General features: G+C 45.4%; 49 protein-coding genes and 2 tRNA genes (1 of these 51 running past the window's edge). 44 read left to right on the forward strand and 7 right to left on the reverse strand.

Features of this window, described 5'->3' with window-relative positions:
- Nucleotides 1-3: 3 nt before the first annotated feature.
- Nucleotides 4-78, reverse strand: a tRNA-Pro gene (locus tag WJQ40_RS04655).
- Nucleotides 79-245: 167 nt separating this feature from the next.
- Here WJQ40_RS04655 and WJQ40_RS04660 point away from each other — a divergent pair.
- The 3 genes from WJQ40_RS04660 (at nucleotide 246) to WJQ40_RS04670 (ending at nucleotide 2,762) form a co-directional block, all read left to right on the forward strand.
- The gene (locus WJQ40_RS04660; protein WP_337538166.1) at nucleotides 246-1,646 is read left to right on the forward strand and encodes an MATE family efflux transporter; all 1,401 of its coding nucleotides are present in this window, start codon (nucleotides 246-248) and stop codon (nucleotides 1,644-1,646) included.
- A complete protein-coding gene (locus WJQ40_RS04665) occupies nucleotides 1,639-2,580 on the forward strand; it encodes a calcium/sodium antiporter (protein ID WP_337402963.1) in 942 nt (313 codons plus the stop codon). Before WJQ40_RS04660 ends, WJQ40_RS04665 begins: the two co-directional genes overlap by 8 nt.
- 100 nt (nucleotides 2,581-2,680) lie before the next feature.
- Nucleotides 2,681-2,762: transfer RNA gene (locus WJQ40_RS04670), tRNA-Leu, on the forward strand.
- A 47-nt stretch (nucleotides 2,763-2,809) separates the two neighbouring features.
- On the opposite strand, the gene WJQ40_RS04675 is transcribed toward WJQ40_RS04670, so the two are convergent.
- Nucleotides 2,810-3,451 carry a YesL family protein gene (locus tag WJQ40_RS04675; protein ID WP_118798880.1) on the reverse strand — a complete coding sequence of 214 codons (642 nt, stop codon included), beginning with the start codon at nucleotides 3,449-3,451 and terminating at the stop codon, nucleotides 2,810-2,812.
- 328 nt (nucleotides 3,452-3,779) lie between these two features.
- Between WJQ40_RS04675 and WJQ40_RS04680 the strand changes: the two genes are divergently transcribed.
- The 3 genes from WJQ40_RS04680 (at nucleotide 3,780) to WJQ40_RS04690 (ending at nucleotide 7,210) form a co-directional block, all read left to right on the forward strand.
- Complete coding sequence (locus WJQ40_RS04680; RefSeq protein WP_262575150.1) at nucleotides 3,780-5,201, forward strand: ABC transporter substrate-binding protein; 1,422 nt, start codon at nucleotides 3,780-3,782, stop codon at nucleotides 5,199-5,201.
- A gap of 136 nt (nucleotides 5,202-5,337) precedes the next feature.
- Nucleotides 5,338-6,381, forward strand: a complete 1,044-nt coding sequence (locus WJQ40_RS04685; protein WP_262575149.1) for a sugar ABC transporter permease — start codon at nucleotides 5,338-5,340, stop codon at nucleotides 6,379-6,381.
- A complete protein-coding gene (locus WJQ40_RS04690) occupies nucleotides 6,368-7,210 on the forward strand; it encodes a carbohydrate ABC transporter permease (RefSeq protein WP_262575148.1) in 843 nt (280 codons plus the stop codon). Before WJQ40_RS04685 ends, WJQ40_RS04690 begins: the two co-directional genes overlap by 14 nt.
- 27 nt (nucleotides 7,211-7,237) lie before the next feature.
- Here WJQ40_RS04690 and WJQ40_RS04695 read toward each other — a convergent pair whose 3' ends face one another.
- Nucleotides 7,238-8,038, reverse strand: coding sequence for an AraC family transcriptional regulator (locus WJQ40_RS04695; RefSeq protein ID WP_337538168.1), 801 nt, complete (start codon nucleotides 8,036-8,038; stop codon nucleotides 7,238-7,240).
- A 436-nt stretch (nucleotides 8,039-8,474) separates the two neighbouring features.
- On the opposite strand from WJQ40_RS04695, the gene WJQ40_RS04700 reads away from it, so the two are divergent.
- From WJQ40_RS04700 to WJQ40_RS04730, 7 genes are all read left to right on the forward strand, one after another.
- Nucleotides 8,475-10,583, forward strand: a complete 2,109-nt coding sequence (locus WJQ40_RS04700) for a glycoside hydrolase family 3 C-terminal domain-containing protein (protein ID WP_337538170.1) — start codon at nucleotides 8,475-8,477, stop codon at nucleotides 10,581-10,583.
- Between the two features lie 175 nt (nucleotides 10,584-10,758).
- Nucleotides 10,759-11,643 carry a chemotaxis protein CheX gene (locus WJQ40_RS04705; protein WP_337538172.1) on the forward strand — a complete coding sequence of 295 codons (885 nt, stop codon included), beginning with the start codon at nucleotides 10,759-10,761 and terminating at the stop codon, nucleotides 11,641-11,643.
- A gap of 13 nt (nucleotides 11,644-11,656) precedes the next feature.
- Nucleotides 11,657-12,022, forward strand: coding sequence for a response regulator (locus WJQ40_RS04710; RefSeq protein ID WP_262575144.1), 366 nt, complete (start codon nucleotides 11,657-11,659; stop codon nucleotides 12,020-12,022).
- An 83-nt stretch (nucleotides 12,023-12,105) separates the two neighbouring features.
- A complete protein-coding gene (locus tag WJQ40_RS04715; protein ID WP_337405735.1) occupies nucleotides 12,106-13,095 on the forward strand; it encodes a LacI family DNA-binding transcriptional regulator in 990 nt (329 codons plus the stop codon).
- Between the two features lie 146 nt (nucleotides 13,096-13,241).
- Nucleotides 13,242-15,560, forward strand: a complete 2,319-nt coding sequence (locus WJQ40_RS04720; protein ID WP_262575142.1) for a glycogen/starch/alpha-glucan phosphorylase — start codon at nucleotides 13,242-13,244, stop codon at nucleotides 15,558-15,560.
- Nucleotides 15,561-15,683: 123 nt separating this feature from the next.
- Entirely contained in the window at nucleotides 15,684-16,142 is a 459-nt protein-coding gene (locus WJQ40_RS04725; RefSeq protein ID WP_118798889.1) for a MarR family transcriptional regulator, read from the forward strand.
- A 4-nt stretch (nucleotides 16,143-16,146) separates the two neighbouring features.
- Nucleotides 16,147-16,995, forward strand: a complete 849-nt coding sequence (locus WJQ40_RS04730; RefSeq protein WP_337405730.1) for a DegV family protein — start codon at nucleotides 16,147-16,149, stop codon at nucleotides 16,993-16,995.
- Nucleotides 16,996-17,010: 15 nt separating this feature from the next.
- Here WJQ40_RS04730 and WJQ40_RS04735 read toward each other — a convergent pair whose 3' ends face one another.
- Nucleotides 17,011-18,567, reverse strand: a complete 1,557-nt coding sequence (locus WJQ40_RS04735) for an ABC-F family ATP-binding cassette domain-containing protein (protein WP_337538176.1) — start codon at nucleotides 18,565-18,567, stop codon at nucleotides 17,011-17,013.
- Nucleotides 18,568-18,742: 175 nt separating this feature from the next.
- Here WJQ40_RS04735 and WJQ40_RS04740 point away from each other — a divergent pair, with 175 nt between their 5' ends.
- From WJQ40_RS04740 to WJQ40_RS04775, 8 genes are all read left to right on the forward strand, one after another.
- Nucleotides 18,743-19,213, forward strand: coding sequence for a flavin reductase family protein (locus WJQ40_RS04740; protein WP_337538178.1), 471 nt, complete (start codon nucleotides 18,743-18,745; stop codon nucleotides 19,211-19,213).
- Nucleotides 19,214-19,228: 15 nt separating this feature from the next.
- Nucleotides 19,229-19,765 carry a rubrerythrin gene (gene rbr / locus WJQ40_RS04745; RefSeq protein WP_262575139.1) on the forward strand — a complete coding sequence of 179 codons (537 nt, stop codon included), beginning with the start codon at nucleotides 19,229-19,231 and terminating at the stop codon, nucleotides 19,763-19,765.
- The gene (locus WJQ40_RS04750) at nucleotides 19,765-20,670 is read left to right on the forward strand and encodes a S1 RNA-binding domain-containing protein (protein WP_118798894.1); all 906 of its coding nucleotides are present in this window, start codon (nucleotides 19,765-19,767) and stop codon (nucleotides 20,668-20,670) included. Before rbr ends, WJQ40_RS04750 begins: the two co-directional genes overlap by 1 nt.
- 16 nt (nucleotides 20,671-20,686) lie before the next feature.
- Nucleotides 20,687-21,367, forward strand: a complete 681-nt coding sequence (locus tag WJQ40_RS04755) for an HAD hydrolase-like protein (RefSeq protein WP_337538179.1) — start codon at nucleotides 20,687-20,689, stop codon at nucleotides 21,365-21,367.
- Nucleotides 21,368-21,369: 2 nt separating this feature from the next.
- Entirely contained in the window at nucleotides 21,370-22,224 is an 855-nt protein-coding gene (locus tag WJQ40_RS04760; protein ID WP_337538180.1) for a CPBP family intramembrane glutamic endopeptidase, read from the forward strand.
- A 329-nt stretch (nucleotides 22,225-22,553) separates the two neighbouring features.
- Nucleotides 22,554-27,104, forward strand: a complete 4,551-nt coding sequence (gene gltB, locus WJQ40_RS04765; RefSeq protein WP_337538182.1) for a glutamate synthase large subunit — start codon at nucleotides 22,554-22,556, stop codon at nucleotides 27,102-27,104.
- Nucleotides 27,105-27,116: 12 nt separating this feature from the next.
- Nucleotides 27,117-28,610, forward strand: a complete 1,494-nt coding sequence (locus WJQ40_RS04770) for a glutamate synthase subunit beta (RefSeq protein WP_337405719.1) — start codon at nucleotides 27,117-27,119, stop codon at nucleotides 28,608-28,610.
- Nucleotides 28,611-29,047: 437 nt separating this feature from the next.
- The gene (locus WJQ40_RS04775; protein WP_337538183.1) at nucleotides 29,048-30,151 is read left to right on the forward strand and encodes a glycerate kinase; all 1,104 of its coding nucleotides are present in this window, start codon (nucleotides 29,048-29,050) and stop codon (nucleotides 30,149-30,151) included.
- A gap of 94 nt (nucleotides 30,152-30,245) precedes the next feature.
- Here WJQ40_RS04775 and WJQ40_RS04780 read toward each other — a convergent pair whose 3' ends face one another.
- Both WJQ40_RS04780 and WJQ40_RS04785 read right to left on the reverse strand, forming a co-directional pair.
- Entirely contained in the window at nucleotides 30,246-30,956 is a 711-nt protein-coding gene (locus WJQ40_RS04780; RefSeq protein ID WP_337538185.1) for a lysophospholipid acyltransferase family protein, read from the reverse strand.
- A gap of 132 nt (nucleotides 30,957-31,088) precedes the next feature.
- Nucleotides 31,089-31,478: a DUF3783 domain-containing protein gene (locus tag WJQ40_RS04785; protein WP_337538188.1), complete on the reverse strand. Its 390-nt coding sequence runs from the start codon at nucleotides 31,476-31,478 to the stop codon at nucleotides 31,089-31,091.
- Between the two features lie 247 nt (nucleotides 31,479-31,725).
- Here WJQ40_RS04785 and WJQ40_RS04790 point away from each other — a divergent pair, with 247 nt between their 5' ends.
- The 7 genes from WJQ40_RS04790 (at nucleotide 31,726) to WJQ40_RS04820 (ending at nucleotide 38,399) form a co-directional block, all read left to right on the forward strand.
- A complete protein-coding gene (locus WJQ40_RS04790; RefSeq protein WP_337538191.1) occupies nucleotides 31,726-32,412 on the forward strand; it encodes a TIGR00266 family protein in 687 nt (228 codons plus the stop codon).
- 90 nt (nucleotides 32,413-32,502) lie between these two features.
- A complete protein-coding gene (gene fucO, locus WJQ40_RS04795) occupies nucleotides 32,503-33,648 on the forward strand; it encodes a lactaldehyde reductase (RefSeq protein ID WP_337538193.1) in 1,146 nt (381 codons plus the stop codon).
- A 122-nt stretch (nucleotides 33,649-33,770) separates the two neighbouring features.
- Nucleotides 33,771-34,577, forward strand: a complete 807-nt coding sequence (locus WJQ40_RS04800) for a YdcF family protein (RefSeq protein ID WP_337538196.1) — start codon at nucleotides 33,771-33,773, stop codon at nucleotides 34,575-34,577.
- Complete coding sequence (locus WJQ40_RS04805) at nucleotides 34,574-35,503, forward strand: DUF1848 domain-containing protein (protein WP_337405706.1); 930 nt, start codon at nucleotides 34,574-34,576, stop codon at nucleotides 35,501-35,503. Before WJQ40_RS04800 ends, WJQ40_RS04805 begins: the two co-directional genes overlap by 4 nt.
- A 27-nt stretch (nucleotides 35,504-35,530) precedes the next feature.
- Complete coding sequence (locus WJQ40_RS04810; protein ID WP_337405705.1) at nucleotides 35,531-36,208, forward strand: 4Fe-4S dicluster domain-containing protein; 678 nt, start codon at nucleotides 35,531-35,533, stop codon at nucleotides 36,206-36,208.
- Nucleotides 36,209-36,257: 49 nt separating this feature from the next.
- Nucleotides 36,258-36,677, forward strand: a complete 420-nt coding sequence (locus WJQ40_RS04815; protein WP_337538200.1) for a hypothetical protein — start codon at nucleotides 36,258-36,260, stop codon at nucleotides 36,675-36,677.
- 111 nt (nucleotides 36,678-36,788) lie between these two features.
- Entirely contained in the window at nucleotides 36,789-38,399 is a 1,611-nt protein-coding gene (locus tag WJQ40_RS04820; protein WP_337538203.1) for a fused MFS/spermidine synthase, read from the forward strand.
- A 3-nt stretch (nucleotides 38,400-38,402) separates the two neighbouring features.
- Here the strand turns inward: WJQ40_RS04820 and WJQ40_RS04825 are convergent, their stop codons facing one another.
- Nucleotides 38,403-39,362, reverse strand: coding sequence for an AraC family transcriptional regulator (locus tag WJQ40_RS04825; RefSeq protein WP_337538206.1), 960 nt, complete (start codon nucleotides 39,360-39,362; stop codon nucleotides 38,403-38,405).
- A gap of 224 nt (nucleotides 39,363-39,586) precedes the next feature.
- Here WJQ40_RS04825 and WJQ40_RS04830 point away from each other — a divergent pair, with 224 nt between their 5' ends.
- The 16 genes from WJQ40_RS04830 to truA all read left to right on the forward strand — a co-directional run.
- The gene (locus tag WJQ40_RS04830) at nucleotides 39,587-39,820 is read left to right on the forward strand and encodes a FeoA family protein (protein ID WP_337538208.1); all 234 of its coding nucleotides are present in this window, start codon (nucleotides 39,587-39,589) and stop codon (nucleotides 39,818-39,820) included.
- Nucleotides 39,813-41,750 carry a ferrous iron transport protein B gene (gene feoB / locus WJQ40_RS04835; protein WP_337538211.1) on the forward strand — a complete coding sequence of 646 codons (1,938 nt, stop codon included), beginning with the start codon at nucleotides 39,813-39,815 and terminating at the stop codon, nucleotides 41,748-41,750. Before WJQ40_RS04830 ends, feoB begins: the two co-directional genes overlap by 8 nt.
- 150 nt (nucleotides 41,751-41,900) lie before the next feature.
- The gene (locus tag WJQ40_RS04840) at nucleotides 41,901-42,431 is read left to right on the forward strand and encodes a GNAT family N-acetyltransferase (protein ID WP_337538214.1); all 531 of its coding nucleotides are present in this window, start codon (nucleotides 41,901-41,903) and stop codon (nucleotides 42,429-42,431) included.
- 48 nt (nucleotides 42,432-42,479) lie between these two features.
- Nucleotides 42,480-43,259, forward strand: a complete 780-nt coding sequence (locus tag WJQ40_RS04845) for a TraX family protein (protein ID WP_337538216.1) — start codon at nucleotides 42,480-42,482, stop codon at nucleotides 43,257-43,259.
- A gap of 207 nt (nucleotides 43,260-43,466) precedes the next feature.
- Complete coding sequence (locus WJQ40_RS04850; RefSeq protein ID WP_337538321.1) at nucleotides 43,467-44,792, forward strand: putative DNA modification/repair radical SAM protein; 1,326 nt, start codon at nucleotides 43,467-43,469, stop codon at nucleotides 44,790-44,792.
- Nucleotides 44,774-45,568 (forward strand): TIGR03915 family putative DNA repair protein, encoded by a 795-nt coding sequence (locus WJQ40_RS04855; protein ID WP_337538219.1) that lies wholly within the window; start codon nucleotides 44,774-44,776, stop codon nucleotides 45,566-45,568. The genes WJQ40_RS04850 and WJQ40_RS04855 overlap by 19 nt, the downstream gene beginning before the upstream one ends.
- A 145-nt stretch (nucleotides 45,569-45,713) precedes the next feature.
- Nucleotides 45,714-45,941, forward strand: a complete 228-nt coding sequence (locus tag WJQ40_RS04860; protein ID WP_337538221.1) for an HPr family phosphocarrier protein — start codon at nucleotides 45,714-45,716, stop codon at nucleotides 45,939-45,941.
- A gap of 124 nt (nucleotides 45,942-46,065) precedes the next feature.
- Nucleotides 46,066-48,531: an ATP-dependent DNA helicase gene (locus WJQ40_RS04865; protein ID WP_337538224.1), complete on the forward strand. Its 2,466-nt coding sequence runs from the start codon at nucleotides 46,066-46,068 to the stop codon at nucleotides 48,529-48,531.
- A 398-nt stretch (nucleotides 48,532-48,929) separates the two neighbouring features.
- The gene (tig, locus tag WJQ40_RS04870; protein WP_262575123.1) at nucleotides 48,930-50,216 is read left to right on the forward strand and encodes a trigger factor; all 1,287 of its coding nucleotides are present in this window, start codon (nucleotides 48,930-48,932) and stop codon (nucleotides 50,214-50,216) included.
- 39 nt (nucleotides 50,217-50,255) lie between these two features.
- Nucleotides 50,256-50,846: an ATP-dependent Clp endopeptidase proteolytic subunit ClpP gene (gene clpP, locus WJQ40_RS04875; RefSeq protein ID WP_118798914.1), complete on the forward strand. Its 591-nt coding sequence runs from the start codon at nucleotides 50,256-50,258 to the stop codon at nucleotides 50,844-50,846.
- A 55-nt stretch (nucleotides 50,847-50,901) separates the two neighbouring features.
- A complete protein-coding gene (gene clpX, locus WJQ40_RS04880; protein ID WP_118798915.1) occupies nucleotides 50,902-52,161 on the forward strand; it encodes an ATP-dependent Clp protease ATP-binding subunit ClpX in 1,260 nt (419 codons plus the stop codon).
- A gap of 61 nt (nucleotides 52,162-52,222) precedes the next feature.
- Nucleotides 52,223-54,601: an endopeptidase La gene (lon, locus tag WJQ40_RS04885; RefSeq protein ID WP_337538227.1), complete on the forward strand. Its 2,379-nt coding sequence runs from the start codon at nucleotides 52,223-52,225 to the stop codon at nucleotides 54,599-54,601.
- A complete protein-coding gene (gene yihA, locus WJQ40_RS04890) occupies nucleotides 54,602-55,201 on the forward strand; it encodes a ribosome biogenesis GTP-binding protein YihA/YsxC (protein WP_118798916.1) in 600 nt (199 codons plus the stop codon). It abuts the gene before it with no gap.
- 5 nt (nucleotides 55,202-55,206) lie between these two features.
- Complete coding sequence (gene ytvI / locus WJQ40_RS04895; protein ID WP_337538229.1) at nucleotides 55,207-56,430, forward strand: sporulation integral membrane protein YtvI; 1,224 nt, start codon at nucleotides 55,207-55,209, stop codon at nucleotides 56,428-56,430.
- Between the two features lie 46 nt (nucleotides 56,431-56,476).
- Nucleotides 56,477-57,463 (forward strand): D-isomer specific 2-hydroxyacid dehydrogenase family protein, encoded by a 987-nt coding sequence (locus WJQ40_RS04900; RefSeq protein WP_262575119.1) that lies wholly within the window; start codon nucleotides 56,477-56,479, stop codon nucleotides 57,461-57,463.
- A 1-nt stretch (nucleotide 57,464) separates the two neighbouring features.
- Nucleotides 57,465-57,671: the start of a tRNA pseudouridine(38-40) synthase TruA gene (truA, locus tag WJQ40_RS04905; RefSeq protein ID WP_262575118.1), read on the forward strand. The gene runs 582 nt beyond the window's last position; the window shows 207 of its 789 coding nt (coding positions 1-207); its start codon is at nucleotides 57,465-57,467; the stop codon falls past the right edge of the window.

Consider the following 57,671-nt stretch of genomic DNA (forward strand, 5'->3'; position numbering starts at 1 on the left):
AAATCGGGGTGACAGGATTCGAACCTGCGACCCCCTGGTCCCAAACCAGGTGCTCTAGCCAAGCTGAGCCACACCCCGCTGGTCTTACCCTTGCGCCTCACACAACGCAAGATATATTATATTCGATAGATAAAGGTCTGTCAACAAATTTCTTTCATTTTTTTGCAGAAATTTTGGAGAGAGGTATTGCGAAATCGGAGGATCACTATATATAATAGTATACATTGACAGAAAGGAACGAGGTTATGGAAGAAAATTTGAAATCAGAAGAAAATAAAATGGGTGTCATGCCGGTCAACAGGCTGCTGATCGAGATGTCCCTGCCGATGATGATATCTATGCTGGTACAGGCTCTTTATAATGTAGTAGACAGTATTTTTGTATCAAGGATCAATGAAAACGCGCTGACAGCAGTGTCACTGGCATTCCCGATCCAGTCGCTGATGATCGCAGTAGGAACAGGAACCGGTGTTGGTGTTAATGCGCTTCTTTCCAAGTCTCTTGGAGAGAAGAATACAGAGAGAGCAAATAAGGTAGCGGAGAATGGGGTATTTCTTGCAGCACTCAGCTATCTGCTTTTTCTTATTGTAGGACTGACAGTGGTGAAACCCTTTTATGCGGGACAGACGACAGATCAGGAGATCTTTGCTTATGGATATGAATATCTGACAGTGGTATGCTGCTTTTCTTTGGGTATGTATGCACAGTTTATTTTTGAAAGACTGCTGCAGTCAACGGGAAAAACAATATTTACCATGTTCACCCAGGGAACCGGTGCGATCATTAATATCATTCTGGATCCGATCCTGATTTTCGGGTATTTCGGACTGCCTGCAATGGGCGTAGCCGGTGCAGCTGTGGCTACGGTAATTGGACAGATCGTGGCTGCAGTTCTGGCTTTTATCATTAATCAGAAGAAGAATAGGGAGATCCATCTGGATTTCCGTGCATTTAAACCGGATGTCAAAATTATCGGAACGATTTATGCGGTAGGAATTCCTTCTATTATCATGCAGGCGATCGGATCGGTCATGACTTATGGAATGAATCGGATCCTGATGGTATTTTCCTCTACTGCTGCTGCGGTATTTGGGGTATACTTTAAACTACAGAGCTTTATTTTCATGCCGGTGTTCGGACTTAACAATGGCATGGTACCGATCATAGCCTATAATTATGGTGCCGGTAAGAAGGACAGGCTGACAAAGACCATGAAGCTCAGTATTATGTATGCCGTAGCGATCATGGCCGTGGGAATTGTGGTATTCCAGATTTTCCCAAGCCAGCTTTTTATGATGTTTGATGCTTCAGAGACTATGCTTGCTATTGGGGTACCAGCACTTCGTACAATCAGCTTAAGCTTTGCTTTCGCAGGCTTCTGTATTGTTACTGGATCGGTATTCCAGGCACTTGGAAATGGTGTATACAGCATGATCGTTTCTATTGCAAGACAGCTGATCGTGCTGCTGCCGGTAGCGTATCTTCTGTCGAGGACAGGGAATATTAATGCTGTATGGTGGGCATTCCCCATCGCAGAGGTGGTATCACTTCTGCTTACCATATTCTTCCTGCTCAGGATCAACAGGAATATTATCGATCATATTGGAGATGAACATATTACAAAGGAAGGAAAAGAAGATGATTAAGATTGTTATTTTATTTATTACAGGACTTATACTGATCTGCCTTGGCGGAGACAGACTGGTGGATGCGGCAGTTGCCATTGCAAAGAAGATGGGGATCCCTCAGATCGTAGTCGGGGCAACCATCGTGAGCATCGGAACAACGCTGCCGGAGGTGCTGGTGTCTACAACAGCGGCCTTTGACGGGTCTGCAGCAATTGCAACAGGAAATGCTTTTGGATCCATCATCTGTAATACATCACTGATCGCAGGACTTACCCAGACGATCCGTCCATCAAAGAAGATCGGGGCGGCCTCGATCAGATGGCGGAGTATCTTTTTCTTTGCCGTGCTGCTTGCGATGAATATTTACGCATATCTGACAGAGCAGTTCAACAGACCGGCCGGAATCGTACTGCTGCTTTTGTTTGCAGTATATGCTTACCTGAATATCAGAAGAGCCGGAGCAGAAGGGGAGGGGGCAGAAGAAGGAGCAGCAGAAGAAAATGTTGTTGTCTGGAAGCAGCTTCTGATCCTGGTAGTATGTGCCGGGCTTCTGTATGTGGGAGCCAATCTTCTTGTTGACAATGGAATTCTGATCGCAGAGGCACTTGGTGTTCCTGAGAGAGTGATAGCTGTTACCTTCATCGCACTTGGAACATCCCTGCCGGAGTTTGTAACTTCTGTGGTTTCTATCATAAAGGGATATGGAAATGTGGGACTTGGCAATATCATTGGGGCCAATATCCTGAACATGCTTCTTGTGATCGGAATTCCTGCAGCAATTGCGGGGATCCCAGTAGAGCAGTCCACGATCCGGGTAGACATGCCGCTTGCCTTTTGCGTCATGGCAGTGCTCCTTATACCGATCCTGATCAGGAAGAAATCCTCCAGGATCCAGGGCATCCTGCTGCTTGCTATTTATGTGGCATACTGTGCTGTGTCTTTTGCAGGATAACGCAGGAAAAGGCGGCAGGTGCTTTTCAGGTCATAAGCTTATGAAAAAAAAGGATTGAACAGAGATGCCTGGATATGGTATACTGAATAGGCATTTCTAAGCGGAATTGATGGAATTGGCAGACATGCAAGATTTAGGTTCTTGTGCCGAGAGGCGTATGGGTTCAAGTCCCATATTCCGCATGATTTATAAGGGATTTCTATGAAACATATACACCAAAAGGTGCAGACTAGGTATTGTCTGCACCTTTTGTTATGCAACGGTCAAAAATACGGTTAAAAAACAAGGTATAAATATAGGCAAATGCTGCAAAACCAAAAAATAAAAGAAGACTGCCGGTTACCACAAGCCGTTTACCGCTCTGGGCTGAAAAATGCAGGATGCCAATTGGAACAACGATAAAGAAAACCGTGGTCGGGAAATTACCTACTGCTAACAGTGCAGAATTGCAGAGCAGGCGGTGCAATCCGGTATCAAATCTGGCAATTTGAGGGAATGCATATACCTGGATGCAGAATACCATGATCAGCAGAAACCAGACTGGAAACTGTATCCAGGAATAGGATGGATCAATTACATGATATATTATGTAAAGATCACCGGTAAAAAAAGCCGTGAGCAGAAGAAAGGGAATCCAGATACAGGTAGACTGTCTGAAATTGCGTTTAAAGGATTTAAAAAACATTTTGTATATGTAGGATTCGGTTCCATCCTGCAATTGAAACATCACATGGTACATTGCCGTGATGGAGGCACCGATGGTCACAATCGGAATACTGCTGATAATAAACAGGGCATTGGTAAACATCAGATCACAAAAACAGGATAAAAAGCGTATTACCGGATTTTCAGGGCAGAAAAATTTATTCATGACAGCGTGTCCTTTCTTTTATCTAAATGAATCATGATAAATGCAGGATGTGGCGTGCGGGCACATTAAGCTGATATAAAAAGGCGCAGGCCGGATCTGCATATGGTAAATGTGGCAATAACAAGTTATTGTCATTATACATGATTAACAAAAGAACAAAATAAAAAAATGGAATATTAGCAATAATTGACAAATGAAAAGCAAAAAATGAAAAGTATATGCAGAGTGAAATTGTATAATGAAATTATGTTAATCTTCAACGAGGCCGAAGTTTGGAAGAACAGATAGTTACAAATCAATTATGTAAAAGAGAAGGAGAGGTATGAACATGAAAAAGTTAATTGCTAGTATTTTATGTGCTTGTATGATCTCAAGTCTTTTGGTTGGCTGTGGATCTAACGCTTCTACTGGTTCTGCAGATTCTACCGATAGTGCTTCATCCGACAGCACTGCCACAGCAGCTGCAGAAGACACCGGAAAAAAGAGTGATGCGGATGCGGATAAAGTGATCAATGTATGGGCATTTACAGATGAGGTTCCCGGCATGATTGAAAAGTATATAGAAGCACATCCGGATTTTGGCTATGAAATCAATACAACAATTATTGCTACTACAGATGGTGCATATCAGCCAGCACTTGACCAGGCACTTGCATCAGGTGGCTCTGATGCTCCGGATATTTACTGTGCAGAAGCTGCATTCGTATTAAAATATACACAGGGTGATGCAGCACAGTATGCAGCTCCTTATGAAGATCTTGGCATTGATGTGGATCAGGCCATTAAGGATGCAGATATTGCACAGTACACAGTAGACATCGGAACAAACCCTGATGGAAAGGTTGTTGGTCTGGGATATCAGGCAACAGGTGGTGCATTTATTTACCGCCGTTCTATCGCAAAGGATGTATGGGGAACGGATGATCCGGCTGTTATCCAGGATAAGGTTGGTCCTGGATGGGACAAATTCTTTGATGCAGCCGCAGAACTGAAAGCTAAGGGGTATGGTATTGTATCCGGTGATGGAGATATTTGGCATGCAGTGGAAAACAGTTCAGATCAGGGATGGATTGTAGACGGCAAATTAAATATTGATCCTAAGAGAGAAGAGTTCCTGGATCTTTCCAAGGAATTAAAAGATAATGGCTACCACAACGATACACAGGACTGGCAGGATGCATGGTTTGCTGATATGAAGGGAGAAGGCGAACAGCCTATCTTTGGCTTCTTCGGACCGGCATGGCTGATCAATTATACATTAGCACCCAACTGTGGCGGAGAAAAAGTTGGTGAAGGTACATATGGTGACTGGGCTGTCTGCACACCTCCGATTGGTTTCTTCTGGGGTGGTACCTGGATACTTGCTAATAAGAATACAGAAAAAGCTGATGCGGTAGGTGAGATCATCAAATGGATCACACTGGACACATCTGAAGATAGTCTTCAGTATAAATGGGCTAATGGTACACTGAACGGAGAAGGCGGTACAAAAGACTCTGTAGCATCCGGTGTAGTAATGTCCAAATCAAATGGTGAACTGGATTTCCTGGGTGGACAGAATATGTTTGATGCATTTGTTCCTGCAAATGCATATGCAAAAGGAACAAACCTGACACAGTATGATGAAACAATTAACACATACTGGAGAGACCAGGTTCGTCAGTATACAGCAGGTGAGAAATCACGTGATCAGGCAATTGCTGACTTTAAACAGCAGGTAGCTGATAACCTGGATGTAATTGTTGAGTAAGCAATTAATGCAGTAATTTCTTTAAACTGCATATACCAGCAAAAACAAGCAGGGCGGACACTTTCCTGTTCGCCCTGCTTTTCTTATATCAGTATAGAAATAATACCATTAAAACAAAAATGAGCAGGAAGGAAAGGTGAGAAAAGTGAAAAACAAAAAGCTGAGCTATGCAAGATATGGATATTATTTTAGTATCCCTTTTGCTGTGGCATTCCTGTTATTTACTTTATATCCCATTGTATACACCGTTATTATTGGATTTACGGATTTAAAAGGTCTTGGTATGACCAGCTTCCATTTCCTGAAAGATGATCCGTTCCGGAATTTCAAAACAGTTTTGGCAAATCCATCGTTTAAGCAGGCATTATCCAATACCGTGGTGATGTGGGTATTAAACTTTATCCCGCAGATCCTGCTGGCACTTTTGCTGACAGCATGGTTTACAGATAAGCGAAGCAAAATTGTTGGCCAGGGATTTTTTAAAGTTATTTTCTACATGCCAAACATTATTACAGCAGCAACTATTGCAATCTTATTTAATGCCTTATTTGGTTATCCGATGGGACCGGTAAATGATATTCTGGTGTCACTCAAAATCGTTGATAAACCGGTTAATCTGCTTATTAATAAGACGGTAGCAAGAGGCATTGTCATCTTTATCCAGACATGGATGTGGTATGGGTATACTATGATTACCCTGATTTCCGGAGTACTTGGTATCAGTCCTGAAATCTTTGAGTCTGCAGAAGTGGATGGGGCTAACCGTACACAGACCTTTTTGTATGTCACACTTCCAAATATTAAGACAATCCTGCTGTTTACACTTGTTACAAGTTTGATTGGCGGACTGAATATGTTTGATATCCCGAAGCTGTTTTTACTTGGCGGACCGGATAATGCAACATTGACTACCAATGTGTTTATTTATAATCAGGCATTCAGTGGAAGCTATATGTATAACAGGGCAGCAGCAGCAAGTATGATCATGCTCGTTATCATCGCCATTCTGTCCGGTATTCTGTTTATGATTCTGGATGATAAGGAGGAGGCAGAGCTGCGCAGACAGAACAGGCAGATGGAGAAGAAGTTCAAACGTAGACAAAAAGAACTGGCCCGGATAGAAAAAGCGCAGGCAGACGCCGGAACAGGCAAGGGGGTGGATGCAGATGCTGAAAAATAAGGAAAATCGGAAGCTGAAAGTTGTTATTTATGTTGTATGTATTCTTTTGGCGATCATCAGTATTATGCCGTTTTATGTTATGTTTATTAATTCAACACGATCCACAACGGAAATTCAGCAGCATGCGATTTCATTTCTGCCTTCCGGATATATGCTAAATAATCTGAAAATCCTTTTGGGAAAGAGCTTTAATCCGGCGGTGGGATTTAGAAACTCATTAATTATTTCCATCGGCTCCACTGCGCTGGCTGTATATTTCTCATCACTGACCGCCTATGCACTGGTAGCTTATGACTGGAAGCTTCGGCAGCCGTTTTTCAGTTTTATCATGTGTGTCATGATGATACCGGCACAGGTTACTACAATTGGTTTTTATCAGATGGTATATAAGATTGGAATGACAAATCATCTGTCAATGCTGATATTACCGGCAATCGCATCTCCTACAATGGTCTTTTTCATGAGACAGTATCTGCAGCCGACACTGTCAATGGAAATTGTACAATCAGCGCGTATTGATGGTGCAAAGGAATTTATGATTTTTAACCGTATTGTGCTGCCGATTATGAAACCGGCAATTGCAACACAGGCTATTTTTTCCTTTGTATCAAGCTGGAACAGTCTGTTTACACCGTTGGTTCTTCTGACGGATCAGAAAAAATATACTATGCCGATCATGGTCAGCCTGTTAAGAGGAGATATTTACAAGACGGAATATGGTTCTGTATATTTAGGCCTTTCCCTGACAGTACTGCCCCTGATTGCTGTATATCTGCTTTTATCCAAATATATTATTGCAGGTGTTGCACTTGGTGGTGTCAAAGGGTGATATTTATACCAAAAAAGAAGTGGACTTTTAATGAAAGTCCGCTTCAATTTTGGTTTGCTCGCTTTTACTCCGGAATTCAGAGGGTGAATATCCGGTGTGCTTTTTGAAACATCTGCAAAAAGCAGAAGGGGTGTTAAAACCGGTTTCATAAGCAACGGAGGTGACCGGAATATTTTCAGCTAACATCTCCTGCGCCCGGGTAATTCTTTTTTTGCACAGATAGTCATAAAAAGTGGTGTTCGTATATTGCTTGAATAATCTTGAAAAATGGAATTTTGAGAATCCGACTATGGCTGCGGTATCCTCCAAATTGAGGTCATCTGCGTAGTGCTCATCAATATAAATGAGCAGCTTGGAAAATTTGTCATAATGTTCTTTTTGTACATCCGTGGAAATTGAGGCACCGGATGTATTTTTTGACCCAAAGTATTCCTTGGCACAAATGGAAATATTCTTGAAAAACAGTGAAAAAATATCTGTTTCCCAGAAAATATCATTTTGGAAATAAATTTCGATCATTTTGGCAAAATTATTGTACAGAAGCTCGTAATGGCGGGATGTACCAGGCGAGATAAGATGTGCTTTTAGAAATATCGGCTGCATGGTCTTGTAATCCTGAAATGATGTATAGGGATCTAAATTGACCAGAAAGATAAAACGTATACCCGGAGCCGTACAGATAAGCTTATGAATGGCATGTGGCGGAATGATCAGAATATCTCCAGGGTGTAACGTATAGTGCTCATTGTTGACGATGACAACATAGTCCGACTGCATGCAGATGATTATTTCAACTGCAGAATGATAATGTGACGGATATCCTTCCATCTGTACATTGTACCAGATTCGTATATGGGATTCCGGTACAAAGTCAACCAGTTCGGTATTTTTGCCCTGCATTTTTCTTTCAACAAATCCACGGACAGGCTGCACATAATTTGCTTCGTTAAGATCAATATTATATCGCATAGAATCCATCCTTTTTTCTATTATTTGAGAATAACTATATTATAATCAATTTTTCTGTAATATGCAAAAGCTTTGTAGGTATCCAGATATTTAGGATCCGGAACATCAGACAGATATCAAAAAAGCAAAATATGTATATCTTCAGGCAATATATGTATAGTTTAACCGTGCCTGAAACCAATATAATCAAATCAGAAAATATATTTTTTTACAAGTTATATAAAGTTAGAAAATAACAACACAGGTATAGTAAAATAATCGTTATAAACAGATAAAATAGTTTATGGAGGAAGGTATGAACAGACAGGAAGCAGTCAGACGGGCAACTGAATTGGTGGAGCAGATGAGTGTAGAGGAGTTGGCATCACAGCTGCGCTTTGATGCAGATGAAATTCCACATCTGGATATTCCTGAATACAACTGGTGGAATGAAGGCCTGCACGGTGTTGCAAGAGCAGGCACAGCTACCGTTTTTCCACAGGCAATTGGTCTTGGAGCAACCTTTGATGAAGAGCTGCTGGAGCGGATCGGAACTGCCATTTCTACAGAGGCAAGAGCCAAATACAATGAAAATGAAAAACATGAAGACCGGGATATTTATAAGGGAATCACACTCTGGTCACCCAATGTCAATCTTTTCCGTGATCCCCGCTGGGGACGAGGACATGAGACCTATGGGGAAGATCCGGTCCTGATTGCCAGACTGGGTGTTGCATTTATCAGGGGTCTGCAGGGAGAGGGTGAATATATGCGCACAGCAGCATGTGCCAAGCATTTTGCTGTACATTCCGGACCTGAGGATAAACGCCACTTTTTTGACGCCAGGGTCACCATGAAGGAGCTCTGGGAGACTTATCTTCCACAGTTCGAGGCCTGTGTCAAAGAAGGTAAGGTTGAGGCTGTGATGGGTGCGTACAACAGGACCAATGGAGAGCCCTGCTGTGCACATAGTTATCTGATGGGAGAAGTACTGAGAAAACAGTGGGGATTTGAAGGACATTATGTTTCAGACTGCTGGGCTATCCGTGATTTTCATGAGCATCATAAGGTGACGAGCCGGCCGGAAGAAAGCGTCAGGCTGGCACTGGAGATGGGATGTGATGTCAATTGTGGCTGCACCTACCAGAAAATCCTGAATGCCTATGAAGAGGGACTGATTTCCAAAGAGTTATTGCAGAGAGCGGCTGTCCGCTTATTTACAACCAGATTTCTGCTTGGAATGTTTGATGAGACGGAATATGATCATATTCCGTATGAGGTTGTTGAATGCAGGGAGCATATCGATCTTTCAGTAGAGGCAGCACATAAGAGTGTCGTATTGCTGAAAAATGATGGTATCCTGCCCTTACAGAAGGAAAAACTGAAAACAATCGGAGTGATTGGTCCAAATGCCAATTCCAGAGCCGCTCTGATAGGCAATTATCATGGTACGGCTTCAAGATATGTTACCGTGCTGGAAGGCATTCAGGACTATGTGGGAGATGATGTCAGGGTACTTTATTCTGAAGGGTGTCATCTGTTTTTAGATCAGGTAGAAAAACTGGCAAGAGAGGATGACCGTATCTCAGAGGCAATGACAGTTGCAGAGCATTCAGATCTTGTTATCCTGTGTCTTGGACTGGATGAAAGCCTTGAGGGAGAAGAAGGAGATACCGGTAATGAATATGCATCCGGGGATAAGCAGAATCTGATGCTGCCGCCTTCCCAGCAGAGACTTCTGGAAATCATTGCGGAAATGGAGGTTCCGTTTATCGTATGCATGATGGCAGGAAGTGCCATGGATCTGAATCTGGCAGATGATAAGGCGAACGCAGTTCTTCAGACGTGGTATCCGGGAGCACGCGGTGGAAAAGCCGTTGCAGATATCCTGTTTGGGGAGATATCCCCTTCCGGGAAATTGCCAATCACTATTTACCGCAATTTACAGGGAATGCCTGATTTTGACGATTATTCCATGAAAAACCGGACGTACCGCTTTGTGGAAAAAGCACCACTTTATCCGTTTGGATATGGCCTGAATTATGCAGATACACAGATTGTGGAGGTAAGGCTGATAAGTGATGTGGATTATGTACAGACAAAAGAACAGAGTGTATCTGTTGAAGTAAGGGCCGTAAATTATGGAGCTGTCCCCACAGAGGATATACTGCAGGCTTATGTGCAGGTAGAGGATGCCAATGAAGTGCCTAATCCAAAGCTTGCTGTGTTTAAGCGTGTGGCATTTGCACCAGGAGAAGAAAAGACTGCGACGCTGGAAATTCCGGCAAAATCATTTACAGTTGTAGATGAAGAGGGCAGGTCAGTGCATACAGGTCTGGGGGCAGATATTTATATAGGATTTGGACAGCCGGATGAACGTACGAGAGAGCTGTCCGGGAAGAAGAGCGTGAGACTTCATATATAATTTTTACAGGGGATCCTTTTTACAAGGGATCCTTTTTTCTTTTCCATTTTCTTTTACCATTGTTTTAACAGAAGGATTCTGTTATAATTTTGTAGAACAGAAGGACAAAGATAAGAAAGCAAGTGCCACTGCAAGAGCAGAATATACGAATGAGGGAAAATAAGGAGGTTACGCTGTGGTATCAAGTATTGTGGGGAATTATCTGATGGAGAAAGGACTTCTTACCGGAGAACAGTTCAGAGATATCCTGAATGAGCAGCAGAAAGTAAGAGTAAAGCTCGGACTGATCGCAGTAGCAGAAGGACTGATGACACAGGAGGAGGCTGACAGAGTAAATCAGCTTCAGGCTGTGATGGACAGGCGCTTCGGCGATATTGCTGTAGAAAAAGGTTATCTGACAGAAGGACAGGTCAACAGCCTCCTGAAGAAGCAGGGAAATGCTTATCTTGCCTTTGCACAGGCAATGGAAAATCAACAGCTTATGACGATTGAGCAGCTGGAACAGATTCTTTTGGATTATCGGTGCGAAAACAATTTTACGGCATCTGATATGGATGCCCTGAAGAGTGATGATGTAGACAGTATTCTTCCACTTTTTCTTCCTGTAGACAGTGAAGCGTATTATGGAATTGCAGGGACGGCAGTCCGTACCCTGATGAGACTGGTAGACACTGGACTATATCCAGACAAAGCCTATATCATGCAGAAGACAGAGGATGAAAACGGTGCCCTGCAGAAGGTTGAGGGCGAGAAGGGATTTGTCAGTGCGCTAGGTGGTAAGGGCAATGCACTTCAGTTTACTGCTTCTGTATTTGGGCAGGAAAAGTTCGCATCGGTGGATGAGGATGCGCTGGATGCGATCGGTGAATTATTGAACTGTATTAATGGATTGTATGTTTCCGAGTGTAAGGACGGAAGTTCTCTGGAACTGATGCCCCCTTCCTTCAAGAACGGAATTCAGGGCTTTGAAAGCAGAAAAATGCTTGTCCTGCCAATTCATATTAAAAATGACTGTGTCGATCTTATGATCGCCATCGGTGATGAGATTGAAATGAAGTAGGAGGAAAAGGAAGATGGCTAAAATACTCGTTGTGGATGATTCCAGAACATCCAGGAAAATACTAAAGGGTTTGCTTGAAGAGAACGGTCATGAGGTCATAGCCGAGGCTGTAAATGGAGATGACGGGTATCTGAAATACAAGGAGTTACATCCGGATATTGTGACCATGGATATTACTATGCCAGTAACAGATGGTATCCAGGCACTGCAGCTTATTAAACATGAAAATGAAAAAGCAAGAGTGATCATGATTACAGCAGCGGGTCAGAAAGAGAAGATGATCCAGGCTGTCAAGTATGGTGCTGATGAGTTTATTACCAAGCCTTTTGATAAGGAAGAGGTAGTAAAGGCAATCAATAAGATTGTAGAATCACTGTAATAAAAAGGGGCTGATGACAGCCCCTTTTTAAAAGAAAAAAAGATTGATTGTTACAGGGTATTTTTCAAGATTGAGAGGGATTTATGGTATCAATTAAGGATGTGGCAAAGCGCGCCGGGGTTGCGATTTCTACCGTATCAAAGGTGCTGAATGGATATCCCAATGTCAGTGAAGAGACAAGGCAGCGGGTAAATAAGGCGGTGGAAGAACTGAACTTTGTGCCCAATTCCGTAGCAGCGGCGCTTTCCTCCAAGCAGGCGGGAAGAGTGGCACTTCTGATCAACAGCAATATGAAGACAAATGCGATCGATGAGATTGATATGCAGTATATTTCAGGCGCCCTGAATAAGGCTATGGAGCTGAACCTGGATGTGATCACACTGTTTTTCTTCATGTTTCAGAATAAAACGGCAGATGAGGTGGCAAGATATCTGCAGTCCCAGAGTATCACCGGGATCATTATTTATGGAATGAGTAAAGAGGATAAGGTGCTTCACCGTCTGATCTCGACCGGCAAGTTCAAGTGTGTGGTGATCGATGCGCCTTTTGTCAATGTCAGTACAAGCTGTATCGGGGTAGATCACAGAAGGGCGCAGTATGAGGTGGCGGCCAAGACTGTCATGGAGAATAACTGTAAGAGGATCCTGTATATTGCCGGGAAGCGGAATGGCTATGTGACGGATGAGAGGATCAGGGGCATGGAGGATCTTGTAAAAGAAAAGAATCTGACCATGCTGGTAAGGAATGGAGAGTTTTCGGAGCTTCAGGCAAGGAATATCACGCTGAAGTATGCGAAAAATAAGGATATAGTTGTATGTGCTTCGGATCTGATGGCGATCGGTGCCATGAAAGCATTGATCCAGATGGACATTTTCCGTCCCGTATGCGGCTTTGACGGGATCATCCTGATGGGTTATGTCGGTAAGCAGATGAATACGGTAAGACAGGATTTTGCCAGTATATCTGAGAGTGCCATGGAGGAGCTGCAGGAGCTTATGAATGGTGGCTATGGCAGGAATATCGTGATGAAGCACAGCCTTGTAAGGATGAAATATGAGGATATTATTGCATAGAATTTGAAGAAATACTTGCGGAAAACGTTTTCCTATGATATACTGACCTCAGTCAGCAGGGGGAAACGTAGTAAAACAGGGTATTTCAAGGCAACAGCTGATGAGAGAATAACAAGAAAATTATATGAGATAAACAGGAGGGTGTTATGGCAGCACAAACGAATTTACAGAAGGATATTCTGGTTCTGAATCTGGAAGAACAGTTAATGGAAATCGCAAAAGAGATGTATGGCAAGGAACTGTCTGCTCTGACAGATCAGGAAACCTATTATGCGGTATTAATTCTGACAAAGAGACTGATGGCAGTATCTGATTGCAATGAAGGGGAAAAGAAAGTATATTACATTTCCGCAGAATTTCTGATCGGCAAATTACTTTCCAACAATCTGATCAATCTCGGCGTTTATGATAAGATGAGCGATATTCTTGAAAAGTATGGCAAGAAGCTGTCCGTGATCGAGGAAGTGGAGCCGGAACCGTCTCTTGGAAACGGTGGTCTTGGAAGACTGGCGGCATGCTTCCTGGATTCTATTGCAACTCTTGGTCTTCCCGGAGAAGGAATCGGACTTAATTATCATTTTGGTCTGTTTAAGCAGGTATTTAAGGATAAGCTGCAGACAGCAGAGAAAAATGCCTGGATCGAGGAGAATTCCTGGCTGACTAAGACAGATATTACTTATGATGTTTATTTTGGAAAGAAAAAAGTAACCTCCAGATTATATGATATTGATGTAGCGGGCTATGACAGCGGTGTAAACAAGCTTCATCTGTTTGATATCGAGTCACTGGATGAGAGCCTCGTAAAGGAGGGTATCCAGTTTGATAAGGAAGCGATCGAGAAAAATCTGACACTGTTCCTTTATCCGGATGATTCTGATGAGGCAGGAAACCTGCTCCGTATTTATCAGCAGTATTTTATGGTAAGTAATGCAGCCCAGCTGATCCTGGCTGAGATGAAGGAGAAGAAGTTTGATCTCCGTAAGATGTATGATCATGCAGTCATCCAGATCAACGATACGCATCCGACCATGATCATTCCGGAATTGATCCGTATCCTTGTTGAGGAGAAGGCATTTACAATTGATGAGGCAATCGAGGTTGTAAGAAAAACCTGTGCATACACTAATCATACGATCCTGGCAGAAGCACTGGAGAAGTGGCCGCTTAAATATCTGGAGAAGGTAGTTCCCCAGCTCGTTCCTTACATCAAGGAGCTGGATAAGAGAGTAGCAGCAAAGTATAAGGATGAAAGGGTACAGATCATTGACAAGGATGGCCGTGTTCATATGGCACGCATTGATATCCATTATGGATTCTCTGTCAATGGTGTTGCTGCAATCCATACCCAGATCCTGGAAGAGACAGAGCTGAATGCTTTTTATAAGATTTACCCTGAGAAGTTCAATAATAAGACCAATGGTATCACCTTCAGAAGATGGCTTTTATCATGTAACAGAGAGCTTGCAGGATTTCTTGCAGAAACGATCGGAGATGGCTTCAAAAAGGATGCAGACAAGCTGGAGAAGCTGCTTGAATTCAAGGATACACCGGCAGTTCTGGATCGTATTGCCGAGATCAAATACGACCAGAAGAAGAAGCTGGCAGCTTATGTGAAGGAAAATGAGGGTGTTACCTTAAATCCCGATTCCGTATTTGATATCCAGGTCAAGAGACTGCATGAGTATAAGCGTCAGCAGATGAATGCACTGTACATTATCCACAAATATCTGGAGATCAAGAAGGGCAAGAAGCCGGCAAGACCGATGACCTTTATCTTTGGTGCAAAGGCAGCTCCTGCTTATATCATTGCGCAGGATATCATCCACCTGATCCTTGTACTGCAGGATATCGTAAACAATGATCCTGATGTAAGTCCTTACATGACAGTTCTTATGGTAGAGAATTACAATGTAAGCTATGCAGAGAGGCTGATCCCCGCCTGTGATATTTCTGAGCAGATCTCACTGGCAAGTAAGGAAGCATCCGGTACCGGAAATATGAAGTTCATGCTGAATGGTGCAGTAACCCTTGGTACATCCGACGGTGCTAACGTAGAGATTCACGAGTTAGTTGGTGATGACAATATTTACATCTTTGGTAAGGATTCTGAGACCGTTATAAGGCACTATGAAAAGGCTGATTATGTTTCCAAGGACTACTATGAGAAGAGCCCTGTGATCAAAGAAGCTGTTGATTTCATCGTTGGTAAGCAGGCACTGGCAGCAGGCCACAAGGAAAATCTGACAAGGCTCTACAATGAGCTTCTGAACAAAGACTGGTTCATGACATTACTGGATCTGGAAGATTATATCGAAACCAAGGACAGAATGTTCGCTGATTATGAAGACAGAGCAAAGTGGAAGAAGATGATGCTTGTGAACATCGCCAAGGCTGGATTCTTCTCATCTGACAGAACCATTGCAGAATACAACAGAGATATCTGGCATCTGACAAAAGAGCGCTAGGAAACGGTCAGCAAAAGAATAAAAGGATAATTGGATAAAAGTTGACAAATCAACATCATGGAATTATAATGACAAAAGTTGATTTGTCAACTTTTGCGTTATAGAAGGAAACAGGAGGTAACCATGGAAGACAGATTTGAGCGTTTCTCAGTAGGAATGTCAGAAATCTCACGGTACTGGCACAAGCTGACCGGGGATGAAATGGAAAAATACGGACTGAAGGGAACCCATTCCATCTATCTTCTGACCATGTACCGGTTTCCAGAAGGATTGACAGCGCCCAGGCTGTGTGAACTGTGTGTCAAGGATAAGGCAGATGTATCCCGTATGATGTCCCTGATGGAAAAGAAAGGACTGGTACGAAAGGAGAGCGTTGGAAAAACGCTGTACGGAGGTGTCTTCAAGCTGACAGAGGAAGGACAGGAGGCCGCCAGACATGTGAGCGAGCGGGCCAGGATCGCTGTGGAGATTGCCGGAAAGGATCTGACAGAGGAAAACAGACAGATCTTTTATGAGGCACTGGACCGGATCGTGGAAAACCTCAGGATACTTGCAAAGGACGGGATCCCAGAAGAAAGGTGAAAACATGAATAAGAAAGTAAATATTATTGTAGATTCAACAGCAGATATTACAGAGGATGTGAAAGAAAGACTGACAGTCGTCCCTTTAACGCTCCGCTTTGGAGATGAGGAATATATTGAAGGTGTTACGATCCAAAAGAAGGAATTTTACCAGAAGCTGATCGAAAGTGATGTGCTTCCCAAGACAAGCCAGGCAGTACCGGCAGACTTCAGTGATATATTTGAGAAAATTGCGGCAGCGGGGGAGAGCGCTGTTGTGATCACACTTTCTTCCAAGCTGTCAGGAACATGGCAGAGTGCTATGATCGCTGCCAGAGAGCATGAGGAAAGCATTTACGTGGTAGATAGCAGAAATGTAGCGATCGGAACTGCCATTCTGGCAAAGCTGGCGCTGCGCCTTGTGGACGAGGGGATGGGAGCCAGAGAGATCGCAGAAAGACTGGAAAAAGAACGTGAAAAGATCTGTCTGATCGCCATGCTGGATACACTGGAGTATCTGAAAAAGGGTGGACGGATCTCAGCAGCGGCTGCGTTTGCAGGCGGTGTGCTTTCCATTAAACCGGTTGTCTGCATCAGGGACGGGGAGATTGTGATCCTTGGAAAGGCAAGAGGCTCCAAGCAGGGAAATAACCTGCTTGTCAGTGAGATCAGAAAGACAGGAGGAATTGATTTTACAAAGCCGATCCTTCTTGGCTACACCGGACTGGATGATACCCTTCTTCAGAAGTATATCGAAGACAGTAAGGCACTCTGGGAAGAAGGTATTTCCTCACTGGAGACAACCATGATCGGAAGTGTCATTGGTACACATGCCGGTCCCGGTGCAGTAGCGGTTGCATTTTTCTCAGTATAGTGTGTGAAGGATTGACTAAACGAGTCGAGTAGTGAACTGTGTGCAGTCCCACACAGCAGTTGCCAGTCCGTCATAGAATTCCGGTTCGTGGCATACCATGAGGATGCTGCCCTTATAGGCGGTCAGGGCACGTTTCAGTTCATCCTTGGCATCTACGTCAAGGTGGTTGGTAGGCTCATCCAGAAGCAGGACATTGGTTTCCCGGTTGATCAGCTTGCATAGACGTACCTTTGCCTGCTCGCCGCCGCTTAATACCTTAACAAGGCTTTCAATATGCTTGGTGGTCAGACCACATTTGGCAAGGGCAGAACGTACCTCATACTGGCTGTAGCCGGGGAATTCCTGCCAGATCTCTTCGATACAGGTATTACTGCCATCACCGGACATTTCCTGTTCGAAATAACCGATACTCAGGTAATCACCCTGAGTGACTGATCCGGACAACGGTGGGATCAGACCGAGAATACTCTTTAACAGTGTGGTTTTACCGATTCCGTTGGCACCGGTAAGAACAATTTTCTGACCTCTTTCCATTTCCAGATTTAAGGGCTTGGAGAGAGGTTCTTCATAGCCGATGACAAGATCCTGTGTCTGGAAAATATAGCGGCCAGGGGTTCTTGCTTCTTTAAAATGAAATTCCGGCTTTGGCTTTTCTGCCGCAAGCTCGATTACATCCATCTTATCCAGCTTTTTCTGGCGGGACATGGCCATATTTCTGGTGGAAACTCTGGCTTTATTCCTGGCTACAAAATCCTTTAAGTCCGCAATCTCCTTCTGCTGCTTATTATAGGCAGCTTCCAGCTGTGCCTTTTTCATGGCATAGACTTCCTGAAACTTGTCATAATCCCCTACATAACGGGTGAGCTGCTGATTGTCCATGTGGTAGATCAAATTGACAACACTGTTCAAAAACGGAATGTCATGGGAGATCAGGATAAAGGCGTTCTCATAGTCATTCAGATACCGTTTCAGCCAGGCGATATGCTCAGCGTCCAGATAGTTGGTAGGCTCGTCCAGAAGCAGGATATCCGGTTTTTCCAGAAGGAGCTTGGCAAGAAGCACCTTGGTACGCTGACCGCCGCTTAAATCAGAGACGTCTCTGTCAAGAGAAAGCTCCAAAAGGCCAAGAGCCCTTGCAACCTCTTCAACTTTGGCATCGATCATATAGAAATCGTGCATGGTAAGCAGATCCTGAATGGTTCCAAGGTCTTCCATGTACTGTTCCAGTTCTTCTTCAGATGCGGTTCCCATTTTGTCACAGATGTCATTCATCTGTTTTTCCATGTCAAACAGAAAATCAAAGGCAGAGGAGAGCACCTGACGGATCGTCATGCCCTTTTCAAGGACAGTGTGCTGGTCCAGATAACCGACACGTACGTTTTTCGCCCATTCTATCTTGCCCTCATCCGGCATCAGCTTGCCTGTAATGATATTCATAAAAGTGGATTTCCCTTCGCCGTTGGCTCCGATCAGGCCAATATGCTCACCCTTCAGCAGACGGAAGGAAACATCCTGGAAAATGGCTCTGTCACCAAAGCCATGGGTTAAATGTTCTACGTTTAAAATACTCATAAATGTCTGTACCTTTCTTCAGACAGCTCAGACAGAACTGTCAAATGTATATCATAAGGGATTATAGCATAAAAAATCAGCCTTGCGGGAAAATATCATTGACAGATGGAAATATCTGTCTTACACTAATATTAGTAATAGTTACTGATATTAAAAAGATTAAGGAGGAAAAAGAATGGATACATCTATACTAAGGAAACTATCATATGGGGTATATGTGATCAGCACCTGGGATAATGGACGTCCTACCGGCTGCACAGCAAACAGTGTGATGCAGATCACCTCATCACCGAAGATAACAGTGGCATTAAGCCTGAACCATCAGAACTACACAACGGAATGCATTAAGGAAACGGGAGTATTTGCAGTTTCGGTACTTGCAGAGGATTCGGCTCCATCACTGATCGGCGGCTTTGGGTTCCGTTCTGGGAGAGATGTGGATAAATTTGATGGAGTAGATTATAAGGTGGAGGATTTCCTGCCAGTGATCAGTGACAGCTGCGGTTATCTGACCTGCCGTGTGATCAATACCGTGGAGACTGATACGCATACCATTTTTCTCGGTGAGGTGACAGGTGCAGGAAGCTTTGACAAAGGACCGGAAATGACGTATGCTTATTATCACAGAGTTGTCAAGAAGTCATAAGACTGGAGGAAAATTATGGAGTTAAAAGGATCAAAAACAGAAGCAAATTTACAGGCGGCCTTTGCAGGAGAGTCAATGGCTACCAACAAGTACACCTACTTTGCATCCAAGGCAAAGAAGGACGGCTATCAGCAGATCGCAGCGATTTTTGAAGAGACAGCAGCCAACGAGAGAGAGCATGCCAAGATGTGGTACAAGCTGATCAACGGTGGAATTGATTCTACACTGGAGAACCTTGGACATGCGGCAGAGGGCGAAAACTACGAGTGGACAGATATGTACAGTGAGTTTGCCAAAGTAGCCAGAGAAGAAGGCTTTGAGCAGATTGCTGCTTTATTTGAAGGGGTAGCTGCCATTGAGAAGGAGCATGAGGAAAGATACCGCAGACTGATCACCAATATTGAGCAGGGCGTTGTATTTTCCAAAGATGGTGATACGATCTGGCAGTGCCGCAATTGCGGACATATCTGCATCGGTAAGGAAGCACCGGAGGTTTGTCCGGTATGTGCACATCCACAGAGCTATTTTCAGGTAAAGGCGGAGAATTACTAATGGAAGAATCAATGAAGGATTATGAAAGGGAGCTGGAGGCCAGCTTCCGCAAGATCAGTGAAGGAGATCTCATTTCAGGAACGGTCATTGACGTAAATGAAGAGGAAGTGACTTTAGATCTGAAGTATTACGCACAGGGGATCATCAAGGCGGAGGATATGAGTAATGATCCCTCCTTTTCCCTTATGACAGATGTTGCGGTAGGGGATGAGATCGAAGCAGAGGTCATCAGTATGGACGACGGACATGGCAATATACTGCTTTCCAAAAAGGAAGCGCAGCAGGATACCGCATGGGATGTACTGAAGACGTATCTGGAAGAAAAGAAAGAGCTGACCGTAAAGGTCAGTGAAGTAGTAAATGCCGGTGTGGTTGCCTATGTGGAAGGAATCCGTGGATTTATCCCGGCGTCCCAGCTTTCCCTGCAGTATGTGGAGGATCTGGCACCTTTCCAGGGCAGGCAGCTTAACGTGCGCGTGATCACGGTGGATCCGGAGAAGCAGAAGCTGGTTCTTTCAGCAAAGGAAATTTTAAGAGAGCAGGAGAAGGAAGCACATGACCACAAGGTAGCCATGATCGTACCGGGAACGATTCTGAATGGAACGGTAGAGAGTCTGCAGCCCTATGGAGCCTTTGTAGCACTGCAGGATGGACTGAGCGGTCTGGTTCATATTTCACAGATTTGTGAAAAAAGGATCAAGAAGCCTTCAGAGGTTCTGAAGGCAGGCGATAAGGTTAAGGTCAAGGTATTAAACACCAATGACGGCAGGATTTCCTTAAGCATTAAGGCAGCAGAGGAAAATGCGCAGGCAGAAGAGATCGAGGATACAGATGCGAAGCAGTACAGCTCGGGAGAGAGTCTTGGAACAAGCCTCGGGGATCTGTTTGCGAAGCTGAAGCTGTAGGGAAGGATATCATCACATGTACCAATATTGTTTGTTTGATCTTGACGGCACACTGACGGATTCCCGGGAAGGGATCACGAAGTGCGTGCAGTATGCCCTTGCAAAGTGTGGGATCGAGGAGCCTGATCTGAAGAAGCTGGAGTGCTTTATCGGACCGCCTCTTCATACAAGCTTTCAGAAGTATTACGGTATGGATCGGGATATGGCGAAAAGAGCAGTGGAATTTTACCGGGAGAGGTTCCGTCCGATCGGTATTTTTGAAAACCAGGTGTATGAAGGAGTACCGGAAATGCTGCAGGCTCTGTCAGAGGCCGGGTGTCATCTGGCCGTAGCATCCAGTAAGCCGGAGGTATTTGTGAAAAAGGTGCTGGATCACTTTGACATTGAAAAATATTTTTCTGTTGTGGTCGGAAGCGGTCTTGACGGCAGCAGGGAAAAGAAAGAGGAAGTGGTAGAGGAAGCACTGCGACAGCTTGGTATCCTGGAATTGTCTGAGGAAGAGCGCAGGGAGAGCTGTGCCATGATCGGGGATCGGGAGTTTGACATCCAGGGAGCCAGGGCATGGAAGCTGACCGGGGTCGGTGTGCACTATGGCTTTGCAGCAGAAGGAGAGCTGGAGGCAGAAGGAGCCGATGCCATTGCGGGAACAGTGGAAGAGCTGAAAGAGATCCTGCTGACAGGACAGGTGAAGGGATGAAGATGGGATTTTTACAGACCATGGAACTGGCATGGCCAGCAGAAGAACTGAAAAAATGGAAATCCATGAAGAAAGCGGTATATCTGTTGCTGCCGCTTTTTCTTTATTACGTGGTGCATGACCTCGCCCAGATCGTCCTCTGGGGCGGGCTTGAACTGATGCTTTCCGGAAATGGCGGAGCCCTGAAGGAATGGCTTATACAGAATGGCCAGACAGCAAACGGCATGGTCAGCGGGATCGCCATATTGCTTGGCATGCTCCCCATATGGGGCATGCTGAAGAAGGAAGCACTTCCGGTATGGAAGAAAAAGGGAAATGTAACCTCCTATGGTGTACTGGCAGCGATCGCACTGTGTGTATCCATGGGGGTGAATATCCTGTTTTTCCAGATGGGGATCACAGAGAGTTCAGCAGCCTATACCAGAGTAGAAGAGGCGCAGTATGGGGTGGCCTTTGCCATTGGGCTTGTATTGTATGGGGTGATTTCACCCATTGCAGAAGAGGCAGTGTTTCGTGGTATCATTTATAACCGGATGAAACGGTGTTTTTCTGTGAAGCTGGCTGTACCGCTTTCTGCACTGCTTTTTGGCCTTTACCATGGAAATACGGTGCAGGCATTGTATGGATTTCTGCTTGGGGTGATCATTGCCATAGTTTATGAAAGGTCAGAGAGCTTTGCAGCCCCGGTGATATTTCATGCGGTGGCTAATGTTACGGTATTTACCGTGACTTACAGGAATGGACTTCGGGATTTAAACAGTGCAGTAGCGATCGGATTGGCAGTTGCTTTACTGATTTTTGCAGCAGGATTGGGAGTATGGTACCTTAAGTTGTGCGAAATGGGAGAAAATAAATAGATAACTAATAAATAAATCTGACAAAATAAGCACAGAAAATAAATTCACAAATAATCTGACAATGATAAGAAAAGTCATTATTTACAAATAGAAAAAAGTGATGTATATTGATTTCAATGAAAGTCGCAAAGGAGCGAGCATAGCTCTTTTTGCGGCTTTTTTATGTCATGGGAAATTACGTCGTAATGTTCCCATGACATAAAAAAGCCCTCCGGGCAGGATCGCACTGCGGCGGAAGGGCAGATGTCGCTTAAAGCGACCCGCCGCAGGCGGAGAATCCTGCAGGCAGGATTCTTTTTGTATTTTACTAAGGGAAGGAGATCCACAAAATGTTTGATGTGAAAAAGACCGTGCCAGATGCACCTCTGTACCGTCCGGAGTTTGAGCATGATAACTGCGGTATCGGTGCCTGTGTAAACATTAAGGGTGTGAAGAGCAGAGAAACCGTTGAAAATGCATTGAAGATCGTTGAGAATCTGGAGCATCGTGCCGGAAAGGATGCAGAAGGTAAGACCGGTGACGGTGTTGGTATTCTGACGCAGATCCCCCATAAATTTTTTAAGAGAGTGACAAAGAGCCTTGGGATCACACTGGGAGAGGACAGAGAATATGGCGTTGGTATGTTCTTCTTTCCTCAGGATGAGCTGCAGAAGAATCAGGCCAAGAAGATGTTTGAGATCATCGTAGAGAAGGAAGGACTTACTTTTCTTGGATGGAGAGAGGTTCCTACCCATCCGGAGGTTCTCGGACATAAGGCAGTTGAGTGTATGCCCCATATCATGCAGGCATTTATAAAGAAGCCCGCACAGGTGGAAAAGGGGCTTGATTTTGACCGCATGCTTTATATTGTAAGAAGAGTATTTGAACAGTCCTCAGATAATACCTATGTGGTTTCCTTATCCAGCAGGACGATCGTATATAAAGGAATGTTCCTGGTTGGGCAGCTCCGTACTTTTTTTGCGGATCTGCAGGATAAGGATTTCGAATCTGCCATTGCCATGGTACATTCCCGTTTCTCTACCAATACCAATCCAAGCTGGGAGAGAGCCCATCCGAACCGATTTATCGTGCACAACGGTGAGATCAATACCATTCAGGGTAATGCGGATAAGATGCTTGCCCGTGAGGAAAACATGGAATCCGAGCATCTGCACAGCGTGCTGCATAAGGTACTGCCGGTAGTCAATACAGCAGGCTCTGACTCAGCCATGCTGGATAATACGCTGGAGTTCCTTGTCATGAGCGGCATGGATCTTCCCCATGCAGTGATGATCACGATCCCGGAGCCATGGGAAAACAATAAGACCATGTCCCAGCACAAAAAGGACTTCTATCAGTACTACGCAACCATGATGGAGCCATGGGATGGTCCGGCTTCCATTCTTTTCTGTGATGGTGATGTGATGGGAGCAGTGCTTGACAGAAACGGTCTTCGTCCTTCCCGTTATGTGATCACAGACGATGACCAGCTGATCCTTTCCTCTGAGGTTGGGGTACTTGATATTGACCCTTCAAAGATCCTTGTAAAGGAAAGACTTCGTCCAGGCAAGATGCTGCTTGTGGATGTCACAAAGGGCAAGGTCATTGATGATAATGAACTGAAAGAGGGTTATGCTTCCAGACAGCCTTATGGTGAGTGGCTGGACAGCAACCTGATCCATCTGCGGGATCTGAAGATTCCGAATGAAAGAGTACCGGAATTTGCATATGAAGAAAGACAGCGGATGCAGAAGGCCTTCGGTTATACCTACGAAGAGTTAAAGACGAGCATTCTTCCCATGGCAAAGAACGGAGCCGAGGCTATTGCAGCCATGGGAGTGGATACCCCGATCCCGGTTCTGAGCAAGACCAATCATCCTCTTTTCCATTATTTCAAGCAGAAATTTGCGCAGGTAACCAACCCGCCTATTGATGCGATCCGTGAGGAAGTGGTTACTTCAACAACTGTTTACGTGGGAACCGACGGCAATATCCTGGAGGAAACCCCGAAGAACTGCCACGTGATGCAGGTAAGCAATCCGATCCTGACCAATACCGATCTGATGAAGATCAAGGATATAAATCAGGAAGGCTTTAAGGCAGAAGTGATTCCGATCACCTATTATAAGAATACGAGCCTTGAGCGTGCTATTGACAGACTGTTCGTAGAAGTGGACAGAGCTTACAGGGACGGTGTGAACATCATGATCCTGTCTGACAGGGGCGTAGATGAAAATCACGTGGCAATCCCGTCTCTGCTTGCCGTATCAGCTTTGAACAGACATCTGGTCGTAACCAAGAAAAAGACCAGTGTAGCGCTGATCCTGGAGTCAGGAGAACCCAGGGATGTGCATGATTTTGCTACCCTGCTTGGTTATGGTGCCTGTGCGATCAATCCTTATCTTGCGCAGGAATCCATCCGCGAGCTGATCGACAGCCATATGCTTGACAAGGATTATTATGCAGCCGTTGATGATTACAACAACGCTATTTTACATGGCATTGTCAAAATCGCTTCCAAAATGGGAATCAGTACGATCCAGTCCTATGAAGGATCCCAGATCTTTGAAGCAATCGGTATTGATAAGGATGTTATTAACAAATATTTTCCTCATACGGTATGCCGTGTGGGTGGTATTACCTTAAAGGATATTGAAAAGGAAGTGGATGCACTGCATTCACAGGCTTTTGACCCGCTGGGACTTGCAAATGACCTGACATTGAACAGTGTGGGACATCACAAGATGAGAAGTGGTGGTGACGAGCATCTGTACAATCCGGCAACGATCCATATGCTGCAGGAATCCACAAAGCGTGGTGATTATCAGATGTTCAAGCAGTATACAGCCCTTGTCAATGATGAGGATTCAGTAAAGAACCTGCGTGGCCTGATGGATTTCAATTATCCGGAAAAAGGAATCCCGATCGAGGAAGTAGAAAGTGTGGATTCCATTGTAACCAGATTTAAGACAGGAGCCATGAGCTATGGTTCCATTTCCAAGGAAGCACATGAGACACTGGCAATTGCAATGAACACCATTCACGGACGCTCCAATTCCGGTGAAGGTGGTGAGGATCTGGAGAGACTTTCTGCAGGGTCTGATGGCAAGAACAGATGCTCTGCCATCAAACAGGTAGCCAGCGGACGTTTCGGTGTAACCAGCAGATATCTGGTAAGCGCCAATGAGATCCAGATCAAAATGGCACAGGGAGCAAAGCCCGGTGAAGGCGGACATCTGCCGGCAGGCAAGGTTTATCCCTGGATCGCAAAGACCAGACATTCAACACCCGGCGTAGGTCTGATCTCCCCGCCGCCTCATCACGATATTTATTCTATCGAGGATCTGGCAGAGCTGATTTATGATCTGAAGAATGCCAACAAGCAGGCAAGGATCAGTGTCAAGCTGGTTTCTGAAGCGGGTGTTGGTACTGTTGCAGCCGGTGTTGCGAAGGCCGGTGCACAGGTTATCCTGATCTCTGGTTATGATGGTGGTACCGGTGCGGCACCGAGGAATTCCATTCACAATGCAGGACTTCCCTGGGAGCTTGGACTTGCAGAGACACACCAGACGCTGATCATGAACGGACTTCGTAATAAGGTAAGGATCGAGACAGACGGTAAGCTGATGAGCGGCCGTGACGTAGCTATCGCAGCGATCCTTGGTGCAGAGGAATTCGGCTTTGCGACAGCACCCCTGGTAACCATGGGATGTGTCATGATGAGAGTCTGCAATCTGGACACATGTCCTGTGGGTGTGGCTACCCAGAATCCGGAGCTTCGTAAGAATTTCAGAGGAAAGCCGGAGTATGTGATCAACTTCATGCACTTTATCGCAGAGGAACTGCGGGAATATATGGCAAAGCTTGGTGTAAGGACTGTGGATGAGCTGGTCGGCCATACCGAGTTCCTGAAGGTAAAGGATAACCTTTCTAAGAGCCAGAAGCAGGTAGATTTAAGTCTGATCCTTGAGAATCCCTATGTGGGCAGCAAGGAGAAGGTTACCTTTGATCCGAAGCAGGTTTACGATTTCAAGCTGGAAAATACCATGGACGAAAAGGTACTGTTAAAGCAGCTTGACAAGGCCATTGAAACCGGTGCAAGAAGAAGCATTGAGGTAGATGTCAAGAATACGGACAGAGCCTTTGGTACGATCCTTGGTTCCGAGATTACAAGAAGACTTGGGGATCAGGTGGCAGAGGATACCTACCGTGTACTGTGTAACGGTGCCGGCGGACAGAGCTTTGGTGCCTTTATCCCGAAGGGACTGACACTTGAGCTTGTGGGAGATTCCAACGACTACTTTGGCAAGGGCTTATCCGGCGGTAAGCTGATCGTATATCCACCGAAGGGAAGCCGGTTCAAAGCAGATGAAAATATCATTATCGGAAATGTGGCACTGTATGGTGCAACCAGTGGAAAGGCCTTTATCAATGGTGTAGCTGGTGAGCGTTTCTGTGTCAGAAACTCTGGTGCGATCGCTGTTGTAGAGGGCGTGGGTGACCATGGCTGTGAATATATGACAGGAGGCCGTGTGGTAGTCCTTGGTCCTACAGGCAAGAACTTTGCTGCAGGTATGAGCGGCGGTGTGGCTTATGTACTGGATGAGGAAAATGATCTGTATATCCGCCTGAACAAGGAAATGGTATCTTCCTATGAAGTAACTTCCAAATATGATGTTATTGAACTGAAGGATATGATCAAGGAGCATGTGGCTCTGACCAATTCCGAAAAGGGTAAGATGATTCTGGATCATTTCAGTGATTATCTGCCGAAGTTCAAGAAGATCATCCCTCATGACTACGAAAAGATGCTGGCTACCATCGTACAGATGGAGGAAAAGGGCCTTTCTGCAGAGCAGGCACAGATCGAAGCATTCTACGCAGTCAGGGCAGCAAAATAAGGAGGTGTCACGATGGGAAAACCAACAGGATTTATGGATTATAAAAGAGAAGTATCAAAGGACGTAAAGCCTAAGGACAGGATTAAGAATTTTAATGAGTTCCATGAGCACCTCCCGAGAGAAAAGCAGCAGCTTCAGGGAGCAAGATGTATGGACTGCGGTGTGCCCTTCTGCCAGGCAGGAATGAACATCTGCGGAATGACAAGCGGCTGCCCCCTGCACAATCTGGTACCGGAATGGAATGACCTAGTTTATACCGGAAACTGGCAGCAGGCCTATAACCGTCTGAAAAAGACGAACAGCTTTCCGGAGTTTACCTCCCGTGTGTGCCCGGCGCTCTGTGAAGCAGCCTGCACCTGCAATCTGATCGGGGATCCGGTTGCCACGAAGGAAAATGAATATGCGATTATTGAGAATGCCTATGAAAAGGGCTATGCCGATCCGAAGCCTCCCAAGGTCCGGACAGGAAAGACGGTAGCAGTTGTAGGAAGCGGCCCTTCCGGACTTGCCGTTGCCGATCAGCTGAATAAAAGAGGCCACAGCGTAACGGTGTATGAGCGTTCTGACAGGGTTGGCGGACTTTTGATGTACGGAATTCCCAATATGAAGCTGGAGAAGCACATCGTAGACCGTAAGATCAAGGTCATGGAGGCAGAAGGCATCGTGTTTAAAACCGGTGTGGATGTCGGTAAGGATATCAAGGCAGAAAAGCTCTTGAAGGAGTATGACAGAGTCGTACTTGCCTGCGGTGCTTCCAACCCGAGAGATATCAGTGTACCGGGCAGGGATGCCAAGGGGATCTACTTTGCAGTAGACTTCCTGAAGGCCAATACGAAGAGCCTGCTGGATTCTGATTTTGAAGATAAGAAATATGTGGATACCAAGGGCAAAAATGTAGTTATCATCGGCGGTGGTGATACCGGAAATGACTGTGTGGGAACCAGTATCCGTCATGGCTGTAAGTCTGTAACACAGATCGAGATGATGCCAAAGGCTCCTGATACCAGAAGCGCCAGCAATCCCTGGCCGGAATGGCCGAAAATCTGCAAGACAGATTACGGCCAGGAGGAAGCTATCGCCGTATTTGGCCATGATCCCCGGATCTATGAGTCTACGGTGAAGGAATTTGTGAAGGATAAAAACGGCAGCCTTAAGGCAGTCAAGATCGTGAAGCTTTCCTGGGAGAAGGATCCTGCAAGCGGACGGATGAAGATGAGCGAGGTGCCGGGCTCCGAGCAGACTCTTCCCGCAGAGATTGTACTGATCGCGGCAGGGTTCCTTGGAAGCCAGAAATATGTAACCGATGCGTTCCATGTAGATATCAATGAGAGAAGCAATGTGAAGACCGGCGCAGGTGCCTATGAAACCAGCGTGAAGAATGTCTTTACAGCCGGAGACATGCACAGAGGCCAGTCCCTTGTAGTATGGGCGATCCGTGAAGGCAGGGAAGCAGCAAGGGCTGTGGATGAAAGCCTGATGGGATATACTAATCTGATCGTGCAGTAAGAGTGCGGGAGTAAAGGTGGCTCTGCCTTTTGGCAGAGCCACCTTTTTTGATGCGCCTTGCGGCGCACGTCGCAGAGGTGCCGGAATCGGAAGATATTTCCGGAGGTCAGGGGCACCAGGTGTGTTTTCGGAGTTCAGGACCACCGGGAGTGTTTTCGGAGTTCAGGGGTATCAGGAAGGAAAATGTGCTGTGGTGCCCCGGAAACATTGAGATCAGAGGAAGGTTTTGGGTCAGGGGCACCAGAAAGGAAAATATGCTGTGGTGCCCCGAAAACTTCGCAGAGCGGGGCATCAGTAGGAAAAGTGCATGCAGATACCCCAAAAGGCAGTGAAATGAACGTAAAAATGACTGAGGTGGGGCATATGGGAAGAAAACATAGCCTGATGCCCCGGAGAATGATATGATGAAGTTATGAGCAGGAAAGGATGTCTTTATTATGCAGAAAGTGATTGTGATTCCGGACAGTTTTAAAGGAAGTATGACATCGCAGGAAGTAACCGATATTCTGGCAGGATCCATAGAAGAACATTTGAAGTGTGAGGTTGTCAGACTTCCCATTGCAGATGGCGGAGAAGGAAGCATGGACTGTATTCTCCGGGCAAAGGGCGGAAGCAGGAAGACAGTGACAGTACATTCCCCGGAGGGAAAACTGATTGAGGCAGCCTATGGGATTCTTCCTGATGGAACGGCTGTCCTTGAAATTGCAGAAAGCAGCGGATTGACAAAGCAGACCGGATTTCGTGCACTGGAGGCCAGTACCTTTGGCTTTGGAGAGCTGATAAGAGCGGCACTGGATGAAGGCTGTCGGAAGTTTTTCCTTTGTCTTGGAGGCAGTGCCACAACAGACTGCGGATGTGGGATGGCAGCAGCGCTTGGAATTACTTTCTTTGATAGAGATGGACGGTCATTTGTTCCGGCAGGAGGGACGCTGTCAGCGGTATCGAAAATAGAATGTTCGAGGCTGGATCAGCGGATCGGAGAGGCTGAATTTACGGTAATGAGTGATGTGACTAATCCCTTGTATGGACCTCTGGGAGCTGCCTATATTTATGCACCACAGAAGGGAGCAACGAAGGAAGAGGTTGCAGTCCTGGATGCTGGTCTGATCCACGTGGCAGAAGTGATAGAGCGTGACTGTCAGGCAATGCTGCCGGAGGCAGGAGCGGGGGCTGCAGGAGGTGCCGGATATGGATGTACGGCATTTCTCAGAGCAAAGACGATCAGCGGCATCGAAGGTATGCTGGAGCTGTGTCAGTTTGATGCGCTTGTGAAAGACTGTGATCTGGTTGTAACCGGGGAAGGATGTTTGGATGAACAGAGCCTTATGGGAAAGGTTTTGAGTGGTATCAGGAAGCATGCCAGTAACAGGGAAATCGTTTCTTTTTGTGGTATCTGTAAAGTACCGGCAGAGGAACTTTGCAGAAATTGTGTAATTGCAGTGGAAATTGCCAGAGGGATTTCCATTCAGGAATCTATGGAGAAGGGGCAGTATTATCTGAAGCTTGCAGCAGATAACTATTTTAAGCAGAGGATGGGATAGAGCAACATTTATCTTAAGAGTTTATAGAACGGGGCATGAGGGATGAAATACATCTGTAATGCCCCGTAGAAAGTATGTCTGGCTGGCAGGAAGATCAGCTAGCCTTCTGGATCACAGAAATGATCTGGTTTCTTGTCAGATCAGAAATCTCCTTTGAGGTCATATCCTTGTAATCTTCATAGTACATGGGCTTCAGGAAGTGAACCTGTGTGCGTACCGGCTTTAAGCTGTTGACACCGAAGACCTTGTAAGAATCGATGAGAACGACAGGAACAATAGGACGTCTGGCCTTCATGGCACATTTAAAAGCTCCAGGTAGAAAATCATGAACTTCATTCTTGTTGTGGTCATAGCCGCCTTCCGGGAAAACGATATATCTTCTGCCGGAAGCGACCTCGGAAGCGACCTGAAGAACGGTGTTCACCTGTTTTCTCATGTCAGTCTTGTCAAGGCGGCTCCCCTTTAATAAGGAAACAAATTCCTTGGTCAGCGGCAGATCGGCCCGTTTGTCATCGATCATCATGGTGCAGGGTTTTTCGTGAGCGAAAATAATACCAAGCACATCATATTTGCCCTGGTGGTTAGGATACATAACGTAGCCGCCGTCTTTTGGCAGATTTTCAAGACCGTAAACATCGGTCCGGATCATACCATTGAATTTCAGGATGGAAATAGCATTGCGGGCAATCTGGTATCGGACAGTTTCTGTGTATTTATCTCCGTGCTGTTCTACATAGCTGATGCGGATAAGATAATAAATAACGAATGGCAGTGAGATACCAACTACATAACATATTCTGATCAAAAAACTTCACCCCTCAAATTTAGTACTGGGAAAATCATACCATATCAGACATTTCTTTTCAAGAAACGACTGAAAGCGCGGATATGGTGTGGGGATAAAGAAGTGTGTCTCAGAAAGGGAATGCAGTCTGTTTCAGATACCGGGATCTTTATGGAGCTGGTGGTACTCCTTTAATAGCTCTTCTGCAAGATTTCCTGCATCCCAGAAAATGTTGATGGGTGTGATAACGGCTTTGCAGGCAATGGGAGAAATCCCCATTTTACGGTACTCAGCAAGGAACAGATCGATCTGCTCAGAGGTCATGCCGGAGAAGACAAGCATCTCAGCAGGAAGCTCATTGCCAAGATAGACTGCATTTTTTCTTGCAAAGCCAGCTACACCGGCAAGATAACCAAGGGACTGGGAATAATCGGTCCGCTGCACGGTTTTTACTGTGATAAAAAGCCTCTTACAGAGCTGGCGGATCTGCATTTCCTTTGTTTTTTCTATATGATATAATAGAATAACCTGAGTAGATGACATTTGAAAACTCCTTTTAAATCATGATAATCAGTTGTTGAGAAAAAGAATCATTTATAACCATTTCATTATTTACAGAATAGCAGAAAAATAGAAGTATGTGAAGCTGGCGGCATGTGGAAGAGAAATATGGCAAAGAAGTACGGGATAGAGAAAATGCTGTAACTGTCATTATGAATGGTCAGGCAAGCTGCCAACGTAAGACACCGGAAGGAATAAAATAAAAGAAGGAAGGTAAAAGGAGAAGAGTATGCATTACAGAATATTTGGAAGCCCTATGCCAGCAGTAACCTTGACTCTTGACAGGGGAGAAGAAATTTATACCCAGTCAGGTGGTATGATATGGATGTCAGAAGGATTTTCCATGGAAACCAATATGAAAGGCGGACTGCTTGGCGGTATTGGCAGGATGTTTGCCGGAGAGAGCCTCTTTCTGGCAACCTATGCGGCACAGCATGACAATGCAGAGATCACCATGGCATCCAGTTTTCCCGGAGAGATCAGGATGCTGGAGATAGGCAGTGGAAAGGAATACATTGCGCAGAAAAATGCTTTCCTCTGTGCGACAAAAAATGTGTCAGTGAGTGCATATGTTACCGGTGTAAAGGCGGGATTTTTCGGTGGTGAGGGTTTTATCCTTCAGAAGTATTCAGGCCAGGGTCTGGCATTTTTGGAACTGGATGGGACGATCGTGGAAAGGGAACTGGCACCGGGAGAGGTGATCAAGGTCAATACAGGCAATGTAGCTGCTTTTGAAACTAGCGTGGAATACTCTTCAGAAATGGTAAAGGGTTTTGCCAATGTACTGTTTGGAGGGGAAGGACTGTTCCTTACGACATTGAAGGGACCGGGGAAGGTATGGCTGCAGACCATGAGTGCAGCAGGACTGGCACAGAGGATCATTCCTTATATACCGACTGGAAGATCATCCAATTAAAGAGGACTTCCTTTCCTCTGCATTTTCGATTATAATTGAAGCAGCAGGTAATAATTTTACCACAGAGAAGAGAAAGGAGATTTTTTACTTATGGCAAACAGAATTATGCTGAATCAGACCTCTTATCATGGAGCAGGGGCAATCGCAGAGATTGCAAATGAGGCAAAGGCACATGCTTTTCAGAAGGCGTTTGTGTGTTCTGACCCTGATCTGATCAAATTTGGAGTGACAGCAAAGGTAACAGAGCTTTTGGAAAAAGAAGGACTGGCTTATGAGATCTATTCCGATATCAAGGCCAATCCTACTATTGATAATGTAAAGAACGGTGTGGCAGCCTTTAAGGCTTCCGGAGCAGACTATATTATTGCAATCGGCGGAGGCTCCTCCATGGATACTTCCAAGGCGATCGGTATCATCATTGCCAATCCGGAGTTTGAAGATGTACGCAGCCTTGAGGGCGTAGCACCTACAAAGAAGCCCTGCATCCCGATCATAGCAGTTCCTACCACAGCAGGTACAGCAGCAGAGGTTACGATCAACTATGTTATTACTGATGTAGAGCGCAAGCGTAAGTTTGTCTGTGTAGATCCTCATGATATGCCGATCATCGCAGTTGTAGACCCGGAAATGATGGCTTCCATGCCTAAGGGACTGACGGCATCTACCGGTATGGATGCCCTGACTCATGCGATTGAAGGTTATACCACAAAGGCAGCATGGGAAATGACAGATATGTTCCATCTGAAAGCAATCGAGATCATTTCAAGATCTTTAAGAGGCGCTGTTGCCAATACCAAAGAAGGACGGGAAGGTATGGCACTTGGCCAGTATATTGCAGGTATGGGATTTTCCAATGTAGGACTTGGAATCGCACATTCCATGGCTCATACTTTGGGTGCTGTTTATGATACTCCTCATGGAGTTGCCTGTGCAATGATGCTTCCTATCGTTATGGAGTACAATGCAGACTGCACTGGCGAAAAATATCGTGAAATTGCCCGTGCCATGGGTGTTGAAGGCGTAGATCAGATGGATCAGGAGACCTACCGCAAGGCAGCAGTTGATGCTGTACGCAGGCTTTCTGAGGATGTAGGCATTCCGGCTAAACTGGAAGCACTGAAGGAGAAGGATCTTCCGTTCCTTGCAGAATCCGCTCATGCAGATGCGTGTGCACCGGGTAACCCGAAGGATGCCAGCATCGAAGATCTGACAGCACTGTTCCGCAAGCTGATGTAAGAAAATGTAATGTCCTGAATGGACAGAAGCAGAAATGACAGAAAGGTTCCCGGCTCCGTGTAAAACGCCGGGAGCCTTTTTTGATATAACACGGCATCTTTGCCGGCAGAAAGGAATATGATATGAAAACAGAGCAGATTGCGGAAAAGATCAATATTCTTGGAAAGTTCTGTGGAAAGAGGGATATAGAAGAGCTTTCCGGGCAACAGCTAAAAGAAAAATATGGATTTGAGAAGGCAGATGTATTTGTCCTGTTTGGGGGCAGTATCCTGGCTGGTGGTGATGTCCTTGCAAAGGCAGTTCAGGAGAACATTGCCAAAAACTATGTGATCGTAGGCGGAGCAGGGCATACGACGGAAGCATTGCGGCAGAGAGTCCACGATGAATATCCGGTGATCGAGACAACCGGACTTTCAGAAGCAGAGGTTTTCAGCAGATACCTGAAGGAAATCTATCACTGTGATGTGGATTATCTGGAAAAAGCATCTACCAACTGTGGAAACAATATCACATATCTGTTGGAGCTTTTAAAGAAACAGAATATTTCCTGCAAAAGCATTATTATCTGTCAGGATGCCACTATGCAGAACCGGATGGATGCGGGACTTCGCAAATATGCGGAAAAGGAAACGGTGATCATCAATTATGCAGCCTATGCAGCAAAAGTCAGGGCACAGGGAGAGAAACTCGTTTTCACGGAAGAAATTCATGGCATGTGGGATATGGACCGGTATGTGAATCTGCTGATGGGAGAGATCCCGAGGCTTTCGGATGACGGGAAAGGATACGGACCCAAAGGGAAAAACTATATTGCCCATGTGGATATACTGGAAGAAGTGAGAAATGCTTTTGAAGATCTGAAGAGTGTCTACGGAGAAAAAACAAGGGAAGCCAATCCGCTGTTTGCCTCCAGGGAAAACAGGCCATGATATTGAATACCGGCAGCAGGACGGATATCCCGGCATATTTCAGCGACTGGTTTTATAAAAGGATCGAAGAAGGCTATGTGATGGTGCGGAATCCCTACTATCCGGAGCAGGTGACCAGATATGTGCTGGATCCATCAGTAGTGGATGCGCTGGTATTCTGCACGAAGAATCCACAGCCGATGCTGGGCAGGCTGGAACATCTCAGCGCCTATGACATGTTCTGGTTTGTGACGATCACGCCTTATGACAGGGAGATCGAGCCTTTCGTACCGCCAAAGGAGGATGTGATCAGGAGCTTTATAGAGCTTTCCGATATGGTGGGAAAAGAGAGAATGAGCTGGCGTTATGATCCGGTTTTTATCACAGAAAAATATTCTGTGGAATATCATATTGCCTGCTTTGCAGAAATGGCGGAAAAGCTTCGGGGATATACCGGTCAGTGTGTTGTCAGCTTTCTGGATCTTTATGAAAAGACAAAGCGGAATTTCAGGGAGGCAAGAGAGGTGACGAAAGCCGAGCAGGAGAGGATCATAGAAGCTTTTGCCGGGATTGCAGGTGCAAATGGAATGCAGATCAATCTCTGCTGTGAAAATCAGGCACTGGTAAGACCTAACGTAGATGCGGATGGCTGCCTGTCACAGAGAGTTCTGGAGCAGGCTATCGGCTGTGGACTGCAGGTGCCAAAGAAGAAGGCTGCCAGAGAGGCCTGCAGTTGTCTGCTTGGTGCTGACATTGGCGTTTACAATACCTGTGGGCATGGGTGCTTGTACTGCTATGCCAATTATGACAGAAAAAGTGTAGAGGAAAACAGGAAACGGCATGATGTAAACTCACCGCTTCTGATCGGACATCTTCGGGAAACAGATTTTGTGAAAGAGGCTCAGCAGAAGAGCTTTAAAGATGCCCAGATGAGACTGTTTCTCTGATTTTCTAAGGAAAGGAATAAAACAGAAATGATAAGAAAGATCATACACATAGAGGAAAAAAGGTGTAATGGCTGCGGAATCTGTGCGGCTGCCTGCCATGAAGGCGCTATTGAGATCGTGGAAGGAAAGGCACGCCTTGCAAGGGAGCATTTCTGTGACGGACTTGGGGACTGCCTGCCGGCATGTCCCGCAGGAGCAATCACCTTTGAAGAAAGGGAGGCACCGGCATACGACGAGGCTGCGGTACAGCAGGCAAAGCAGGACGCAGAGCGAAAGAAGCTGAAGCAGGAGACAGGACGGTCAAAGTGGAAGAACCCGGAGCAGGCAGCAGCGCAGGTCAGAAACTGGCCGGTGCAGATCAAGCTGGCTCCGCTGCAGGCACCGTATTTTCAGGGAGCAAGGCTTCTGATCGCCGCAGACTGTACGGCATATGCTTACAGAGAGTTTTCCCGTACCTTTGCAGAAGGGCATACGATCCTGATCGGCTGTCCCAAGCTTGACATGGTGGATTACAGCAGCAAACTGACAGAGATCATCAGGAACAATGCCATTTCAGAAGTACTGGTTGTCCGGATGGAAGTGCCCTGCTGTGGAGGACTGGAAGCGGCAGTAAGGAAAGCCATGCGGGGCAGCAGAAAAGAAATTCCGTGGGAGGTCGTCACGATTTCAACAGACGGAAGAATCCTGGTGAGGAACCCGGGGTGACAGACTCAGGAAAGCAGAGCAGAAATAACAGCAAAACAGGAGGCAGGAAATGCAGGGTGAAAAAGTGATCAGCGCATTGATTGGACTGACAGGAGCAGTAGCCAATAACGGCAAGACAGAGCATACCGATCAGGTGGTCCGGGAAGCTGTGCTGCAGCTTTCAGATAGCAGCCGGGAGGCAGAACTGGTAGAGAAGATCCACACAGAAAAACACAGGATAGCGCCGGACTGTGCCACCTGTACCCATCCCTGTGGAAATACTTCCGATTATGAAATAGAAAAATTAAGACAAGCAGAAAAAAGTGTGCAGGATAAGAAAGAGGAAATGCTCCTTGCCATGAAGCAGTATCTGTCAGAAAGTGAGACCGTTCCTGAGACGGTGTACCGGGGCATTGCCTATCTTGGGTATGATCTGGAGCCGGAATCTTATGAAGAGATCATCACAGAGCTGCAGATGAGCTGCAGATGAGGTGAAGAATGCCTTTGTTGACGATTCGACTGTCTGGAAATATAATGGATAAACAGAAGTAACGATCCTGTCAGATGACAGACAGGAAATCGGAAAGGAAAACAGACAGAAATGAAGAACAGTATTTTGAAAAACAGGCTATACCTGTATCTGACAGAATTTTTCGCAGGAATGTCAGTTATGGCAGTAGAGCTTGGAGCAAGCAGACTGCTGGCGCCCTATTTCAGCTCATCCCAGATTGTATGGACGATCATTATAGGAACGATCATGATCGCCATGGCGCTTGGCAACCTGTATGGAGGAAAGGCAGCCGATAAGGATCCGAATCCGGATAAACTTTATGGACGTATTATCATCGCAGCATTGTGGATCGCAGCCATACCGGTTGTCGGCAAATATATCATTATCGGAATATCAGCACTGCTGATCTTTACCGTAAACAGTAACTTCCTTATCATAGCCGGATTTGTGGCATGCATGGTGATCTTTGTATTTCCGCTGTTTCTGCTTGGAACCGTGACACCGTCTTTGGTAAAGTTTTCAGTGGACAGTCTGGATGACAGTGGAAGCGTAGTTGGAAAGCTGAATGCTTCCAATACCATAGGAAGCATTATCGGGACCTTTGTACCGACCTTTATCAGTATCCCGGCAGTGGGAACCTCGATCACATTCCTGATCTTTGCAGGTATTTTGCTGTTGCTGGCTGTTATTTATTTTGTGAGTACCAGAGGAAATTTTACCGGGGCCAGGAGGGTGCCGATTAGTATTGTAATATTTCTGATCTGCTGCCTTCTTGGCCATAACAACAGTTTTGCTTTCTGGCAGAGCAATCTTACCTATGAGGGGGAGTCAATTTACAATTATCTGCAGGTATATGAAAATGACAGGGAAGTAGTGCTTTCTACCAATGTTCTGTTCGGTGTGCAGTCGGTGTACCTGAAGGATAAAGGGCTGACCGGTATGTATTATGATTATGCCATGGCTGCCCCTTATATGGCGGGTGTGAAGGAAAAGGACAGACTGGATATCCTGATCCTTGGAAATGGAACCGGGACCTATGCTACCCAGTGTGAGCGGTATTTTAACAATACGTCCATCAAAGGGGTAGAGATTGATGAGAAGATCACGAAGCTTGCCAGAAAGTACTTTGAACTGCCGGAAGATGTGGAAGTCACGACCTATGACGGAAGAGCATATCTGAATGTGATCAGTGAAAAGTATGACGTGATCATGGTGGATGCTTATCAGGATATTACCATACCGTTCCAGATGTCTACCGTGGAGTTTTTTACCATGGTAAAGGAGCACCTGAAGGATGATGGTCTCATGGTCGTCAATATGAACATGCACAGTGGTGCTGAGGGAAATATCAACGAGTATCTGGCAGACACTATTTCTGAGGTGTTTGATCAGGTCTGCACGGTAGATGTGAGCGGATCTACAAACCGGGAGCTGTTTGCCTCTGACAATGCGGATATGCTGCAAACCTACAGGCTCAATGTAGCACTGGAGCAGGATGGTGATCTGACAGCCATGATGGGAAGGATCGGGGATCATCTGGAGACTTACGAAGCAGGTGGTCACATCATGACGGATGATAAGGCACCGGTAGAGCTTCTTGGAATGCGCATGATCGATGAACTGATCCAGAACGAGGTGTCCTATTACAAGACCATTTATCAGGAGAAAGGAATACGGGGCCTGATCGATCTGCTTTCCTGAGGATCAGAGAGTATCCGGATGCCGGGAAGCCCTGCGGTAGTCAAGAGGCTTTACCTGGTAATAATCACAGAAAACCTTTGCAAACCGTCCCTGATTGGTATAACCACAGCTTCTGGCGATATCGGCGATACTTAAGGTGGTTTCAGACAATAAACGGCCGGCATATTCCATACGTGCTTTGTTCAGATAGGTGGAAACATTCATTCCATAGACATAGCGGAAATAGTTTTTCAGACTGGTTTCGCTGATGCCATAAGTATCTGCCACAGTACGGACTGCAATGTGCCGGCTGAAATTTTCTGTCAGAATCTCCTTCAGCTGTTTGGCAAGCTGCGCCTGTGTTTTAGTCAGGTAAATGGTGTGCTGCATGACAGGCATACTGCTGTTTACGATCGCATACAGAAGCTGCAGGGTGATAAGCCGGACAGCGCCTGTATTTTCTTTCTTCATCTGTTGTTCCAGAGATTTCCACAGATCTGCGATTCCGGCAGGCGCATTGCAGGGGTAGTAGTCCGGAAAATCCGTAAGGGCAATCTGAAAGGTTTCCAGTATCTGTTTCGTTTTTTCAGAAAACAGGGAAGGCGCAATATAAATTTCATATCCCAGATAACTGGAAGAAGGATAATAAAAGGAGCCGGGGATTGTCCCGGTGCTTACTGTCATCAGATTCTTAATCACATAGCTGTAATTGTCATCAGAAAGCCGGTATTCGCATCGGCCGTCTATACAGTAATTCACAGTATAAATTTCAAATGGCATAGATTCACCAAGGGCTGGCACAGAAGAAGCATGGATATCATTTTTGACCATATAAATACCGGGAAGTACAGAGTAAATGGTCAGATCCATATAACCATCTGGCAGGTTACGGTGGACAGACATGGGACCATCTGCCTGATCCAGAGAATCCAGTGCCCGCATCATAGCGGATATCCCATTTGAAGCTGAATTGTCTTTTTTCATAAAATCAAATTTTCCTTGTCTTTATTATTTTCACAGAACTATTATAAAACCAGATATAAGAAATGACAATCATAAAAAGAACAGAATGCTAAACGAACCTTTTTTGCTGAAAGTGATATAGACGGCATCTGCCTCGCATAATAAACTAATAAAAGTTAGCTGCAACAAACTACACGAAAGAGAAGCAGGGAAGCAACAGGACAGAAAGAAAGGCAGGGAGAGATATGAGACTAGCAGATGCAAATGCCGGATATACAGGAACAGTAACAGCGGTAACCGGTAATCATCACATACTGTCAAGACTGGTCGGGATCGGCATTGTGGAAGGAACCAGAATCCGTGTGATCCAGAATCAGAAGGGGCAGCCCGTATTATTTTACTGTAAGGATTCCGTAGTGGCACTTGGCCGGAAAGACTGTGAAGGAATTACATTAGAGGGAGGGAAGGAAAATGAGTAAGACGATTGCGCTGCTTGGACAGCCAAACTCCGGGAAGTCTTCTTTATTTAATGGACTCACAGGTTCCCATCAGCATGTAGGAAACTGGCCGGGCAAGACAGTAGAGCATAAGGAAGGCGTTTTTACTTTTCAGGGAGAGGAATATCATGTGATCGACCTGCCGGGAAGCTACAGCCTTTCTGCAGGATCAGAGGAAGAGGTTATTACCACAGATTACATAGCTTCCGGCAAGGCAGATCTGGTGGCGGTTCTGGTAGATAGTTCACAGCTGGAACGGTCACTGTACATGTTTACCGATTTTATCGGGATCAATATTCCGGTGATCCTGATTTTAAATCTGATGGATGTGGCCAAAATGAAAGGGATTCAGATAGATACAGCAAAGATACAGAAAAAGCTTGGCATTCCGGTCATGGACTTTGTAGCAGCAGATATCAGACGATATGTTGACCTGAAGGAGAAGCTTGCAGAAGCGATAGACAGCGGGAGAATGGCACAGAGCAGCCTTCTTATGAAATATTATTATCAAGATCCGGACTGTCATTTTGAAGAACTTACAGAAAAACAGCAGGAAACAGCGGTCTATACGAAAGAGAAGCTGGCAGTGCAGGAGCTGGAAAAAACAGACAGAGGACTGATGATTTCCGGAAAGCATAAATATGAGCTGATCGACAGTATTCTTGCAGATGCTGTAAAAAAGAAGGAGAGCAGTAGCGAGCTTGGCAGTTTTGACAGAAAAGCACTGGGAAGGCACTCCGGAAAATGGGTGGCCTTTGGGATCATTGTGCTGGCACTGCTGGCTGCCATGGTGGTCGCTGCACCGATCATGGGATTTGGAGCCATGATCCCGGCGCTGATAGGACCTCCGCTGCAGACGCTGATGGATCGGATGAATGTATGGAAGCCACTGGCAGATCTGGTGGCTACCGTACTGCCGAATGTACTGTTTTTTACCGTATCCATGGCAGGCTTTGTCCTTGGGGTAACCTTTGTATTTGCCCTGATCGAAGATGTGGGTTATATGGCAAGGATTTCTGTGGTATTTAATCAGGCGATGGAGCGTCTTGGACTGCAAGGGAAAAGCGTCTGCTCTTTCCTGATGAGCCTTGGCTGCAATATGGCAGGTGTTGCCGGAAGCCGTGTGATTGACAATAACGGACAGCGGTTTCTGACCATGATCCTTGTATGGAGTATTCCCTGTGGTACTGGTCTTTCCATGGGACCCATGCTGGCTACTTTATTTTTCGGACCCGCAGGAGGTCTGGTGGTTCTGCTTCTCATGTTTGCCATTACCATCAGTTCCATGTTTCTGGCATCCAGGATCTTTGCAAAGTCACTGGTCGGAGAAGAGGGAAGAGGCGGAATGATCATGGAACTGCCTCCTTATCATAAGCCTAAGTGGAGTTATATCTTCCGGACAACGCTTGATAAGGCAAAGGATATTTTCTGCCGTGCCTTCCGTGTGATCCTGCTGGTATCGCTGGTATTTTATCTGTTGAGCTATAACTGGTTTGGAACGGAGAGCATCCTGTCAAAGGTAGGACAGCTGATCGCACCGGTGACAGAATTCTTTGGCATGAGCTGGCAGATGTTCATGGCATATTTATCTTCCATGATGACCAAGGAATCCCTGCTTGGTGTGCTGAATGCACTGTACAGCAATACCGATATGGTAACTGCTGCCTTTAATTCCAAGTCGCTTGGCCTGTCAGAATCCATGATGGAGCTGCTGCCGCAGGTGATCTCGAAGCCACAGGCTCTTGGCTTTATCATGGCGATCATGTTCAATGTGCCCTGTACCATGACAGTTGCCGCAACTTACAGGGAAAACCATTCCAAAAAGTGGATTGCCCTTTCTATATTGTATTATGTGGTATTTTCACTGACCCTGGCGTGCCTGTTCTATCATATCGGATTGCTGATCTGGTAAAGGATTATTTTTGTATTGCTGCTTCCGGTATTGTTCGGACCTACCGGCATATGGTATGCTGTTATTGTAGCTGAGGTACTGGCATTTCTGGTTTCTGTCGGATGTCTGCTTGGATTCAAAAGTAAATACGGATACCTGTAGGAGAAGACGATGAAGGTGGCACTGAAAAAGATGGAAGAAAAGAAAGAAAATGGCTTTACCATAAGGACAGCGACCATGGATGACCTTGACAGCATAGCAGCCGTAGAAGCAGAGTGCTTTCCTGCGGCAGAGGCGGCAGCCAGGGAAGAATTTGCAGACAGGATCCGGGTTTATGGCAGTCATTTCTGGCTGCTGTATGAGGGAGACAGACTGGTGTCCTTTGTGGATGGCTTCGTGACAGATAAGGAAGATCTGACGGACGAGATGTATGAGAAAGCCGATATGCACCGGGAAAATGGTGCGTGGCAGATGATCTTCGGTGTCAATACGATTCAGGCATATCGGAGAAGAGGACTTGCCGGATTACTATTGAAACGGGCAATCGCAGATGCCAGGGAGCAGGGCAGAAAGGGACTGGTGCTGACCTGTAAGGATCATCTGGTATCTTATTATGCCGGGTTTGGATTTGAAGATGAGGGGATCTCAGATAAGTCAACGCATGGAGATGTGGCATGGCATCAGCTGCGGCTGAGATTCTGAGATGGGTATGCAGAAAGAGAATGTACCTATTATAATAAGGGGGGACATATGGAAAAGGAAATCAGAGAAAAGGGCTTTTCCGGATTTTCGGGAAACCAGCTTAAGATATTTGCAATTATTGCCATGACTATGGATCACCTGGCATCTACAATCTGGCCCGGATATGGTAAGGAATGGTGGCTGCTCTGTATTCATCTGATCGGCAGATTGGCGGCACCGACCATGTGGTTTATGGTTGCAGAGGGATATCATTATACCAGGAATTTCAGAAAGTATCTGCAGAGACTGTTTATCTTTGCCGTACTGGCACATTTTGCCTATAATTTCTGCTTCGGCATTTCACCAATCCCGTTCAGGGGTTCCGTGCTGAACCAGACCAGTGTGATCTGGCCGCTTTTCCTGGCAGCCATTGGTCTGTATATTTATGATGATGAAAAAAGAAGCTTTCCACTGAAAAACTGGCAGAAGACAGCAATATTGCTTGTACTGTGCCTGCTGGCATTCCCTTCAGACTGGTCCTGCTTCCCGGTGCTCTGTACCCTGCATATATATCAGAACAGAGGGAACTTAAGAAAACAGGTGCTTGGTATGGTCGCCTATATTTCCATGTATGTTATCGTCTGGTGCCTGTGCATTGATGTGGTATACGGCCTGATCCAGTTTGGTATCATCATTGTCTGGCCATTTATGCATTTTTATAATGGAACCAGAGGGAAAGCCAGATGGATGAAGTGGTTTTTCTATGTGTTCTATGTGGGTCACCTGGTTCTATGCGGTATTTTAAGACTGATCCTGCATAGCAATGTGACAACGATCGTCGGTGGTTGAGTCTGCAAAGAAAATAGAACAAATGTTCATGTAATTGCTTGTAAAAAAACATATGCTGTGATAGAATGGAATCAGAACAAATGTTCTGATTCTTTTTTTAGGAGCCAAAGTAATATGAAGCAGCTTCCGGCAGAGATCGCAGTGGGCGGTACCAGGACAGCAGGTTGTGATATAGAGATCATGACACATGAAAAAGTACCCTGTATTATGAAGGAACAGGAGAATATGAGTATCAGTGAGAAGCTGAACATTCTTGCAGATGCGGCCAAGTATGATGTTTCCTGCTCCTCCAGTGGTGTAGAGAGAAGGGGAGACGGCAGGGGGATCGGGAATTCTTCCAGAGCCGGGATCTGCCACAGCTTTGGGGCAGACGGAAGGTGTATCTCGCTTCTGAAGATCCTGTTTACGAATGAATGCATTTTTGACTGCAAATACTGTATGAACCGGAAATCCAATGATGTCAGGAGAGCCTGCTTTACACCGGAGGAGGTCTGCAATCTGACGATCCAGTTCTACCGAAGGAATTATATAGAGGGGTTATTCTTAAGCTCTGGTATTATCAACAATCCTACCTATACGATGGAGCAGCTTTACAGGACAGTATATCTGCTGCGCACCAGATATTACTTTCAGGGTTATATCCATGTGAAAGCAATTCCCGGTGCTGATGCACAAATTGTGGAGCAGATGGGGCTTCTGGCTGACAGGATGAGTGTGAATCTGGAGCTGCCTACTGCAGAAGGACTTTCAAGGCTGGCTCCCAATAAGCACAGGAAGAATATTCTGACACCCATGCGGCAGATCCAGCAGGGAATCACACAGAATAAGGAAGAGCTTATGGTGTACCGCCATGCGAAGAGCTTCGTACCGGCAGGACAGTCCACACAGATGATCATAGGAGCCACACCGGAGAGTGATTATCAGCTTCTGATGGTGGCAGAGAAGCTGTATCAGAGGTTTGATCTGAAAAGAGTATATTATTCCGCCTTTGTCAATGTGAATGAAGATAAGGATCTGCCATCACTGCCGGGAGGACCACCGCTCCTGCGTGAGCACCGTTTATACCAGGCGGACTGGCTGCTCCGGTTTTATGGTTTTGAGGCTGGGGAACTGTTAAGTGAGCAGAAGCCAAATTTCAATGTGCTGATCGATCCTAAGGCAGACTGGGCACTGCGGCATCTGGAGTATTTTCCGGTGGAGATCAATCGGGCAGACTATCAGTCGATCCTGCGGGTTCCCGGGATCGGAGTGAAGAGTGCACAGCGGATCGTTAAGGCCAGGAGAAGCGGAAATCTTAACTTTGAGCATCTGAAGAAGATAGGGGTTGTGCTGAAGCGGGCACTGTTTTTTATTACCTGCAATGGAAAGACCATGTACCCGATCAGGATGAATGAGGATTATATTACCAGAAATCTGATCTCCAATGAGCAGGGGAGAAGACCGTCTCCTGACGGGCTGACCTATAAGCAGCTTTCTCTGTTTGACGATTATCACATGGGAGAGGAGGAATCACAGTGGAAGAGTATTATCTGATCTGTGAAGATTCCCTGGAAGGGATCTTCTCCGGAGTTTATCAGGCCTATCTCCAGAAATATCCACTGGAAAGAGTACATCTGATCGCAGGGGAGGAAGAGAATTACCGGCTGTTTGCTGTATATAAGAGGTGTGAGAGCAGCAGGGAGCATGCAGAAAAGGTAGGACGAACATTAAAGCGGGAACTGGGAGAGGAAGGATATTACAGGATTTGCAGGACACTTGCTTCCTATGAAGCTGATAAGGCAGAAGCGGTCTTTCGTACCATAGTGATGGCTCTTCATAGGAAAACAGGAGGAAAAATACTGGAGGATCTGAAGGATCCTTATATCAGGCGTGTATTTGAGCTTGACCGGACAGTAGGAAATGAAATTCATTCCCATATAGAATTTATTCGTTTCCGGGAGCTTGCAGACGGTGTTTTGTACGCACAGATCAGTCCGAAGAACCATATTCTGACTTTTCTGATGCCTCATTTTACAGACCGGTTTCCATTGGAAAATTTTGTGATCCATGATATTGGAAGAAATTTGTTTGCGGTACATCCGGCAGAAAGGGAATATGTGATGGTATCCGGACAGGAAGAATGGAAACTGCCTGATACCTTTTCGGAGGGAGAAGAGAAATACAGTGAACTGTTCACAGAGTTCTTTCATACCATAGCTATAAAGGAAAGGACCAATTCAGAATTACAGCGGGGAATGCTGCCTGTCCGCTACCGGAAATATATGACAGAGTTTAACAGAGGAAATACAGGGAATACTGTAAATAAGTAGGACTTTAAATTTAGCCTTATGTACTAAAAAAAATACTTTACAAAAGCTTATCCGGATGATAATATTTGTCAAAAATGAAGGAAAAACGTTTTCTTTGTTACTTTGTTGTTTATGGATTGATCCATAGAAAGAGAAAGGTGATACTATGAGAACTCATAAAATCAGATTGAGAGTGGATGAAGTAAAGGATTTTGTTGCAGCAGCTACCAGATGTGATTTTGATATTGATATATCCTATAACAGATTTGTAGTTGACGCAAAGTCGATCGTAGGTGTACTCGGACTGGATCTGAATCAGATCCTTACCGTTTCCTACAATGGTTATGATCAGGAATTTGAAGATTATATGAACCATTTTGCACTTGCCTGTTAAGTGGATTTATAGACAGGTAGACAATAGCAGTCTGATTGACTCCCTATGAAGGATAGCGTACTATCTTTATAGGGAGTTATTTTTATAGTCAGGAATGCAGCAAACAGAAGCAGGAGCATAAGGAATGACAGAGGTGCATGTTTCCGTCAGAAATCTGGTGGAATTTATTCTGCGGAACGGAGATATTGATAATCGAAAAGGGCGTGCCAGAGATAATGCCATGCAGGAGGGTGGACGGATCCACCGTATGATACAGCGGCGGATGGGTTCTTCCTATCATGCGGAGGTTGCTCTGCGCTATACAGCTGACATGGAAGAGTACAGCATAGTTGTGGAAGGCAGAGCTGATGGCATTATAATAGAAGAAACAGGTGAGGTCAGTGCAGTACCGGAGCTGTCTACGGTGGAAATAAAGCCGGCTTATACGGATCTTGTGACTGTTACGGTCGATGAAATCAAGGGAACCTACCGGGAGATACATAAGATCAGGGAAGCCGTGCCGGTGCATCTTGCACAGGCAAAATGTTATGCAGCTATCTATGGAATACAGAATAGGCTGCGGCGGATCCGGGTACGGATGACGTATTGTAATATGGAAACGGAGGAACTGAAATATTTTCATTTTGAATATGATGTCAGAGAACTGCAAAACTGGTTCCTGGATCTGATACAGGAATATAAGAAATGGGCTGACTTTCAGTTCCAGTGGGAGAAGACCCGGACAGCATCGATTAAGGAGCTGAAATTCCCTTTTCCCTACAGGGAGGGACAGAAGGATCTTGTCACTTATGTCTATAGAACTATTTATCATAAGAGAAAACTGTTTGTAGAAGCACCGACTGGTGTGGGAAAGACGATCTCTACACTGTTTCCAGCAGTGAAAGCCATGGGAGAAGGAATGGGAGATAAGATTTTCTACCTGACAGCGAAGACAATTACAAGGACAGTGGCAGAGAATACCATTGTCCTTATGAGAGAAAAAGGACTGAAGCTGAAATCTGTAGTATTGACCGCGCGGGATAAGATATGCTTTATGGAGGAAAGCCAGTGTAATCCGGACTTTTGCCCATATGCCAGGGGACATTTTGACAGAGTGAATGAGGCTCTGTATGATATGTTGACTCATACGGACAATTACAGCAGAGGAGAGATCGAGAGCTATGCCAGGAAGCATCAGGTCTGTCCTTTTGAGTTCTGTCTGGATATGAGCCTGTTTGCGGATGTGGTGATCGGGGATTATAATTACTTATTTGATCCTCATGTATACCTGAAGCGGTTCTTTGCAGAAGGGGTTCAGGAGAATTATATCTTTCTGATAGATGAGGCACACAATCTGGTGGAACGGGGACGGGAAATGTATTCGGCTGCCCTGATCAAGGAGGATTTTCTTGCCATGAAGAGGCTCTGTAAGGAGTACAGTACAAGGATCTGTCATCAGCTTGACAGGTGTAACAAAGAGCTGCTTGCATTGAAACGAAACTGTGCCGGTTACAGATATGAGGATGAGAGCAGCATAGCAGCATTTGTCAGGGCAATGAACAGTCTGTCTTCAGCTATTGATGATTATCTGGATGACCATGAAGAGAGCCCGGTGAAAGCAGAGCTTACCGAATTTTACTTTAGAGTATCGCATTTTCTCATGATCCATGAGGATCTGGATGAACATTATGAGATCTATACGAAGCTGGATGAGGAGGGAAATTTTCGGATCCGCCTGTTCTGTGTCAATCCAGGGAAAAAACTGGCAGAATGTATGCAGAGGGGCAGGAGCAGTATCCTCTTTTCGGCCACACTTCTGCCGATTCAGTATTACAAAAAGCTGCTGGGAGCAGAGGAAAAGGACTATGAGGTATATGCCAGATCCATATTTGAACCGGAGAAACGTGGACTTTTTATTGCATCCGATGTGACCAGCAGATATAAAAGGCGGTCAGAAGAGGAATATTATAAAATTGCGTCCTATATCCATAGGATCATAACCGGAAAAAGGGGAAATTATATGGCTTTTTTTCCATCCTATGCTTTTATGAACCAGGTACTGGATCAGTATGAACAGCATTTTGCCACAGAGGACGGGGCTGAGTGTCTGAAACAGGAAGAATATATGAATGAAGAGAGCAGAGAGGGGTTCCTCACAAGATTTGAAGAGGAGAAAGAATCAGGACATGCGCATACTCTGATCGGCTTCTGTGTACTTGGCGGTATTTTCAGCGAGGGGATTGATCTGAAAAATGACAGTCTGATAGGAGCTGTGATCGTAGGAACCGGATTGCCCCTTGTGTGCAGTGAAAGAGAGATCCTGAAGAATTATTTTGAAAAGCAGGGAGATGACGGTTTTGATTATGCGTACCGTTATCCTGGCATGAATAAGGTATTGCAGGCGGCAGGACGGGTGATCCGCACAGCAGAGGATATTGGAATTGTTGCCCTTCTGGATGACAGATTTCTCACGGAAACTTATTTACGGATGTTCCCGAGAGAGTGGAAAACCTTTGAAAGAGTGTCCCTGCAGCAGATAGAAAAGAAAATTTCTGATTTCTGGGAAGAAAAAGGATGGAGCAGCACAGAAATGCAGGAAATTGAAAAATGAAAGAGAAAAACATAAAATGACGTCATTCCAATCTCAAAAAGACAGAGCAGTTATTTGTAAATGACATGTGTGTCATTGTGGATAACTTTGTGGAAATGGGGGATTTCTCAGTTTTTCAAAAAGTCAAGAGGAAAAAATAAAAATGTTTTTCAGATAAAATCTGCAGGAAGCAGAATTCAAAAATGAAAAAATACCAATTTAGTCAACAAAAAGGGGCTGAAAATTGACCAGATGAGTATTTCTCTGAAAAACAGGGAATTATGCACAGTTACTGAAAAAAAAGTGGTATTTTCATCTGGCCTGTGATATAATCGTACAATGACTGTGAGTATGCGAAAATTTATGCAGTAATGAAAAAGAAGTTACTCAGATATATTTTTTAAGGAGGATGTACCAGAATGAGCGTACAGGTAGAAAAATTAGAAAAGAACATGGCGAAGCTTACCATTGAGGTTGCGCCGGAAGAGCTGGAAAAGGCAATTGAGGGAGCTTATCAGAAGAATAAGAGCAAGATCAGCGTTCCCGGATTCAGGAAGGGTAAAGTACCCCGCCAGATGATCGAGAGAATGTATGGCAAGGAAGTATTTTATGAAGATGCAGTGAATGCACTGATCCCTGAAGCATATGAAAAGGCAGTTGACGAGTGTGAGGAAGAGATCGTATCCTCCCCCAAGATCGAGGTTGCACAGGTAGAGGCAGGCAAGCCTTTTATCTTTACTGCAGAGGTAGCATTAAAGCCGGAAGTAAAGCTTGGCAAATACAAGGGTGTCAAGGTTGAGAAGGCTGACACAGAAGTAACTGATGAAGAAGTAGATAAGGAAATCGATAAGGAAAGGGAAAGCAACGCCAGAAATATTGATGTTACAGACAGAGCTGTAAAGGATGGCGATATTGTAACTCTTGATTTTGAAGGATTTGTTGATGGAACTGCATTCGAAGGCGGCAAGGGAGAGAATTATCCTCTTACCATCGGATCCGGAACCTTTATCCCCGGATTTGAAGAACAGCTTGTTGGCGCTGAGATCGGCAAGGAGACAGAAGTAAATGTAACCTTCCCTGAAGATTATCAGGCAGAAGACTTAAAGGGAAAGGCGGCTGTATTCAAATGTACCGTTAAGGAGATTAAGGAGAAGGAGCTTCCCACACTGGATGATGAGTTTGCAAGCGAAGTTTCCGAGTTCGAGACACTTGCTGAATATAAGGCAGATATAAGGGGCAGACTGGAAGAAAGAAAAGCAAAGGCTGCAAGAGAGGCAAAGGAAGCAGCAGTGATCGAAGAGATCATCAAGGATTCCGATATGGAAATTCCTGAAGCCATGATCGAGACACAGCAGAGACAGATGATCGATGAGTTCGCTCAGAGAATCCAGATGCAGGGACTTACCCTTGAGCAGTACTTCCAGTTTACAGGTGCTTCCTATGACCAGATGATCGAGCAGGTGAAGCCTCAGGCTGAGAAGAGAATCCAGTCCAGACTTGTTCTTGAGGCAGTTGCTGCAGCAGAGAAGATCGAAGCTACAGAAGAAGACTACGAAGAAGAATTAAAGTCCATGGCAGAAGCATACCAGATGGAAGTAGACAAGGTAAAGGAACTGCTTCCTGAGAAGAGCGTTCAGCAGATCAAAGAGGATATCGCAGTAAAGAAGGCAGCAGAGTTTGTCGTAGACAACGCTAAGGAGAAATAAATCAGTTTTTTCGGTGTCGTCTGAAAGGAGAAGATAAGAATGAGTTTAGTGCCTTATGTCATTGAACAGACAAGCCGTGGTGAGCGGTCTTATGACATTTATTCAAGACTGTTAAAGGAAAGGATCATTTTCCTCGGGGAAGAGGTCAATGAAGTAACGGCAAGTCTGATCGTTGCACAGATGCTTTTTCTTGAGGCGGAGGATCCTGAAAAGGATATTCAGTTTTATATCAACAGCCCCGGCGGAAGCGTAACTGCCGGTATGGCTATTTACGATACCATGCAGTATGTGAAATGTGATGTTTCTACCTATTGTATGGGTATGGCAGCCAGTATGGGAGCTTTCCTCCTTGCCGGTGGAACCAAGGGAAAGAGACTTGCTCTTCCCAATGCAGAGATCATGATCCATCAGCCTCTTGGCGGCGCACAGGGTCAGGCAACAGAAATTGAGATCGCAGCAAGACATATCCTGCAGACCAAGGAAAAGCTAAATAAAATCCTGGCAGCCAATACAGGCAGGGATTATGATGTGATCGCAGCAGATACAGAAAGAGATAACTGGATGACTGCTGAAGAAGCGAAGGAATACGGACTGATCGACAGAGTGGTATATAAGCGTGGAGAACAGTAATTCCTTTGTGGATACGTGCGTAGCCGGCACAGAAAATTGAGGAAGGAAATCAGAAATGGCAGGCAAGAATACTGACAATATCAGGTGCTCATTTTGTAATAAGACACAAAGTCAGGTAAAGAAAATGATTGCAGGTCCCGCAGGGGTATATATCTGTGATGAATGTGTATCTATCTGTTCCGATATCGTTGAGGAAGAATACGAAGAAACAGAGCTGCAGGAAGAAGGGGAAATGGAGATCAATCTGCTCAAACCGGTAGAGATCAAGAATTTCCTCGATGAATATGTGATCGGGCAGGATGAAGCTAAAAAGGTGCTGGCAGTTGCTGTATACAATCACTATAAGAGAGTTATGGCACCGAAGGATCCTGATGATGTGGAATTGCAGAAGAGCAATATTATTATGATGGGACCTACCGGTTCCGGAAAAACCTACCTTGCTCAGACACTGGCGAAGATCATCAATGTACCTTTTGCAATTGCAGATGCGACCACATTGACAGAAGCCGGATATGTGGGTGAAGATGTGGAGAACATTCTTCTGAAGCTGATCCAGGCAGCAGATTATGATGTGGAAAAGGCACAGCTTGGTATCATTTATATTGATGAAATCGATAAGATCACCAAGAAAAGTGAAAATGTATCTATTACAAGAGATGTATCAGGAGAAGGTGTCCAGCAGGCACTTTTAAAGATCGTAGAAGGAACGGTAGCAAGTGTACCGCCTCAGGGGGGAAGAAAGCACCCACACCAGGAACTGATACAGATTGATACTACTAATATTCTGTTTATCTGCGGTGGTGCGTTTGACGGCCTTGAGAAAATCGTAGAGAACAGATTGAACCGTAATTCGATTGGTTTTGATGCAGAGATCGCAGATAAGAAGACACAGGAGATCAGTGAAATGCTGAAGGAGGTAACCCCTCAGGATCTTGTGAAATTTGGGCTGATCCCCGAGTTTGTTGGACGTGTGCCGATCAGTGTATCTCTGGAAGGACTGGATGAGGATGCACTGATCCGGATCCTGAAGGAACCTAAGAATGCACTTGTAAAGCAGTATCAGAAGCTGTTTGAGCTGGATGATGTGAAGCTCACCTTTGAAGAGGATGCGATCAGAGCGATTGCAAAACAGGCATTTGAGCGGAAGACCGGAGCCAGAGGTCTGCGTTCTATTATGGAAAAGGTAATGATGGATGTCATGTTTAATATTCCTTCAGATGATACCATTGAAGAGTGTGTGATCACGAAGGAAGCGGTGGATGGAACGAGCAAGCCACTTGTCATTCATCAGGAACACATGCAAAAAGCAAAATAAAGATGCGCCGCCTGTTTATGGCGGCGTTTTTTGCAAAAATGTTATTTTAAGGAACAAAAAGATGAAAGATTTTGAAATGGAAAATAAGACAGTGGAAACAGAAAGCATACCAGCAGTCATTCTGGAGAATCTGACGATCCTGCCGGGTGCTGTGATCCACTTTGATCTGCATAAAGAAGAAGCCATTTCCTCTCTTGAGCATGCCATGGCAGAGGGAGGACGTGTTTTTCTGATCACGAAAAGAAAGCAGGAATCAGAAGCAGCCCATCCGGAGAAGAAGCTCTATGCCATTGGAACGGTAGCTGTTATAAAACAGATCACAAAGCTTCCAGATCACGTAGTCCGGATCCTGGTAGAAGGTCTTTATCGGGGAAAGCTGATCGGATTACAGAAGAAAGAAAACAGATATTTCTGTGCAGATTTGCTGAAGATGACAGATGAGGGGTCAGGCGGACTGGAAGCAGGTGCAGAGATCGAGGCCATGCTGCGTCAGGTTAAGGATTCTTTCCGGGCTTATATGGCATTTCATCCAAAGCTGGGACAGAATCTTGCAAAACGCTATGATTCCATCACTGATCCCGGCAGACTGGCAGATGAGATGGCCATGAATATGCCGATAACCTTTGAACAGAAGCAGCAGGTACTGGATGCCTGCGACCTGAAGGAACGGTATGAGATCCTGTGCAGCATACTGATAAATGAAGTGGAAATTGCCAAAATACGGTCGGAGCTTGTACAGAAGCTTAAAGGGAGAGTTGATAAAAACCAGAAGGAATACCTGCTTCGTGAGCAGCTCCGTTATATCAGGGAGGAACTGGGTGAAGATGGATCCCTATCCGATGCAGACCAGTTTGAAAAAACGCTTTCTACGCTGCAGGCGACGGAAGAGGTAAAAAAGAAAATAGCAAAGGAAATCGGAAGATTCCGCAACCTGACAGGAAACAGCTCTGAAAGCTCCGTAGAGAGAGGCTATATCGAAACCTTGCTGGAGCTGCCCTGGGATAAAGCATCTGTTGACAATGAAAGCATGAAACGGGCAGAGGAGATCCTGAACAGAGATCATTACGGTCTTGAAAAAGTAAAGGAAAGAATCCTGGAGTTTCTTGCGGTGCGCTGTCTGAACCAGAAGGGAGACAGCCCGATCCTCTGTCTGGTAGGACCTCCGGGAACCGGCAAGACATCCGTAGCAAGGAGCGTGGCAGAAGCCCTGAACAAAAAATATGTCAGGATCTGTCTTGGAGGTGTGCGGGATGAGGCAGAGATCAGGGGACACCGTAAAACTTATGTGGGAGCTATGCCGGGACGTATCATTACGGGACTCCGGCAGGCTGGAGTAAAGAATCCGCTTATGCTTCTTGACGAAATAGATAAAGTGAGTAATGATTATAAAGGAGATACGTTCTCAGCTCTTCTGGAAGTGCTTGACAGTGAACAGAATGTAAGATTCCGTGACCATTATGTGGAAATTCCGGTGGATCTTTCAGAGGTACTGTTTATTGCCACAGCCAATACTACAGAGACGATCCCAAGGCCACTCCTTGACCGGATGGAGATCATTGAGGTCAACAGCTATACGCAGAATGAAAAGTTCCATATTGCAAAGGAGCATCTACTCCCCAAGGAACTGAAGAAAAACGGACTCTCAAAGAGTATGTTATCCATTAAGGATAGTGCATTGAAAGCGGTGATCGCGTATTACACAAGAGAAGCCGGGGTCAGAGGTCTTGAGAGAAAGATCGGGGATATCTGCCGGAAAGCAGCCAGGGAGATCCTGGAACGAAGAGAGGAAGGAAAGGAAGAAACACAGATTTCTGTGACAGCGTCCAATCTGGAGAAGTACCTTGGCAAGAAAAAGTTTACCCAGGAAAAGGCAGACAGGCATCCCAAGACGGGTATTGTCAGAGGGCTTGCCTGGACCAGTGTGGGCGGTGAAACGCTGCAGATCGAGGTAAACAAAATGCCGGGAAAAGGGGATATCGACCTGACTGGTCAAATGGGCGATGTGATGAAGGAATCCGCGATCATTGCCATGAGCTATGTAAGATCCATCAGTCAGGAATACGGTGTGGATCAGAAAGTCTTTAAAGAATGTGATTTTCATATCCACATCCCGGAGGGAGCAGTACCAAAGGATGGACCGTCTGCCGGTATCACCATGGCTACGGCCATTTTCTCAGCAGTTACAGGAGAAAAGGTGCGTGGTGATCTGGCAATGACCGGTGAGGTCACTCTGAGAGGAAGGGTTCTTCCCATAGGAGGATTGAAGGAAAAGCTTCTGGCAGCCAAAATGGCAGGTGTGACAGAAGTACTGGTACCTTTTGAAAATAAAAAAGACGTGGAAGAGATCTCAGAAGAGATCCGTGAAGGACTGACCATCACCTTTGTCAAGAGCATGAAGGAAGTCCTGGAGCACGCACTTGTAAACCAAGGGAGAAAATAAATGGTTATCAGAAATGTAAGTCTGGAGACGGTATGTGGTATTACAAGCCAGATTCCGGAGCATGAAATACCGGAGTTTGCCTTTGCCGGCAAGAGTAATGTAGGCAAGTCATCTCTGATCAATGGCCTGATGCTCAGAAAATCACTGGCAAGAACCAGTGCACAGCCAGGCAAGACACAGACGATCAATTTTTATAATATCAATAATGAGTGTTACTTTGTGGATCTGCCGGGTTATGGTTATGCCAAAGCCGGAGAAGAGGTCAAGGCACAGTGGGGAAAGATGATCGAGAATTATCTTCATACCTCAAAGCAGCTGCAGATTGTATTCTTATTGGTAGATATCCGGCATGAGCCATCCGGAAATGACAAGCTGATGTACAAGTGGATCCTGGATCAGGGGTTTTCGCCGGTGATCATAGCAACCAAGCTTGACAAGATCAACAGAAGCCAGGTGGCAAAGCATGTAAAAATGATCAAAGAGGGTCTGCAGACGGTGAAGGGAACTATCGTGATTCCCTATTCGGCGCAGACTAAGCAGGGAAGGGAAGAGATTTACGAGTTGCTTGATACCTATCTTGAAACAAGAGAGGGAGAGTGATCAATATGTCTTATGACAAAAAGAAAACTTACTGTAAGGTATTTGTGAACCTGGGATTGATGCTGTTACTGATCCTGTTCTGTCTGTTTGGATTACCAAGGCTGATCGTGTGCTTCATGCCTTTTGTAGTGGGCTGGATCATTGCCCTGATCGCAAGCCCACTTGTGCATTTCTTTGAAAAAAGGCTGAAGATACGTCGGAAGGCAGGTTCGGCTTTTGTGATCATTGCAGTAATTGCTATCGTGATTCTTGGCGGTTATTTCATTGGATCAGCGCTGATCGAGCAGGCGGTTAAATTTATCGGGGATGTTCCGGATATGTGGCAGGCGGCGCAGACTGATTTTAACCATATCGGTGAGAATCTTTCCAAAGCAGCCAGATTTCTGCCAAAGGAATTACAGATGACGATTACGGATATTTCCGTAAATATACAGGATTATATGGGAAATGTGATCGGCAGTGTCAGTGAGCCGACTGTGGAGGCACTTGGTAATTTTGCAAAAAATATTCCGGGTATTGTGATCGGTATTATCATGGGACTGTTGTTTACTTACTTTTATGTGGCAGATAAGGATTATATACCCGGTATTCTGGAAAAAATACTGCCAGAGTCAATATTACTCCGCTTTGACATGATCAGAAGGGGACTTGGCCGGGCAGTAGGCGGTTATTTCAAGGCGCAGATTAAGATCGAGATCTGGATGTATTTTCTTCTTGGAATTGGATTTACCATTTTGAGGGTAAAATATGCGTTTATCATTGCTATTGGTGTAGCATTCCTGGATTTTCTGCCTTTTTTTGGAACAGGAACTGTACTGATCCCATGGGCAGTCATCAAATTTTTCAGCGGTGACTATAAGATGGTGATCGGGCTTCTGATCATCTGGGGAGTAGGACAGCTTGCAAGACAGATCATCCAGCCGAAGATCGTAGGAGATTCGGTAGGATTATCACCCATGCCAACGATCATCCTTCTTTTTGTAGGATACAGGGTGGCAGGTGTGTTTGGCATGATCGTTGCAGTTCCGGTAGGGATCATTGTACTCAATCTTTACGAAGAGGGGGTTTTTAACACAACGATCAACAGTCTTAAGATTTTATATGCGGGTATCAGTAATTTCAGGCATCTGACAGAAGAGGATATGGAAGAGGTAGAGAAATACAGGAAACGGGAACTGGCTGAGAAAAAACTAAGGGAAGAGAACACGGAAGAACAAAAAAACCAATGAATCAGTCGCATGTCCTGACAAGGCAGGACAGAAATGGAGGAGCATTATGAAAATTACCGTTTACAACTGCAGAGATTTTGACGAACGAGAATTGTTCCTGAAGTATGAAAAGGAGCTCGGTGTGGAGATCCAGCTTTGCACCTGCGCACCGACACAGGAAAGTGCAGCACTTTCACAGGGAAGTCTTTGTATTTCCATTATTACTACGGAAATGCCGGCGGAGCTGCTTGAAACCTTTGCGTCTTATGGAGTGAAGTACATTGTTACAAGATCCATAGGATATGATCATATTGATATAGCAGCAGCGAAAAGACTGGGGATCACCATAGCAAATTCTCCTTATGGGCCTAATGGGGTTGCTGATTATGCGACCATGCTGATACTGATGACAATCCGTAAGATGAAGAGCATAGAAATGCGTGGTGCAGTACAGGATTATACATTAAAGGGACTGCAGGGAAGAGAGCTGAAGGATCTGACTGTGGGAGTCATTGGTACCGGCAGGATCGGAAGAACTGTTCTTTCCAATCTTTCCGGATTCGGGTGTAAAAGGATTGCCTATGATATCTATGAAAATGACGAGGTGAAGAAAAGCGGGGTTCATTATGTGACACTGGATGAAATGTGGCAGCAGGCAGATGTGATCTCGCTGCATGCACCCCTTACAGAAAAAAATCATCATATGATCGGAGAAGATGCCATCAGCAAGATGAAGGATGGTGTAATGATCATAAACACCGCAAGAGGAGGACTGATCGATTCAGAAGCACTGATCCGTGGCATTGAATCAGGCAAGATCGGAGGAGCAGGGCTTGACGTAGTTGAGAATGAGTTTGGTCTGTATTATAATGACCGCAGGGAAGATATACTGGATAACAGGGAATTGTATCTGCTCAGAAGCTTTCCCAATGTTACAGTCAGCCATCATATGGCATTCTATACAGATGATTGCGTACGTACCGTGGCAAGAAATGCAATTATGGGATGCACATATTTCGCGGAAGGAAAGGAAAATCCCTGGGAGGTAAAATAGATTGCGTAATTTCAAAATTATCCTGCAGTATGAAGGAACCAGATACCAGGGCTGGCAGAAGCAGGATACCACAGGAAATACGATCCAGGGTAAGCTGGAAGCTCTTTTAACCAAAATGGCTGGTGAAGAAGTATCTGTGCAGGGATCCGGCAGAACCGATGCAGGAGTGCATGCCAGGGCGCAGGTAGCCAATTTTCACTGTAATACA

Origin of the sequence: Suilimivivens sp., assembly GCF_037359455.1 — a bacterium.
Lineage (GTDB): Bacteria > Bacillota > Clostridia > Lachnospirales > Lachnospiraceae > Suilimivivens > Suilimivivens aceti.

Excerpts from the sequence above, each read along its gene's own strand:
- WJQ40_RS04660 (WP_337538166.1), top strand. The coding sequence starts at position 246 with ATGGAAGAAAATTTGAAATCAGAAGAAAATAAAATGGGTGTCATGCCG.
- WJQ40_RS04665 (WP_337402963.1), top strand. The coding sequence starts at position 1,639 with ATGATTAAGATTGTTATTTTATTTATTACAGGACTTATACTGATCTGC.
- WJQ40_RS04675 (WP_118798880.1), bottom strand. The coding sequence starts at position 3,451 with ATGAATAAATTTTTCTGCCCTGAAAATCCGGTAATACGCTTTTTATCC.
- WJQ40_RS04680 (WP_262575150.1), top strand. The coding sequence starts at position 3,780 with ATGAAAAAGTTAATTGCTAGTATTTTATGTGCTTGTATGATCTCAAGT.
- WJQ40_RS04690 (WP_262575148.1), top strand. The coding sequence starts at position 6,368 with ATGCTGAAAAATAAGGAAAATCGGAAGCTGAAAGTTGTTATTTATGTT.
- WJQ40_RS04695 (WP_337538168.1), bottom strand. The coding sequence starts at position 8,038 with ATGGAAGGATATCCGTCACATTATCATTCTGCAGTTGAAATAATCATC.
- WJQ40_RS04700 (WP_337538170.1), top strand. The coding sequence starts at position 8,475 with ATGAACAGACAGGAAGCAGTCAGACGGGCAACTGAATTGGTGGAGCAG.
- WJQ40_RS04710 (WP_262575144.1), top strand. The coding sequence starts at position 11,657 with ATGGCTAAAATACTCGTTGTGGATGATTCCAGAACATCCAGGAAAATA.
- WJQ40_RS04715 (WP_337405735.1), top strand. The coding sequence starts at position 12,106 with ATGGTATCAATTAAGGATGTGGCAAAGCGCGCCGGGGTTGCGATTTCT.
- WJQ40_RS04720 (WP_262575142.1), top strand. The coding sequence starts at position 13,242 with ATGGCAGCACAAACGAATTTACAGAAGGATATTCTGGTTCTGAATCTG.
- WJQ40_RS04725 (WP_118798889.1), top strand. The coding sequence starts at position 15,684 with ATGGAAGACAGATTTGAGCGTTTCTCAGTAGGAATGTCAGAAATCTCA.
- WJQ40_RS04730 (WP_337405730.1), top strand. The coding sequence starts at position 16,147 with ATGAATAAGAAAGTAAATATTATTGTAGATTCAACAGCAGATATTACA.
- WJQ40_RS04735 (WP_337538176.1), bottom strand. The coding sequence starts at position 18,567 with ATGAGTATTTTAAACGTAGAACATTTAACCCATGGCTTTGGTGACAGA.
- WJQ40_RS04740 (WP_337538178.1), top strand. The coding sequence starts at position 18,743 with ATGGATACATCTATACTAAGGAAACTATCATATGGGGTATATGTGATC.
- rbr (WP_262575139.1), top strand. The coding sequence starts at position 19,229 with ATGGAGTTAAAAGGATCAAAAACAGAAGCAAATTTACAGGCGGCCTTT.
- WJQ40_RS04750 (WP_118798894.1), top strand. The coding sequence starts at position 19,765 with ATGGAAGAATCAATGAAGGATTATGAAAGGGAGCTGGAGGCCAGCTTC.
- WJQ40_RS04755 (WP_337538179.1), top strand. The coding sequence starts at position 20,687 with ATGTACCAATATTGTTTGTTTGATCTTGACGGCACACTGACGGATTCC.
- WJQ40_RS04760 (WP_337538180.1), top strand. The coding sequence starts at position 21,370 with ATGGGATTTTTACAGACCATGGAACTGGCATGGCCAGCAGAAGAACTG.
- gltB (WP_337538182.1), top strand. The coding sequence starts at position 22,554 with ATGTTTGATGTGAAAAAGACCGTGCCAGATGCACCTCTGTACCGTCCG.
- WJQ40_RS04770 (WP_337405719.1), top strand. The coding sequence starts at position 27,117 with ATGGGAAAACCAACAGGATTTATGGATTATAAAAGAGAAGTATCAAAG.
- WJQ40_RS04775 (WP_337538183.1), top strand. The coding sequence starts at position 29,048 with ATGCAGAAAGTGATTGTGATTCCGGACAGTTTTAAAGGAAGTATGACA.
- WJQ40_RS04785 (WP_337538188.1), bottom strand. The coding sequence starts at position 31,478 with ATGTCATCTACTCAGGTTATTCTATTATATCATATAGAAAAAACAAAG.
- WJQ40_RS04790 (WP_337538191.1), top strand. The coding sequence starts at position 31,726 with ATGCATTACAGAATATTTGGAAGCCCTATGCCAGCAGTAACCTTGACT.
- fucO (WP_337538193.1), top strand. The coding sequence starts at position 32,503 with ATGGCAAACAGAATTATGCTGAATCAGACCTCTTATCATGGAGCAGGG.
- WJQ40_RS04800 (WP_337538196.1), top strand. The coding sequence starts at position 33,771 with ATGAAAACAGAGCAGATTGCGGAAAAGATCAATATTCTTGGAAAGTTC.
- WJQ40_RS04805 (WP_337405706.1), top strand. The coding sequence starts at position 34,574 with ATGATATTGAATACCGGCAGCAGGACGGATATCCCGGCATATTTCAGC.
- WJQ40_RS04810 (WP_337405705.1), top strand. The coding sequence starts at position 35,531 with ATGATAAGAAAGATCATACACATAGAGGAAAAAAGGTGTAATGGCTGC.
- WJQ40_RS04815 (WP_337538200.1), top strand. The coding sequence starts at position 36,258 with ATGCAGGGTGAAAAAGTGATCAGCGCATTGATTGGACTGACAGGAGCA.
- WJQ40_RS04820 (WP_337538203.1), top strand. The coding sequence starts at position 36,789 with ATGAAGAACAGTATTTTGAAAAACAGGCTATACCTGTATCTGACAGAA.
- WJQ40_RS04825 (WP_337538206.1), bottom strand. The coding sequence starts at position 39,362 with ATGAAAAAAGACAATTCAGCTTCAAATGGGATATCCGCTATGATGCGG.
- WJQ40_RS04830 (WP_337538208.1), top strand. The coding sequence starts at position 39,587 with ATGAGACTAGCAGATGCAAATGCCGGATATACAGGAACAGTAACAGCG.
- feoB (WP_337538211.1), top strand. The coding sequence starts at position 39,813 with ATGAGTAAGACGATTGCGCTGCTTGGACAGCCAAACTCCGGGAAGTCT.
- WJQ40_RS04840 (WP_337538214.1), top strand. The coding sequence starts at position 41,901 with ATGAAGGTGGCACTGAAAAAGATGGAAGAAAAGAAAGAAAATGGCTTT.
- WJQ40_RS04845 (WP_337538216.1), top strand. The coding sequence starts at position 42,480 with ATGGAAAAGGAAATCAGAGAAAAGGGCTTTTCCGGATTTTCGGGAAAC.
- WJQ40_RS04850 (WP_337538321.1), top strand. The coding sequence starts at position 43,467 with ATGAAGGAACAGGAGAATATGAGTATCAGTGAGAAGCTGAACATTCTT.
- WJQ40_RS04860 (WP_337538221.1), top strand. The coding sequence starts at position 45,714 with ATGAGAACTCATAAAATCAGATTGAGAGTGGATGAAGTAAAGGATTTT.
- WJQ40_RS04865 (WP_337538224.1), top strand. The coding sequence starts at position 46,066 with ATGACAGAGGTGCATGTTTCCGTCAGAAATCTGGTGGAATTTATTCTG.
- tig (WP_262575123.1), top strand. The coding sequence starts at position 48,930 with ATGAGCGTACAGGTAGAAAAATTAGAAAAGAACATGGCGAAGCTTACC.
- clpP (WP_118798914.1), top strand. The coding sequence starts at position 50,256 with ATGAGTTTAGTGCCTTATGTCATTGAACAGACAAGCCGTGGTGAGCGG.
- clpX (WP_118798915.1), top strand. The coding sequence starts at position 50,902 with ATGGCAGGCAAGAATACTGACAATATCAGGTGCTCATTTTGTAATAAG.
- lon (WP_337538227.1), top strand. The coding sequence starts at position 52,223 with ATGAAAGATTTTGAAATGGAAAATAAGACAGTGGAAACAGAAAGCATA.
- yihA (WP_118798916.1), top strand. The coding sequence starts at position 54,602 with ATGGTTATCAGAAATGTAAGTCTGGAGACGGTATGTGGTATTACAAGC.
- ytvI (WP_337538229.1), top strand. The coding sequence starts at position 55,207 with ATGTCTTATGACAAAAAGAAAACTTACTGTAAGGTATTTGTGAACCTG.
- WJQ40_RS04900 (WP_262575119.1), top strand. The coding sequence starts at position 56,477 with ATGAAAATTACCGTTTACAACTGCAGAGATTTTGACGAACGAGAATTG.